Here is a 44,324-nt window from a genome sequence, read left to right as displayed (position 1 = left end):
CAATGTGATATCTGTTTCGAACAGCAAGTTTTGAATCCGTTCCTGTGAGATACGCTTCAACAGCAATGATTTTAGTTTCAATAGAAATTTTAGTCATAAGAAAACCCCGAAAGTTTGTTTCAACTTTCGGGGTAAAGGTCACACCAATAAATTCAAAGTGTCTTTTTATGGCTTGAACAAACGTGGATTTGTGCGTATTTCAAGTAAGCACTATGACGACTCCAGCGTTAGATTTAATGTTAAAAATAATGGGAAACTAAGAAATGGCGATAAAGTAAGCATTGCCGTCCCTTCTGAGTTGTTTGATAAAGAAGGTGTGAACTATACTGGGTCTCATTCGATTACTGCTACTGTAAGTGGCTTGGTTGATTCGGCTTCGATAAGGAATGTCGATAAGGTTAACGAGTTGACCGATTCTATAATTAATGATCATTTCAAAAGTGATGATTTTTCTAAATATTCTAATTGGCTAGTAAATATCTTTTTGGCAGCCCCGAGTGATTCAGATAAAAGCAGCGGATACGGATCATGGGGTTCTTCGACATCAAATCAAAATGATTCAGACGTGACTCTTAATGCCAAATCTTCCAGTTATAATGATAGGTACAAGGTGATTGCTTTATACCGGGTCACGAAATCTTATGATAATAGTTCAGACGAAGATAACTCTGAATTACATGAAGTTGTTTTATCAGATTTAAAGTTATCAGGTGGTCAGCTTAATGTTGGTGATATTTCTACTAAAGATGATAGCAATGTTAATGATGTTAGTGATTTACAATCCGTCGAATTACATGACTTAAATGCAAATGGTATTCAATAAAAACACCATAGCGATAATATAAAAGAGGCCATAGCAGTCATGATCTGCTATGGCCTCTTTTTAAACAAATGTCGCCTACTATACGTCAGGTTAGGAATAGCGTCTGGTGATTACGGAGAATATAAAAACCGTTATGGCAGAAAAGTTAACCCGTTGGTTTAATGCTGACTAAATGAAATAAAGATTATATTAATTATGCCGAGTAACGAAACCGCACCATTATAAATTAAGTGTGTTGCAATATTTTGCCAAATGTTTTTATGCGCTATAAGATAAACAATCTGGAAGATTGTACCAGCTAAGAAATAGAAAATTAATGATGAATAATTTCCACTAACGTTATTGAAGTGCACGAGAGCAAACAATAGATTTGAAAATACTGAGACAACAATGTATAGAATTCTGTGCTGACTGAATGGTTCAATTAAAGCATGGTGGTATACAATTTCTTCAGTAAATGGCTGTAATAATGGTATTAAAAATACGATTATGGTAGGCAACGTGGTGGATAAGAAATCTATACTTTGCAGTCCGCCGTTCATGTCATGATTAAAGTAAAGGCTTAAATATCTAGAAAGTGGAATGATAAGTAAGATCATTAAGATGCTAGTACCTATGGCATAAAGCAAATTACGCCATAGGTGACGTCGCCAGTGAGGCCAATCTTGCTTTAAAATGCCATCTGACCAGTAAAAAATAGCAATTAAAAAAAGTGGTACATAGATGAGCGCTGCAATGGCTACAGCCGTCCATGTAGCAAGCCCATTTGTTGATTGAACTTGCCAATGGGGAAATAACTGATCTGGTAAAAAAACTAGTGCAGGAATTAAAAGAAGTGCACTGAGCCATTTGATAATCGGATTTTTCATCAAGTTCATCATTTGTAGCGTACCTCCAAGAATTTTTGTGTAATGTTTTCCGCCCGGGAAATGAGATGGTGTAGTTCTGCTGATTTTACACATATATTGCATAGATAAACAAAACGTGTATAAAATGCTACTAAGTGGTTTTTAAAGAGGTTCGACCTCCATCGGTGGCATCTTGGGCTCCTTAATGAAGTCTTTCTTGAGCCTTGAAAAAGGCTTACCAGTTACTAAGGCCGATGTAACAGCGCCTGTAATCGTTTGGTGAAACAGGGTTATAAAAGGATGTTCTGAACCTGCACACTACTTATTTGACTGATCAGTAATAATGGATCATTTACTGAGGAACTTACGGATTGTGGACGATATGTTGTTTAATGATGGAGAATTACAAGGAATTGACGGGCTAATAGATAATTGGCATGGGTGAATATATATCCAGATCGTCAATGGTTGTACTTTGTACTTACTTAATAGAAGCGTTTTTGTTGACGTAATTTAGCGACAATACTACAATAACAGGATCCATCATTGATGGGCATGTAAGTATCTTTGCTATGGTCACAATAGCTAAAGATCGCTGAGGCTAATTAGGTGCCGTCTTTGACGTATCAATGCGGTTTTCAGTGGTGCTACCTGGATTTATACAGGAGGAAAACGAATGAAAAATGATTTAAGTGTTGCATACAGAAATCTTAAGAGCCCAAATATTAAGACCAGAAAAAAGGCCCTTCAGATCATCAAAAATCTAAGAAAAACCGGAAAATAATGTCAGGTCTTTCTTAGATTTTGCGCCATTGAAGGTTCAACGAAATTGTTTTTTTAGATGTTAGGTCGTCACCCATGAGGGGTGACGACCTTTTTTTAATAAATAACATAATCGGGTGTGCACAGCATTCGGAGGAACTTTCGGAAGTAATGGAAAGGGTCATTTTTAAGTTGTAAGGGCCTACTCGCTTTTATTCCTATCTGGTTTCTTTTAATAAAGCACCAGTGTGTTTGCCATATGGTTATCTTTTTGCGCGGATTATCTTTGTCCAGAAAGTAGCATAAAGGGAAACTCCGGTAATCATTTTCGTTGATCACAACAAAACAATCATGTTGCTAATGCGCACATGGATAAAGTTTGGTAAAGTAATGATTCGAGTAACGAATTAAAATGCTTTTAAAAAGACATCTTAGGTGGAGACGTAATGACAGCTCGAAAAGGAAAACGAGTTAAACCAATCCTGGTAAGTATATTTAAAGGATCAATGATTGCTAGTCCAATAGTGATCGTTATTTGCTTAGTTGGTGGTCTTGTAATAGCAATTTTTGCGGGTGTACTTGGTGGCAACGTGAAACCTGAACATTATCCATCTGCTGAAGCATTTAGGTCAGCAGTTCGGGCTGATTATGAGCCAGAAAAAATGGGTTCTTATTACCCAGAAAACTATGTGATTCCGGGAGATTATGGGAGGCTTTCACTGCCACAACGTGAAGGGAAGAATCTAACAAAAAATCGCCTGTCGAAGACAAAAATATTAAAAATGAGCCCAGATGAACAAGTTGAGACGGTCGAACTTGTTGGAAGTAAGGGCGCAAAACATTGGCATGTGGAACGAGGGGCAATTGGACCATTAATTGCTAAAGAAATTGCTGATCAACAAACGCTGGAACGAGACTATAAAAAACAACCGTTTTTGACTAATCTCGCAGCATTGCTTGGAAAGTTGACTGGGATTCTTTGTTTTGTTTTTGCGATTGAAGTCCTTGTCTACGTTGGAGTTCATTGCATTACTAAAATTGGCAAGGTTTTGAGCAAGAAGTAGCTTTTTTTCAGATGATGGCAAAATAAAACCGGCAGAAAGGTCTACCGGTTTGCGTAAATTATAACTGCCGCAACGTTGCGGTCTGTGTTGCCGTTAGCTGGGCTTTTTTAGCGTCAAGGGCAAGGTGGTGGGCATCGTTTAGTGCAATCACCCGGTCCACGAGGGGAGCGGTTTTAACGTAGTCGTGGCTTGAGATGATTAACGTTTTGTTGTGATCATGGAGGGTTTTAAACAACGCTGTGAGTTGCTCCTGGTAGCCAATGGAGAGACCGTTAAAGGGCTCATCCAGGATAATTGTTTGCGGGGACATGGTGAGCACGCTCCCAAGGGCGACCAATTTCTTTTCACCACCAGATAACTGGTAGGGGACGCGGTCGCGTAACGCGGCGATGTTCAGCAAAGCCAACGTATCTGAAACTCGCTGATCGACTTCTTCAGTTGCAAGCCCAAGTTGCGTTGGTCCGAAAGCAAGTTCTTGTGCGACCGTGTCGTTAAATAACTGAATGTCGCTGTTTTGAAACACCAGGCCGACCGACTGACGAATGACGTTTAAATCTGGCTCCTGGTGATCAAAGGTGTAATGACCGTTTGTCGGTTTCAGCAGGCCACATAAAATTTTAAAAAGGGTCGATTTTCCGGAACCATTTGGCCCCATGATTGCAACGGCCTCGCCTTGACTGATGGTAAACGTCAGGTCCACTAAACCTGGGGTGGCGTCGTAATCGTAATTAACGTGTTCGAAGTTAAACAAGGCGGCCTCCTTTACTTTGCTAAAAAAATGGCAATGCCAATAAAGCAACCGGTTTGCACCAAAAGCAACCAGTCAGTCGGAACGATTCTAAAGTGACGACGGGCTGGTTTTTCTGTGTAGCCTCGTAGTAGCATGGCTTCATATAATTCGGTCGCTTGTTTTCGACACTGAAGGTACAAACAGCCAACCAGATTTGTGTAGATCTGAATGGGATGATGGATGGTGCCACAGCTTCGTAACCACACAGCTTGTAACCGGTCATGAAGATCCTGGCTGAGGACATGGCTGTATTTAATGGTAATGTCGAGGGTCAAAATAAAGATGCTCGAAACGCCAAGCTGGCGAAGAGCAACCACAAGTTGTGACCAGCCGACGCGGTGACGAAAAATTTGCAGGCTGAAGATGATCAGTACTAATTTTGCCAACCAGAGCCACGCCATCTGATTGTGATTAAAGAGAACACTTGGCCACACAATGAGAGCCCCAATGAGGGCACCACGTAACGTTTGGAAAAATGTTTCGGTAATTACCTTCGCCGGCATGAAAAGTGCGAGAAGGAGCTGAAATAGCGTCAAAAACCAGAGCAAGAAGAGGCTCCGGCAGGTAATCGTAATTAGAACCAGCGTTAGAAATGACAGTAACTCTGCCCATGCGCTGGCAAACGGTTTTGCGACGTGTGATGTTTTGTTAAAATGGGCCAGCACATGAGTCAGTGCACGAACGTTAGTACTGATGAAACGGTTGGCGGTTGCTGGACGTTGGTAAACGGTGGTCTCATCAAGCCACGCTGGTAGGTTATTCATGGCGTCTGGCCCCGATAAGGCGAACTGCGAGGGCGATGACGATCAAACAGGTCCCTGCGGAGAGTAAGTACCCCATAACCGGTGATAGCCCCGTCACACCGTAATTAGCGAACACTGCGTGATACTTGATTCCGTGGCTCATGCCCGCTGGAACCTTTGCCAGCATGTGATTGCTGCGTAAGTGGGCCATGATTTCCTGGTTGTTCCATTCGCCCCAAGCACTGCCCGACGCCAATAAACCAAGCGGCGAAAGGAGAGCAAGGATTCCTAAAACGGGGAATGTGACACGTTCAAGCCGTGATGTTGTTGGCAATGAGTAGAGATCTTCTGGTGCATGACGACTGACAAATTGATAGACCAAAAGCGTCACGAATGCTTCGATCCAGCCAATAACTAGTGCGTGCGCGCCAACCATGGCGGGGACACTGATTGATAGTGGGTAGGGACAATAGAGCGGCTGATGATTGGCAGTGTGGAAGAGAAGTGGCTGAAGACCTAGTTCAATGCCGGCTGCTAGTGCCGCAATGTTAATGCTAACGTACCCTGCAACGAAACTTCCAGCGCGGGGGTGGCCGAGTCGTTTGCCAATTGAAAAGAGCAGGTAACCGACAAAGGGCATAATGAAGCCCATGTTAAAAACGTTTGCGCCATACGCCAAAATGCCGCCGTCACCAAAGATAAACGCTTGAAGCAATAGTGCGACGGAAATGGCCAAACAGGCTGCCCACGGACCTAACAAGATGGCAAGAAGCGCACCGCCGACAGCATGTGCTGTTGTACCACCGGGAATGGGCACATTAAACATCATAAGGAGAAAAGCAAAGGCAGCACCAGTCCCGATGAGGGGAACGGTCTGCTTTTTTTCTTTGATCTGGGCATGGACCTTCTTGATGGAAATTGCCCAGATGGGTGCCATGGTGGTGAGTAACGTTAGACAAGTGGTGGGACTGAGATAATTATCTGGAATGTGCATAAAGGGCTCCCGATTAATGAGTCATTATGAATTAAATTAATCGGCAATGTTATCCAAAAGGTAGCTAACGTCCTTGATGAGAAATTTATGGTCCGTTATTTCAATGACGTGATGATCACGCAAGGATTTAAGCATGCGGTTAACGCTACTGCGTGTGCTGATGCCAGTAAAGCCAACGATGTCTTCATTTGTCACGACGAAATCAATGAGAATCCCATCGTTTGTGTGAACACCAAATAAATCAATCAAGCTATATAAAAAGGCGCATAACGCACCGTTTTTCCCATTCATGACCATCCGTTGTAAACGATAGATATTTTCAGAGAGTTTCTTCCGATAGTAGTTCTTCACGTACTCCTGGAGTTCAGGTGTTGAATTGACGTAGTTCCAGAACGTGACCCGGTCGATTTGATAGAAGGTTGCTTCCTCAGATTCAATGCGAACGTTAAACGGTTGCTCGGTAAACTTAGAAATTTCATCACGCAGCAACGAAATGACGTCTGGTTTCGCAATGTAAGAGATGTTGTACTCACGGCCATCTTGCAAAATGATCGAGTTTTTAATGACACCATTGATAAGAACATACGTAAAATGTTCTTCCAATCCATGGTAGGTCAAGTACGTGTGCCGTGATTTTTTGATTTTCATCACGTGTCGTTCTTCAAGAAAGTTAATTAAAAATTCTATATCTGTTAGCGCCATTACATACCTTATTAAGCCTTTCTTGCTGTTTAATTCATAATGCTGAACCTGATTATAGTGGTTTGGCAAAAGCAAAAGTTAACAAATGGTACACACTTATGATCCGTCCATTTGTTGTTGACGTTGGTTAATAACTGGGTGGTCTATATGCATTATAACAATAACGAACGACCACACATTCCAAATAAATTTCGGGAAGGAAGCAACATTTTGGTATCAATTAAATTACCATATGACCGTCAAACAATTACGGCCACCATTAGTGATGAAAATTTCGCTGGCAAGCTTGTTTCAGCTGCTGCAACTTATAAAGCAAGTAAGGGGGAGGCAGAATTAGTTGAAGCGTCGCTCGATAATCCAATTGCGAGTCCTAGTTTAGAGGAACTGGCTAAGGGGAAAACCAACATTGTCATTATTTCGAGTGATCATACCCGTCCTGTTCCGTCACACATCATTACACCGATTTTATTGAAACGAATCCGAAAAGTTTCACCAGATGCGCGGATCCGAATTTTAGTTGCCACCGGATTCCACCGGCCATCAACACATGAAGAATTGGTCAATAAATACGGGCAAGATATTGTTGATAATGAAGAAATCGTGATGCACGTCTCAACGGATGACGCGTCAATGGTTAAGTTAGGAAAGCTCCCATCTGGTGGTGACCTGATCGTAAACAAAGTTGCGGTTGAAGCTGATCTGCTAATTTCCGAAGGATTCATTGAATCTCATTTCTTCGCTGGCTTTTCTGGTGGTCGGAAGGCTGTGTTGCCCGGTGTTGCCAGCTATAAAACAATTATGGCCAACCACAGTGGGGAATTTATTAACGACCAGCATTCACGGCCGGGGAGTTTGGACCACAACATGATTCATAAGGACATGTTGTATGCTGCTCAAAAAGTGGGGTTGAAGTTCATTTTAAACGTCGTTTTGGATGAAGATAAGCACATCATTGGGTCGTTTGCCGGGGACTTGGATAAGGCACACCGAACGGGTTGTGAATTTCTTGAAACATTATCACACGTTGACAAAATTGAATCTGATATCGCCGTTTCCACAAATGGTGGCTACCCACTTGATCAAAATATTTATCAGGCCGTTAAGGGGATGACCGCGGCCGAAGCCACCAACAAGAAGGGTGGCGTCATCATTATGGTTGCTGGTTGTCGTGATGGTCACGGTGGGGATGGTTTCTACCATAACATTGCGGACGTTAAGGACCCCCAGGAGTTTCTCGATCGCGCCGTTAATACACCACGGTTAGAAACGGTGCCTGATCAGTGGACGTCACAAATTTTGGCACGGATCTTGGTTAACCATCACGTCATCGTCGTGTCCGACCTGGTTGAGCCAGCGTTGATCACGAACATGCACATGGACTTAGCCAAAACCTTTGATGAAGCCTTGGAAAAGGCGTATGAAATCGAAGGTGCGGCGGCAAAGGTGACCGTCATTCCTGATGGTCTTGGCGTAATCGTCCAGTAATTGGAGTAAGGAGAAACTTTTGACAGGTGATGTTTTAAAACTATTACAAGCGGTGTCGCAACATGAAATCGGTGTTGATGAAGCCTTAAAAACCGTTCAGGCACAAACGAGTGAAGACCTTGGTTTTGCAAAAGTTGACCTATCACGGGCCCAGCGAAACGGCGCGCCCGAAGTGATTTACGGTGCCGGGAAGACGGCTGCCCAGATCATTGACATTATGTCAGCCCTTAAGGACCACGGGCAAAACGTGCTCTGTACCCGGCTAAACAACGAGAAGTACCTTCAAATCAAGGATCATTTTCCCGAAGCAACGTATCACCAAGACGCCCACATTTTGACACTGATGGTTCATGAGGTTGTTGAAACAAAGAGCACCATTGCCGTTGTGACGGCGGGGACCTCAGACATTCCGGTGGCTGAAGAGGCAGCCGTAACGGCCGCAATGTATGGTAACAAGGTCGACCGGATTTATGATGTTGGCGTTGCTGGAATTCACCGCTTGTTTGATCATTTACCGCAGATTCGTCAGGCCAAGGCCGTTATTGTGATTGCTGGTATGGAGGGCGCACTGGCAAGCGTGGTCGGTGGTCTCATCAGCACACCACTGATTGCGGTTCCCACCTCGATCGGCTACGGAACAAACTTTGGCGGGGTCACTGCGCTAATGACCATGCTCAATAGTTGTGCCTCAGGAATTACTGTCGTCAACGTCGATAACGGCTTTGGCGCGGCCTATTCTGCAAGCATGATCAATCACTTGTAAAGGGAGCAAGAAATGAAAACACTTTATTTGGACGTGATGTCAGGGATTTCTGGTGACATGTTTCTTGGGGCCTTACTGGATTTAGGCGTGGACCTTTCGGTGGTGACGGCCGAGTTAAACAAGTTGCCGCTCGATCACTATTCGGTGACTGCTGAACGGGTGGCCAAGAGTGCCATTTATGGGACAAGTTTCAAGGTGACAGTGGCTAACGGAACGATCGATACAGGATTTACTGAGGAACATGAGCACCATGAGGCTAACCACGCACTGACGCCTGGAGAACCCGCGCATCCGTATGTGAAGCCAGAAGCCGGGCACCATGAACATCACCACCATCATCATGATGCCCGGCATTACGAGGACATTGTTCACATGATTACTGACGCTGACCTTAGTCCGTTTGTAAAAGACCACGCGCTTGCAATTTTTAAGGAAATTGCGCTGGCCGAAGCGACGGTTCACCAAGTGACGTTAGCCGACGTTCATTTTCATGAAGTCGGGGCGATTGATTCAATCATTGACATCGTGGGCGGATGTATTGCCTTAGAGCAGCTGCATGTTGACCGCGTCATTGCCAGTTCATTAGTTGACGGAACAGGCTTTATTAACGTTGCCCACGGGCGGATGCCGGTGCCTGTTCCCGCTGTGATGCAGATGCGGGCAGGCACGGCAATTCACGTTCGGCAAAACGTTGATGTGCATACTGAACTCATTACGCCCACCGGCATGGGCATTGTAAAAACAATGGTGAAGTCTTTTGGACCACTGCCAGGAAACATGGTCGTGGACAAGGTGGGTTACGGCTTTGGGACGCGTGAGATTGGTCAATTAAACGCCTTACGGGCGTTATTATGCACCAGCACATCGCTAAGTGACCGGGTGGTGACCGATGAGGCCGATGAAATCATCACGTTGGCGGCCAACATTGACGATCAAACAGCTGAAAGTTTAGCACCTGTCATTGACCAGTTGCTAGAAGCCGGTGCGTATGATGCTTACTTCGAGCCGATCCAAATGAAGAAGAACCGGCCAGCTGTGAAGTTAACGGTCATCGGTGCCGTTGCCGACCGGATGGCATTAACACGGGTGGTGTTAACCCAGACAAGCACGGCGGGGGTTCGTTACCAAACGATGACGCGGTGCGTGATGGCGCGAACGTTTACTTCCTTGATGACAGAGTTTGGGCCAATTCGAATTAAGCACTTAACGTACCAAGACATTACTAAAATAAAGCCAGAGTTTGTTGATTGCCAAGCGGCTGCGATAGCACATGAGGTGCCACTTCGCGACGTCTATCAGGCGGTGTATCAACAACTTGGGACACAGACAGAAAATTAGACACTTTGGAGGAACTTTTCAGTGGGACATCAGTTACTAGCTGAATTCATGGGGACAGCGTTGATGGTTATATTTGGGGTCGGCGTTCACTGCGACACCGTATTAAACAAAACGAAGTACCATGGGTCAGGTCATTTATTCGCAATTTCAACATGGGGCTTCGGGATTTCGGTTGCTCTGTTTATTTTTGGCAATGTTTATCTCAATCCAGGAATGGTGTTAGCACAGTGTATTCTTGGGCACGTTTCATGGAGCCGGTTCATTCCGTATTCACTGGCTGAGGTCGTGGGCGGAATTGTTGGGGCAATTATCGTTTGGATCATGTACAAGGATCACTTTGATGCCTCTGCTGACAGCGTTGACCCCGTTGACATTCGCAACATTTTTTCAACGTCACCGGGAATTCGCGATTTACCACGCAACTTTTTCTCTGAATTTGTGGCAACGTTTATCTTCATTACCGGGATCTTAGCCATTGCGGCCACGAAGGAAACAGCCGGAATCGATATTGGTGTTGGGGTGCTTGTGTGGGCTGTCGGAATGGGCCTTGGTGGGACCACCGGGTTCGCGATGAACCTTGCGCGTGACATGGGCCCCCGAATTGCGCACGCGCTCTTGCCCATTAAAAACAAAACGGGAAATGATTGGCAGTACGGAATTTTAGTTCCAGGAATCGCACCATTTTTTGGGGCTGCAGCAGCAGCTCTGTTTATGAAAACATTTTGGGGTATGTAGTTAGTCACTTAGACAAGAAAGTCAGGAAATCATGATGACATTAACAGAAAAGAACCGGGTTTTAACAACAACTTTAGCAGATATGGGAACGGTCTTAGTTGCCTTTTCCGGCGGCATCGACTCCACGGTTGTTTTGAAAGCGGCCCTGGATACACTTGGTCAGGATAACGTTTTGGCTGTTGTCGCAAATTCAGAATTATTTACCGACGATGAATATAACAAAGCCATTCAGTTAGCTAAACAACTTGGGGCAAACGTTGAAGGCGTCACCCTGAACTACTTGAGTGATGAACACATTGAAAATAACACACCAGAAACCTGGTACTATTCAAAGAAAATGTTCTATCAACGGATGAATGAAATTGCTGCTGCCCATGATATTCACCACGTCTTGGATGGGATGATCATGGATGACAATGATGATTTCCGTCCTGGGTTAGTTGCTCGGAATGAAGCCGGGGCAGAATCAGTGTTACAACTGGCTGATTTCTATAAGACAGACGTTCGCGCAGCTGCGCAAGAAATGGGTTTGACCAACTGGAACAAGGTTGCGTCATGCTCAGTTTCATCACGGTTTGAATACAACACGAAACTAACGTTGGCAAAAATCAACCGGGTTATGGCAGCTGAAAAGGCATTGCGGCAACTTGGTTTTCCAACGGTGCGGGTTCGTGACCACGGCGAAATTGCACGGGTTGAGGTTCCAAGTGACCAATTGACCGACTTTACGGCACTTGCAGCAACGATCAATGATCAATTACAAGCATTCGGCTACGAATTTGTGACGCTAGATCTGGCTGGTTTTAAGTCAGGGCGGATGAATGAACAACTGGATGAAGCGACAAAAGTTGCCTTAATGGCCTAAAAAGGTATTGAATTCAAAAAGCGATTCTTCTGATTAATTGGAAGAATCGCTTTTTTGAATTTATTGTGCTAAACCAACTATGGTCAGAAAAATTTAATGTGTTAAATGCTTCTGGATAAGCGTATTTCTTGAGTGCCCAATAAAAACTGATTATGATGTAACCAGTAAAGGAAATGGAGGTTATATGATGAAAAACATTTTATTAGGGATCAGTTTAGCTGCCAACGTTGCATTTTTGTACTCGCTCTTGCAAGATGATAATCGAATGAAAGAGATTCAGTCATCATTAGATAACCTAAGTGACCAAGCAGAGGGAAAAGTTAAGCAAGTCAAGGGTGCATTGACTGGGGATACTGGTGATAAGATTAGCGGCAATGTGGAAGAAGGCATTGGCAAATTGAAAGAAGATCTAAATTAATCACGGACGTTTAAAATCGCATTTAAGTGCGATTTTTTTATTGAGTTAACGATGGATTTTAAAACGGAACATTGTTAGAGGGTGTACGTGTAGTGAATGAACAAGACCAGATAAACACGCTGGCTAAGTTGATCTTAAATCCGGGAACGCGGGCGTGGGAACGTGAACAGTTAGTAACGACTAAGCAACAAATTGAAAATGGGGCCAATGTGAAAGCAAGTTTGGCCACCTTGGAAAGTAAACTCCGACCGTTAGCCGTGCGCGATAATTTGACCCCGGATTTAGCGGATTATTACGCGGAACTTATCCATAATCAACCACAAATTGCGGCTTACGATTTTGCCCGGCATGAGGCGGCTGTAAAGGATGCGCGGTATGATGTTGCCGTGTTTGCTGGCGGATGTTTTTGGTGCATGGTTGAACCATTTGAAACGCGGCCCGGAATTATTTCCGTTATGTCCGGGTATACCGGAGGTCATGTTGATTCGCCGACTTACGATCAGGTTATTTCACAGACAACGGGACACGTTGAAGCCGTTCAAATTGTGTTTGACCCCAAGGTGATGACTTACCAGGCACTGGTTGGACTCTTTTGGCAAATTATTGATCCGACCGATAACGCGGGGCAGGTGAACGATCGCGGTGAGGAGTACCGCCCGATTATTTTTGTGCGTAATTCTGCACAACGGCAGGTGGCTGAGGCGTCAAAAGAACAGCTGATTGAATCTAAGCGGTATCACCGTCCGATTGTGACACCAATCGTTAACGCCAGCACGTTTTGGCCGGCAGAAAACTATCACCAACAATTTTATCTAAAACAGACAAAACGGTATCGCATGATGGAGCGGAGTCGCCACCAGTACTTTGCGTGGCAGCGGATGAAAAATTGGTTTAGTCGGCATGTAAGCCGTCCGTAGTGGATGATCAAAATAATCGAGAACGAATTTTTTTAATGGCGCTCGCTTCGTGATAGACTACTCCCATAATTAGGGAAGGAAGTCTTTACGATGTTAGACGTCATTGATTCCATTCACCGTTTGCAGTGGACGGTTGACCACCATTACGCTCATATTGAAGCCCAGCATGACTTTATGCGTGCTTGGGCCGTTCAATTTGAGTTAGCATACACTGATTTTCGCGTGATCCAAATGGCATTACAGTTGAGTGGTGAAAAACAGCATCCGCTGTTAAAACAGTTTGCGGCCCAATATGAAGAAATTTATAAATATGAATATGTCTTTGCTGGGAAAGGCTTGGATGCATTTAATGACCAATTTGGCCGTGATTTGAGCGCCTATAAAGAAGCAGTTGGGGCTTTTGACGAGACCATCCAAGCCATTATTGCACTTCAGTGAGTTTTCGCAGACGGGACTATGGGCACCTTAAAACTTAGCGAGCACAAATTTCCCAGTAGATTTTTAATTGAGGCTATACTGACGGTGTAGTTAATCGTTTAAATATTTTAGGAGGTATTGATTTATGGCAAACATCGGTATTAATGGTTTTGGTCGGATTGGTCGAGACTCATTTCGGCGCATGCTTGAAGTTAACGATCCTGATCTAAATGTTGTTGCAATTAATGATTTAACGAGCCCAGCAATGTTGGCTTACTTACTTAAATATGATTCCACGTTTGGCACCCTAAAAGCAGACGTTAGTTCAACTGAGGATTCTTTGATCGTCAACGGAAAGAAAATTCGGGTTTACTCAGAACGTGACGCTAAGAACATTCCGTGGGTCGGTAATGATGGCGTTGACATCGTCCTTGAATGTACCGGCTTCTACACGTCCGAAGCCAAATCACAAGCGCACCTTGAAGCAGGGGCCAAGAAGGTTGTCATTTCTGCGCCAGCTGGTCCAATGAAGACAATTGTGATGGGCGTTAACGACGACTTGATCAGCGCTGATGACAAAATCATCTCCGTGGGTTCTTGTACCACGAATGCGTTAGCACCAATGGCGTACTTCCTTAACCAGGAGTTTGGCATTCAGGTTGGGACCATTACTGCAATTCACGCATTTACAAGTTCGCAAATGATTTTGGATGGGCCTAAAGGGAACAAATTCCGGCCAAACCGGACCGCTTCCGCAAACACCATTCCACATTCAACGGGGGCAGCTAATGCCATTGGCCTTGTGATTCCTGAACTGGAAGGCCACTTAAACGGGCATGCACAACGGGTTGCAGTTGTGGATGGTTCTGTCTGTGAACTGGTCTCTGTTTTGGACAAGGAAGTCACAGCTGACCAAGTGAACGACGCAATCAAGCAATACACTGAGAACAATCCTGCCTTTGGTTGGAATGATGATGAGATTGTTTCCTCCGATATCATTGGGGATACTCACGGGGCAGTTTTTGACCCAACGCAAACGGAAGTGACGACAAACGGTGATTTCCAAGTGGTTAAGACAGCGACATGGTTCGATAATGAATACGGATTTGTTTGCAACATGATTCGGACACTGAAGGCTGAAGCAATTGCTTAATTCCGTGCAAAAGCATCCACATTGTGGGTGCTTTTTTAATTGGCCAGCGGAAAATCACATGAAGAAGCGACACAAAAAAACGAAAGGTTATCGACAAAATGAGTGTTATCGGTGATGATTGAGGTGACAGGGTGTGCTTGTCAGTAGTCGATCGTTAATGCGAAAAATGCAGAGGGGAGATTGATGGGGACTGGGACCAAGGCCGTTGTTCTCGTCGAAGTGAAAATGAAACCGAAAGTCTTTTTAGAATTTGTTGAAATGCAATCAATGGTTGCCAGTGTGTTGCCGTTTATTCTGGGACTCCTATATGCCTGGTATAATTTTCATAGTTTTGTTCTTATAAACAGTTTGCTGTTTTTTGTGATTAACGAGTTGTTACACATGGCGGTGAATGCTAACGATAATCTTCAGGACTTTATCCACGCAAAAGATGAAGAAACGTTTAAAAAGGTGACAAACGTGGTGGGTCACTATGCGATTTCCAAGCGAACCGGGATCGGTGTCATCGTGACGTTAGTGACCACGGCAGCCGTTTTGGGTGTGGCGTTACTAAAGCTAACGTGGGGGCCCTTTAGCTGGCAACTTATTTTAATGGGGCTTTTTGGTTGCTTAATTGGCTACTTTTACGCTGGCGGAGCCCGACCAATTTCGACAACACCGTTTGGTGAAGCAGTTTCGGGACTAACGATGGGGTACGTTATTATGTTGGCGGCCGTTTACGTTAACATTGCCCCGGCGCGTCAGATGACGTGGACGGCTGCTGGCGAAATCTTGCTTGCGTCTGGTCTGGCAGTTTTTGCCATCAGCAACATTATGCTGGCGAATAATTTATGTGACGTTGAGGAAGATAAATTAAATGACCGAAAGACAATTGTCGTTTTGCTGGGGCAGCGAACAATGCTAACCGTTTGGCGAGTTAGTTACGGATTGGGCTATCTGTGCGTCATTGTGGCTGTTTTGATGGGGATCCTACCTAAGTTGGCCCTGTTAGTCTTGCTTTCGGCACCGTTGATTCATCGAAACAATGTGGCATTTTCAGCGAAGATGATCAAGTCGCAGAGTTTTGTTTTATCGGTTAAAAACTCGGTGTTACTCACAGTTTCGCTTGTTCTGGCGATTGGACTTGGCATCATTACTGGCATTTAGAAATAGTTATGAGAACGAAATCTTGCCGGTGACTGGCATTGTGCCTATACTGAACACATAAAAATTGTAAACAATTTAAATTAACGTGGGGTGACAGCTGATGAGTAAAATTCTTGAGAAGCAAGACATTGTTTATGATCAGGCTAACGAATTAGCGCTTGACGTGTATGCGGATGAAACCGTGGAACCACTGGGAACATTAATCGACATTCATGGTGGTGGTTGGTTTAGAGGCGATAAAGAAAAGGACCGCGACTGGGCGACGCGATTAGCAAACGATGGGTTTGTTGTGATTGTTCCAAACTATCGAATCACGCCAGCGGGTCACTATCCGGATCCGTTAACCGACATGGATCACGTTATGACATGGCTCAAAACAAGTCCCTATAATAACGAACACGTGGGCGTCGTTGGGTCATCAGCTGGTGGCAACATGGCTGTTGAAATGGGGCTGAAATATGGGCTCCCAACGGTGTCATTATCCGGAATCCTTGATATTGATGATTGGCTACGCGACCATCAAGACGTTGTTGCCCAGCAAGACACCGCTCAGGATTTTGTTCATTCGGCTAGTAGCCAGATCAACCAAACCGGGGCAAACGATGGTTTTTATAAATGGTTTGTCACGAATTATTTTGATGGTCAGACAGATCAATACACTGCGGCAACACCAGCAAAACATGTTTCTCAGACTGCTGGACCGATGTACCTTGCTAACTCGCTTAATGAATTTGTCCCGACAAGTGGGGTGATTGATTTAGTGAGGGCGCTAAACGCGGTTCAAGTTCCGACTGTGAGTCGCTTTTTGCCAGGCAGTCGTCACGCGAAGGGGTATCTGGACGACGTTTATGACGAAACGCTTGCGTTCTTAAAGACGAGCCTCAAAAAGTAATGGTGATAAAAATGGCGGATGACCTGATGTGATGATTGGGTCATCCGCCATTTTGTTTAATCGGCTAATAATGGACATTAGCGGGTCGAGATTGGTATCATGGGGGCGACTAAACAGTGGAGGTAGAGCGATATGACGCGTGAAGATGAACGGGCACTGGAGCAATTAGGAGCGTTTGAAATTAGTGACCGACTGATTGATTACGCCAAACGAGATCAGCGGGGCCACGTGTTTTTGAATGCGGGGCGGGGTAATCCGAACTGGATCAACGTGTCGGCCCGGTCAGCATTGATTAACCTGATGCGTTTTGGCCTCAACGAATCACAACGCACCATGAACACTGGTAACCTGGCTGGCTATATTCAGCCGGAGGGCATTGCAGAGCGGCTCCAAGCGTTCTGTGCGACCCTTTCAACGGCTGATGGGCACTTTTTGAGCGAATCGCTAACGTACGTGAAAGAGCACGTTACGACGGATCTTGATGCCGTAGTGGCTGAGTGGGTCGATGGGGTCATTGGAAACAACTATCCTGTTCCGCCACGTGTGCTACGGTATACGGAACCAATTATTACCCAGTACTTAGCGGCAACAATGGGCTTTGACGAAACAGTGACGGCGACGAACCTGTTTCCAACTGAAGGTGGGACGGCAGCCATTGTCGACATTTTTCACACGTTACGTGAAAATGGACTGATTGCACCGGGTGATAAAATCGCCATTAACACACCGATTTTCACACCGTACTTAGAAATCCCGACGTTAGATGATTATCAGCTGGTTGAGGTTGATTTACGGTCGACAGAGGCCCAAAACTGGGAGATTCAGCCAAGTGAAGTGGACAAGCTTAAGGATGATCAGGTTAAGCTATTGATCCTTGTTAATCCATCCAATCCAGGGGCAATGGCGCTTAACGAGGCGGCATTAGCTGCCTTACAAGCCGTGGTGGCGGCCCGGCCTCAACTGATGATTATTACAGACGATGTGTACGGGACGTTTGTTCCCAATTTTAAGTCTGTCTACAGCGTTGTGCCCCAAAACACGGTGCTCGTTTACTCATATTCCAAACTGTTTGGTGCCACTGGCTGGCGGTTAGGGGTGATCGCAGTTGCTCACGAAAATGTCTTTGATGCGCTGATTTCACAGTTACCTGTCGAGCAAACGCAACGATTAAGAAAGCGTTACGGTCGCGTGGTGACACAACCGGACACACTGTCGTTTATTGAACGGCTAGTGGCGGACAGTCGGTCAGTGGGGTTATACGATACGGCGGGATTATCCACGCCTCAGCAAATCCTGATGGTCTTATTTTCATTAACGCACTTACTTGCAGGAAGCCCCGATTCGTACATTGATGAAGCAACACAACTGGTTGTGACCCGTGAACATGATCTCAATCAGGCGTTGGGGATTCCAAACAATGATTCACCTGATAACACCCATTATTATGAGCTGGTTGATATTTACCGGTTGGCCGAGAAACGTTATGGCAAACAATTTCGTGACTACCTAATGACGAATTTTGAAGAGGTCGATTTCTTGAAACAGCTTGCTGAAAAACGTGGTGTCGTGTTGATGGATGGCGTTGGTTTTGGGTCTTCAGCCGGCATTTTGCGGGTCTCACAGGCCAACTTACCAAACGCAGATTATGCCCAAATTGGGACCCAGATTCTGGCTGTCCTTGCTGATTATTATGCGGCCTTTTCAGCACAGGCATAGGCGCTAACAAAAGAGGTAAAGTAAAAAGAAAATCCCTGTTACGATGAAGAACCCCCCAGAGTTGGACAAAAGCCAGCTCTAGGGGGTTCTTGTAATTAAGTTGGGTTAGTTACCGTGATGCTGATCCCATATCATTAGGAGTAAGACGATTAGTAACGTGACGACAACACCAAGCAGTGATTGTGGGCCGATCAAGCGTGTTAACCAAGTTGAAACAAAGGCGCCAATTCCAAAACTCGCAGCCACCCAAAAACTGTCACGAAGCAAAACGTGATTCGTTGCCTTAGCACCATGACCAAGAAGAAGGTTAAATAACGCGGCACCAACTGTGCGAAGGTTACCGGTTGTCATGGTTGTGTTGTAAGGGTGGTTATTTAGAACACGAAATGTGTGGACTTGGAACGCGGCAAATAGTGATAACCCGCTGGTGATTCCATGACTGGGAAGAATCGGTAACAAGAGATCAATGGCAAAAATACCGACGAGTTCCGCGATAATGCTAATTTCCTGCCAAATGAGGTGGCCCGGTCGGTTGAACCGTTGCTCAATGAGATTAGCCAACCCAGCACCAAGGATAAAGCACAGAATTGGGATGAGGTAGGCGATGGTCTTGGCAAAGTGTCCGTCTGCCAGGTTTAATCCAAGCAAAATGACGTTCCCAGATTGTAAGCTGGCAAAGACTTCACCGTGAAAAATGTATGTGTAGGCATCAAGGTAGCCGCCAACGCCGGCTAGCAAAACACCAATCAAGAGGGACTCGTAAATGGGCTGTTTTTTAAGTGATTGCATGTGAACACTTCCCTATGAGTTTAATAATTCAGTTTAGTATACGCCGTCATTAATAAAATGACTGGAAATGATATTTATGAAGATAACGAGGAAAGTTTGTTGTTAAAGCGAACATACGTTTGTATAATGTAAATTGAAATCAAAACAGGGAGCGTGAGCAAATGGCAGACTATGACTATGATGTGGAACCACGCGGTGTCTTTTTCGCCGTTGACAATAAGTCCTTTTATGCCAGCGTTGAGGCCAGCATGCGTGGTTGGGATCCGCTAGATGTTTGCCTTGTGGTGATGAGCGAGCAGGAGAACACTAACGGTGGTCTCATCTTGGCCACGTCACCTGAAGCAAAACGGCGGTTTAATCTGCGGGCCAATGTCTCCCGTCAACGTGATTTGCCGGAGGATGCCAGCATAAAGGTGGTGCCGCCGCGAATGAATTTATACATCAAACGTAACCTTGAAATTAATAACGTCTTTCGTCAGTTTGTGGCTGATGAAGACTTGTGGCCGTACTCAATTGATGAATCGATCTTAGACCTAACAAAGTCGTGGCGGCAGTTTGGGGCGTCACCCGTCGCAGTTGCGCAAGTGATTCAGCATACGGTTTATGAACGTTTTGGGCTTTACGTCACGGTTGGGATCGGTGAGAACCCGGCCCAGGCGAAGATTGCCCTAGACATTTATGCAAAGCATGCGGAGAACTTTATTGGTCAAATTAGTTATGCAACGGTCCCACAAACGATTTGGTGCATTAAAGAAATGACTTCTGTTTGGAGTATTGGTCGGCGCACAGCTGAGCATCTTCGACGGTTAGGAATTACCAACATGAACGAGTTAGCACATGCCAATCCGTACATGTTAAAGCAGGAAATGGGGATGATCGGTGCCCAACTGTTTGCACTATCATGGGGGATTGACCGGGCAGAATTGCGGGAGCGGGTTGATGTGAAATCAGCAGGCTTCAGTAATTCGCAAGTGTTACCAAGGGATTATGATGATCAGCACGAAATTGAACTGGTCATCAAAGAAATCGGGGAGCAGCTTGCCTCACGATTACGTGGCCATGAAAAGCTAACGGCCAGTGTTTCACTCAGTATTGGGTTTTCGTATGGCGTGAAGGAGAGGACCGGCCGCGGTGGGTTTCATCAACAATTACGGTTAGACGCAACCAATGATCATGAAGAAATCGTCCGTGGTCTGACCTACCTGTTTCGTAAACACTGGCACGGTGAAGCGGTTCGAAACATTGCGGTGGCGGGCGCAAATTTATCGGCTGTGACTTACCGGCAACTAAATTTATTTGTTGATCCTGAAGCACAGGAAAAAAAGCACCAGGTGGAAGCAACGATTGACGATCTGCGGCATCGGTTTGGTTTCAAGGCCCTGGTGTACGCACGGAGTACCGAAACTGGCGGGACGGCCCTTGACCGTGCAGCGCTGGTTGGTGGCCATAACGGAGGAAACGCCTATGATTGATGAAAGTCGGCTCATTTATGAGCGAATTGAGCCACTCTTTTTGCGGCAGCCGCACACCCGTTACTGGATTCTCGTTGCCGATGATCCGTACGACAAACAATATAATTTCTTTTTCAATTCGCTTAAACAGGGCCACCGGGAAAGATCAGTGCCATTGCATTCAGTGACCGATTACCAGTTAGCCTATTTAGAAGCGCTCATTGCTAAGTTACGGTTACGGACAAAGTTAACGCTTGTTTTTTTGAATTTTCAGCAGCAGCGGTGGCCCGAAAGCCAACGCTTAATTGAACGGAGGCGGCATCCCGATGAAGCCCGGTGAGTATGATCCAGAGTTGGTCAAGATGTTTTTCCATCATGATTATCAGGATCGTGGCATGCTTAAATGGCAGGGGTATTACTTGTCGGACCATACAAGCGCCCTTAATAAGCAAACGTTGGCTGAGAATGAACGTGATGCCCGTGTGGCCGTAGACCCAATGGGCCAAGAAGCAATTTTTACGGCCGTGGGTCAGGCAATTTTGAAGCAAAAGGCAGTCGCCATTTTTCTGAACGAAATGAGTGTGGAAAATGGGTTGCCAGCTGTCATTGAAGGCAGAATTATGGGGCAAGGGCGTGAAGATGTGATTATTGTTGGGGAAACCAATGTGCACATGGAACAAATTAGGGCGGTTAAGGTATTGAATGAGTGAGGGCAGTTGAGAAGTGCCGGCAACATACAACGCTAAATGGAGTACAGCAATTGCTGATCGAACACATAAAAAAGAGGCCTCCAGTTGGATGCCTCTTTTTTATGGTCAGCCCTAACTTGCGTTTGGAACGTTTGCGAGTGTCCATGTAATCGTGGACTGGTACAAACCGGGTGAAACTAACGGTGTTGGGGCAATTTTTAGTGTTGACGGTGATAAATCTAAAGACGACGTTGCGGTACTCGTCGCTTGTTGTTGAAGAACCAACGTTTGTGAACCATCGTTACGAACGGCCACGTTATTGATTGCACCGTTTGATGAAAGGAGATTGAGGGTGATGCCCCCGTTAGCCCCCAGCGCACTTTTATCAGTCGCATTGTTAAATGGAGTCATGCTAGCGTAGAGCGTCCACCCAGCACCGCTTCCGCGCGGATCAGTAACTTGGAGGGCGCCCTTACCGTTCCCGTCATACGTTGTCTTGGGACCGGTGAATGGGGTTGTTGTGGTCAACGTTGTCCCCTGAACAATATCGTTAATTGGGACGGAGCGATTTGTTGACCCAAAGCTAAAGTCAGGGACGCCATCTAATGTGAGTGAGTTGGGAGTGACACTAAGGGTGGCTGTGTTCGTTTGATCTTTTTGAGCAGAGGTTCCAGGAACAGGCACCATTAATTCTGCGTAGTACGTACTTTTATCTTCCTTAATTGACGTTTTATCGAGGGTCAAAACACCGTTGCTAATGCCGGTGGCGGCGTCGGTTGAGACACTAACTTTGGTTCCATCAGCTAAGGTTTGCCCATCCTTAATGACTTCATCGGTACCGTTAGCCAGCTTATGGTGCCAAGCGCTGACTGTCGTGCCTTTGGTATAACCGTTGACTTCAAATGACGGATTGGTTTTCCCGTTTTCTAACGCCTTGGTGTCTTGTAACCCCCCGATAAACATTTTTAACGTCCGGGTGAGGCCACTTACCTGTGCGGTAACCACGACTGGGCCATATTTTGAGGTCTCACTGCTAGCCGTGACTAACCCAGTATCTGAAATGGTTGCTACGTTGGTGGCTGAACCATCTGGGTTAGCAATTGACCACGTGATTTTATCCGTTGCCTGGGCGGGGGTCAACGTCGGGTGGACGACTTCTGAATGCCCGTTAGGCAGGTTCGGGTTATCAACGCTTAACGAAAGGTCAGTAGCGTGAACGATCTCAGGTGAAATTTGAACTTTAACAACGTTCGAATAGTAGGTATTGGCACCAACACCGAACCAGCCGCCAGAATAATGTAACTGGGCTTGGTAGTAAATCGTGTGTGCTTTGCCATCGTTTTTAAACGTGTTTGTTAATGACGAATTTTGATGGTTGCTATCAGGATTATTAGCTGAAACGGTGGCAGTGCCGGACGAACCAGAACCATTGGTCACGGGCTTCCAAGCAGAGTTGTTTTCTGACCAATTCCAGGTAACGGTGGGATCCCCCTGATCGGCAGTGAGAAAGAACGTCGCCCGAACTGTACTCAGCTTTAGCGTATATGCAGCGTCCGCCACGGAATTTGTATCCACAGGCTGTTGCTGAAACCCACCAGTCCACTGAGAAAAGAACCCGGAAACGGGTGCCGCACTGGGCGGGTTGGTGTTTGGGTAATCAGCGGCGTTAACGGGAATACTAACTGATAGAAAAATAAACATCGTGGTTAATAAGCCGGTCAACCATGGTAAATGGCGTTTATATTTCACGGGGCAATCCTCCTCCTTACTAGTTTGCTGAGTGATCGTTTTTATTTCTGCGACCTAACCAAAAGCTAATACCAGCAAGTAAGAGGGCGCCGAGAATCGCAAGCAGAACGTATAACCAAGTCCAATTATGTTTAACATTGGTCAGTTGCTTATTGTACTTATCGGCTTCCTTTTGTGAAATGGTAAAGTTTTTGGTGAATTTCCAGCTTCGTTTAGCTGATGTGGCCGTTAGTTTCAACGTGTACTTGCCGGCCTTTAACCGATGATGACCTGTGGAGATGGCGTAGTTGAAATTACTATTTGGTGCCATTGCGTAGTCATGCTTGGTGGTCTTGTATAACTGGTTCGAACTGTTGCGAGGATAAACCCGGCCCGTGATGGACATTTTCCCAAAGAGAACGGGGGCCTTGTTTTGTAGGTTTGCTAGCACGGCACCATCACCGGCAACTTCACCTGCACGAACTTGGTTCAAGGCCAGGTCGGGGGTAACCTTTTTATTGGGGTTTTCTTGTAACCGCACCCCAAGAACCATTGAGTAGCGGTTATTGATCTTAAAGCCCTTAGTTTGCCCCGTTGCCTTGTGGGTTGCGGGGTCAGAAACAAAGATACCGCCGAGGATTTGACCCTGGAAGCCTTTTTTGGGAATCTGGGTGGTAAACGTAATTGGTTTGGCCTCATTAGCGGCTAACTTGACGGTTACTGCCTTCGACGTTAGCTGTGTAAACGTGTACTTTGCGGATGAGTCGCGCTTTTTGTTTGGCGTATACACAACGACCCCGTTGTCCCCGGTTGTTGCGTTTGTCGGTTGAACCGTCAATGAGCGAGCCTGGTTTGTTTTATTAGCGACCACCACCGTCAGTTCTTGGGTCTGGTCAGGGGTAACCTTTAGGTCAAAGAAACTAGTCTCGTCCGGGAGCTGATTTTTGGGGAATTCTGGTGTGATGGTAAAGCCGGCACCAGTGGTTGGACTTGTTTCAGCGAAAACCGTCTGGGGGACGATTAAAAAGAGTGAAACAAAGAGGAGGGTGGTCAACACCCGTTTAATAGTCTGCATAGTTGATCTCCTGATGAAAAGAGCCGATTAACCAGTTGGTTATTCGGCTCTTTCGTATTAGTTCGCTGGTGTAGCAGTTGGGGCATTTTGCAACGTCCAGAATAAGTTTGCTTGGTACGTTGTTGGTTGAATGTCGTTTTGTTGCTTGATCGTCAACGTGTTGGCAGCAGAAACGAAGTCTTCCGTGTTGGTCCCTTCACCAGTGTTCTTATTAGTGCTCCAAAGAACAGAGGCAGTTGGCCACGTCGTTGCGTCAGCAGTTGACGCAGAGTTCAAGCTAATGTTCTTTGCCGCAGCGGTGCCGCTAACTAAGGACTTTTGGTTGCTTGCACTTAAGTTCAACGTTGCGTTGTTGATCTTGCTAGCACCACTATTGCTAGTGAACTGACCAAGTGCGGCTAAGACCGTCCAACCATTGTTAGAACCAGTGTAGTCGGTAACGGATAAGGTTCCGCTGTTGTTCCCATCGAAGGCAGTACTGTTTTTACTGTCACCGCTACCTACAGTGTTGTCTTTTAATGCCAGTGTTTGGTCAGCACTCACGATGTTCGCAACTGATCCGTTTTGGAAGTTCATGTCAGGAACTTTATCCAAGGTTAATTGACCAGCATCAACCATAAATTGAGCAGTGGACTTACCTTCAGCGGCACCAGAAGCGTTACCGTTGTATGATGTTCCACTAGAAATGAATCCTTGGCCGACCTTTGTGGTTGCGCTAATGTTGTTCGTTGCATCCCCAGGACCGTACTGGTTTGAAGCAGACCGGTCAGCGTGAGCAACCGTTGGCGCAGCAGCTAAAGCAAGGCTAGCCAAAGCGGTTAAGGCAATAAGACGTGTTGTTTTCATGTGAAGTCCCTCCATATTGTGAATCTACTCGTTGTTTTTAAAGGTGGAAATTAAGTAGATTGTTTATGTGATAGATCTTAAACCTCGTTAATTATATCAGAAATTAAATAATGTGCAATCTAATTTGAAAACTTGTTATGACGTGCTTAATTCAGGTTTTAATCACTATTATTTGAAATAAACATCAGTGATATTCATTGTTTGCGGGTGGTGTAAATTTCCGAATAAACTTGTTGGCAAAATTTCAACGAAAGCGTTACGCTTACGTTGTCCTAACAAAAAGTAAGGAGATGCTGTCTTATGGCAAAAATGATTGCAGGTCAAGCATTAGTAAAAGTCTTAGAATCATGGGATGTTGATCACGTATATGGGATTCCGGGTGGGTCAATTAACCACACTGTTGAAGGTCTTTACTTAGAACAAGACAAGGTTAAGTACATTCAGGTCAGACATGAAGAAGTTGGGGCCATGGCTGCTTCGGCGGATGCGAAGCTGACTGGAAAGATCGGTGTTGCGTTTGGGTCAGCGGGTCCTGGTGCAACGCACCTCTTCAACGGCCTGTATGACGCAAAGATGGACCACGTTCCTGTCCTTGCGTTGGTTGGTCAAGTTGGCCAAGACATTATGAATACGAACTACTTCCAAGAGATGGATGAAGGACCAATGTTTGCGGACGTTGCTGTTTACAACAGAACGGTAACAACAGCGGACCAAATTCCGTATGTGATCAACCAAGCGATTCGTGAAGCTTACCGGTTGAAGGGCGTTGCGGTGGTCACTATTCCTGAAAACCTCTCTGCGGAAGAAATCGACTTTTCACTGCCAAAAACACCAGCAACGGTTTCAGCTTCATTTACTGAAACCATTGATCCAGAGGTCGTTAAGGACACCGTTAAACTTATTCAAGAAGCGAACCACCCATTGTTTTACGTTGGAACTGGGTTGAAGGGCGCTCGAAAAGAACTAGACGCAGTGTCAGAGCAGTTTGACATTCCTGTTGTTTCTACGGTCCCGGCAACCGGAATCATGGAAACAAACCATCCTAACTATCTTGGAACGAACGGTCGCTTAGGTTCGAAATCAGGTTACGAAGCCGTTCAAGAAGCGGACTTAATTATCTTTATTGGTTCAGAATATCCGTTTGCACGGTTCTGGCCAAAGGACGTTAAGATTATTCAAGTAAACGATAATAGCTTTGATATTGGTAAGGTTGTTCCCGTTGATTACACGGTCATTAGCGATGGGAAAACGTATCTGCAAGCCCTTATGGACAGTGGTGCAACAGCAACCAACAAAGCGTGGATCAGTGCTAACCGTAAGAACCGGGAAAACTGGCTCAACTGGCTTGATGTTCGTGCTCAAGACGAAAGCACTGGCTTGCAACCTGAGGCTGTCATGAAGCAGGTTCGAGCACTAGCTGGTCCAAATGATACGTATGGTGTGGACACCGGGAATGTTTCTGAATTTGCCGTTCGTGGTGTCAAAATGGACGAAAACCAGAAATTTGTTCTTTCAGGCTTGTTTGCAACCATGGGTTACGGGTTACCAGCAGGGCTTGCTGGGGCGTTGAGCTTCCCAGATTCACAAGCATGGACGTTCTCCGGTGACGGAGGCATTGCCATGGTTATCCAAGATTTGCTTACCGAAGTTCGGTACGAACTGCCTGTTGTTAACATCGTCTTTTCAAACGAACGGTTTGGTTTCATTTGGTATGAACAACAACAAACAAAACAGCATTTCTATGGCGTTGATCTTACAGAGACAGACTGGGCAAAGGTTGCCGATGGGTTCGGTGCAATCGGGTTTAACGTTTCCACGTTAGCCGACCTAGAAACAACGTTTAAAGAAATCAAGCGGTTGCAGGAAGCTGGCAACAAAAAGCCGATCCTTCTGAATGCGCAAATTGATCCATCAGATCCAATTGCGACCGGCTTCATGCCACTGGATCCAGATAAGTATAGTCAAACGCAAATTGATGATTACGCTAAACAGTACAAGATCAACACAAAGGATCAACCAGCGCTCGGCACGTTGCTTAAAGAAGCTGAGCATTAATCATTAGTTCAATTCAGTTCTTGTCGGTTTATAAAGGAGCGGATAGGCGATGAATGCAAAATCTTTATATCATACAACCGTGACAAACAAAGATGGTCTCGTTGGTGAAAGCTACGTTGAAGGAAATGAAGGACTTGCGCTGGGGGTTAGTAGTTCGCTTGTTGATGCACCCGGAACGAACCCAGAACAATTCATCGGCTTTGCGTTAAGCACCTGTTTCAACGCAACGCTGCAAATTGTTGAAAAGCGCCACCACATTGTTCCAGACACAGAGATCAGCACCCGTGTTGATATTTTGAAAGACACCGTTGGCTATAAGTTTGATGTGAGTGCCAAAATTATTTTTAGAGATACCGACTATGGGACGGCGCAACCGCTAGTTGATGAAGCACTGGACGAATGTCCGGTTGCCAAGTTGCTAAAGGATAATGAGAACGTGAAGTTTATCATTGTCGGCGGCCCTGACGATAGTGCCACGACCTTTGGTGAGTAACCAGGACTAAAAGTGAATCACAATTAAAAATAGTGAACGGCTTGGCTTCGAATTTTTTCGACGTCAAGCCGTTTTTAGATTTAATGAATGTTAGTTTAATGATAAAAACGAGTGAAATGGCATCTATGATATAATAATCTTCAGCATAATTTAGAAGACAAGCAATGACCGGTCCTTTGTAGACTAGTTAGTCGTAAAATGGGTTAGAAATTCATGTAAGAATCGTGGAGGGTGAAAACGGGGTTATGAAGAGAATTGAATGGATCGATGTGGTCCGCGGGATGGCGATACTTTTGATTATCATTGGTCATTCGCTGTATGTGTATTCATTTTCGAATCTTGCTAAAGTCATATTTGCAGTTCATGTACCAGTTTTCTTCGTCCTTTCTGGATACTTATTTAAAGAACGTGACTGGAAAAAAACGACAACTGGATTGTCCACAAATGTCTTATTACCGTATTTTGGAACTTCAATAATTATTGTGGCAATTTCCTGGATTGCATTATCATTTCCCGGCATTAAAGGACTTACTGGTTTTGATAGCCTACCGCATGCGATTTTAGCAGCATTATATGGCATCGGGACACCCAGCAAACTTCCTGGTAGCCAGGGGCTTATTGTTCCCGCAATTGGCGCAATTTGGTTCTTGCTAGCAATGTTTGTTGGTAATTTAATGTTTAATTTAACGTTAAAGGTAACGAAGCGGGCCAAGGCACAACTTGTATGGATGTTAGTGATTGCCGTTGTGTTAGCAACGATTGGGTTTGGAACCGTTAAATTTATCTTGCTCCCCTGGTCGATAAACGCTGCGTTGATTAGTCAGGTCTTTTATTGGTTTGGCTACGCACTAAAACAGTATGACCTGGTAGAGCGATGGTACTGGTCCTACTTACTTGGTGGGATAATTCTATGGGCGTTGTCAGCGTGGTCAGGCTTCTTCTATCTCAACGTTGGGTTTGCAGCAAACCCGATTTTGGCAAGTCTTGGCGGGATGGGCGGAAGTTATGGGTTGATTCTCCTTGCAAAATTTATTGCTGAAAAGACGCCACGGATGTCGTGGACATGGCTAACGTGGTTTGGCCGTGAATCACTCATTGTTATGTGTTTTCATGATGTTGACTTAGATAATTTTAAAATTGCTGGTAAGCTTTTCACACTCAGTAGCTCACACCTGAATAATGTGATTGGCGTAATTATTGTGATTATCTACCACGTCATTTTTGTCAGTGTGGTAATTCTCTTAATTCCTTATCTTCCAATTGTTCGGAGTGTTTACATGCACCGACAGTTTAGTTTTGGCCGTCGGAAAAAGCAGCCCGCATAAAGGCGGGCCTTATAACAAATTTAAAAGACAGACCATGGTGACTATGTTTCAGCTTAGTCACCATGGTCTGTCTTTTATTTAAAGTGTGATGAATTTTTAATTTATCCAAGTGCCAATGATTTTCATAAACTAGTTTAGTGCTAATACACGAATGAAAGGGTTGCGTGGTATAATTTCCGTTGTATTCAATTTGTACGAAATGAGGGCTTAAACGAACCATGATGACTTTTAAAGAACTGGACGAGGCGGCGTACCTAGCGTTCGAACAGCAACATCCACAGGGTAGTTACACTCAGATTCCTGAGCAAAAGAAGGTTCTTGATCAGCGGAGCTGGACCTCGGCCTACGTTGGGGTGGTTGATGAAAACGACCATATTCTTGCAGCGGGCTTGTTAAACTGGCGAAAGCTACACCTCGGCTATTTATTTGAAGTCGCCGGTGGTCCGATGATGGATTATAACGATGCAGCACTCGTTAAGACGATGACAGATGGGATCGTGGCCTTTGCCAAGGCCCGTCACGGCCTTGTTCTGCGGTGGCTTCCCAACGTTGTTCACCGTGAATTCGGTGATGATGGAACGGTTTTGGCCACTGAAAATGAACAAGCCATTACCAACCTAACAACGGCAGGATTTACCCGGATTCCGTTTACACCCGGGTTTTCAACGTTAGCTGTGGGCTATCAATTTGTTAAGAAACTGACGGGCTTAACCCCAGACACGTTGGTCAAGAGTTATCAAAAGGACGCACAGTATGCGTTAAAGAAAACGCAACAATTTGGGATCACACTGCGGGAATTAAGCTACGATGACTTACCACGGTTTAAAGAATTTACGCAAGCAACGGCTGACCGGCTCAACTTTCATGATAAACCGTTAGATTATTATCAAAAGACGTACAAGGCCTTTGGAAAACACGTTAAGTTTATTTTTGCAGAACTGAACTTTAAGACTTACATGGCAAGTCAGCGGGACCAAGCGGATAAACTCCAGGGTGAGGTGGATAAGTTAGACGCCCAGCTGGTGGAGAAACCCCACAATAAGCATTTGAAGGGGCAACGCCGTGAATTGGCTGATCAAATTCAGCAGCACGAGAAGCGGATTAAGGAAGCCCAGCAGTTTGAACAGGCGGATGGGTCGACGACGGTTCTGTCCGGGGCGATGTTTTTTGTTCAGCCGCAAGAAGTGGCGTACATGTTTAGCTTTACTAATGAAGCGTTTAAGAAATTTTACGCACCGTATATGATCCAGGATCACATGATGCGGGTTGCGGTGGACAACGGGTGCCGGTTGTATAACTTCTATGGTGTTTCGGGTGTGTTTGATGGCTCAGACGGTGTGTTGAAGTTTAAACAGTCGTTTAACGGGGTCACGCAAGAAATGCTGGGGACGTTTGTTAAACCGATCCGGCCGGTCCAGTACCGACTGTATGAATTATTGAAACGCGTTCTTGGCCGTGGTGTCGACGATTAATAAGAGAATGTTGTAGTGCGACCGGTTTTCCAAACGTTTGGGATGCCGGTCGTTTTTGTTTAAGCGGCTAATTTTGATTGATATGGGGTTGCTTTAGAGTGGACTTGAAGGGGTAAACTGGTTTTGTTGAAGCACTTTTTTAAAGAACATGATGATTGAAAACGTGGAGGAACAGGATGAAAACAGCAATTTTTGTAAAACCAGGACAGATGGAAGTTCAGCAGTTACCTAAGCCAACAGTTAAACACGATACTGACGCCGTGATTCGGGTGGTTCGGGCCTGCGTGTGCGGGTCAGATCTATGGTGGTACCGGGGGATTTCGCAACGACCGTTGAACACACCGGCAGGCCATGAAGCAATCGGGGTGGTTGAACAGGTCGGGAACGCAGTCACAGCTGTTACACCAGGGGATTTTGTGATTGTGCCGTTTACTCACGGATGTGGGCATTGTGCAGCCTGCAAGGCCGGCTATGACGGAAATTGTCTAAACGCTGGCGAACTGGATGACGAAGTGGTTGGTTATCAAAGTGAATTCCTTCGTTTTAAAAATGCAAATTGGGCGCTGGTTAAAATTCCCGGGCAACCGGCAGATTATACGGACGATCAGTTAAATGATCTCTTGAGTTTGGCTGATGTTATGGCGACGGGGTACCACGCGGCAACCAGTGCTGGCGTAACGGCCGGCGATACGGTGGTTGTAATGGGTGATGGTGCCGTTGGTCTGTGCGGTGTGATCGCGGCGAAGATGCTCGGTGCAACCCGGATCATTGCCATGAGTCGGCATGAGGATCGGCAGGCGCTGGCAAAAGAATTCGGTGCAACGGACATCGTTTCTGAACGTGGTGATGAAGCGGTGGCCCGCGTTCAAGCATTGACGGACGGTGGGGCCGATGCCGTGTTGGAATGTGTCGGCACGGAACAGTCAGTTGCGACAGCAGTGGCCGTTGGTCGGCCCGGCGCAATCGTGGGCCGGGTTGGTGTGCCCCAAAAGGCAGAGATGAACACAAACGCGTTATTCTGGCGGAATGTTGGCCTGCGCGGTGGGATTGCATCCGTTACAACGGATGACCGGGCTGTGTTACTTGATGCCGTTTTAACCGGGACCACCCATCCGGGGCGTGTCTTTACCCAGCGGTTTGGCTTAGACGAGGTTGAAGCAGCGTATGAAGCAATGGATCAACGAACAGCCATTAAGTCATTACTCGTTGTGTCAGATTAAACCGGCACGCAAGAAAATATAGGTGATCATACAGCACTAACAAACCGGTCATTCGCCACCACGTACAGTTGCGTGATGGCGAATGACCGGTTTACGTTAAGCAGCGAATTATTGGTATGAACGTGGAGATCTTAAGCAAACGAATTTAGAAGTAAGAATGCTTAACAAATGTGAGGGACGAGTGGCATACTTATTAATAGTAAGTAAGAAGGGAAGTCTTAATCATGACAGTAGTAAATGGATATGAACAAAGTGATCGTGAAGAGAAGCTAACAATCGTTAATTTGGAGTCACTTGAAGCACGTGCAAAGGAAATCATGCCAACGGGTGGTTTTGGTTACGTTGCTGGTGGGGCAGAAAATGAGTGGACAATGCATGAAAATCGGGATGCGTTTAATCACCGGCAAATTGCACCACGCGCATTAAGCAACATCGAGAATCCAGACCTATCGACGGAAGTATTTGGGATCAAGCTGAAGACGCCAATCATGATGGCGCCAACGGCTGCTCAGGGGCTGGCTCACTCCCAAGGGGAAGTAGATACAGCACGCGGACTGGCTGCTGTTGGTGGGTTGATGGCCCAAAGTACTTATTCTTCTAAATCAATTTCAGAGACTGCTGCCGCCGCTCCTGAGGCGCCTCAGTTCTTCCAACTGTACATGAGTAAGGACTGGGACTTTAACCATCACTTACTTGATGAGGCTGTTAAAGCAGGGGTCAAAGCCATTATTTTAACGGTTGACGCCACGTTGGGCGGCTACCGTGAAGCTGATATTGTTAATGATTTTGCCTTCCCAATTCCGATGCCAAACCTGGTTAGTTACAGTAATGGGACCGGCCAAGGCAAAGGAATCAGCGAAATTTATGCTTCAGCTGCGCAAAAGATTGGTCCTGATGATGTAAAACGAATTGCTGATTACACCCACCTTCCAGTAATCGTTAAGGGGATTCAAACACCAGAAGATGCTCGTTTAGCCATTGCGGCGGGCGCACAAGGTGTCTGGGTTTCTAATCATGGTGGCCGGCAACTAAATGGTGGCCCAGCATCCTTTGATGTGTTGGAAGATGTTGCCAAGGCAGTTGAGGGTGAAGTACCAGTTATTTTTGATAGCGGTGTTCGGCGCGGTTCGGATGCGTTTAAGGCACTCGCCAGTGGCGCCGATTTGGTCGCATTTGGCCGGCCAACAATTTATGGTCTGGCACTTGGTGGTGCATTAGGTGTTCAATCTGTTTATGAACATATTAATGAAGAATTGCAGATTGTGATGCAATTGGCTGGCACAAAAACGATTCAAGATGTTAAAAAGACCGACTTACTGAAGCTTCAGTATTAGGTCAATCGTGAAATAAACGGTTTGAGCAGTGCTTTTGGCACAGGGCTCAAACCGTTTTTAGTTGGTGTGGTTCACGGGGCGACGATGAAACCTGGGTAATATTGGCAACGATTTTCGGGGGCTTATAGGTTCAATACTGGTGTAAATGACGTATAATGAGAATATTCTAATTTAGATGAGAGGATATATTATGGCTGAAATAACCCGCTTTTATGATCAGTTCCAACCAACGAACTACCAAGTTTTCTTAGAGATTGACCGTGAGCAAAAGCTCATCAGCGGCCGGACCATTATTATGGGCTCGGCAGTAACACCAAACATTGCGGTTCATCAAAAGAATCTGCATGTAACTGCTGTTAAAGCAGATGAAGTTGCTGTTCCGTTTACCGTCGATGATTCAGCTGACGCCCTGAACATCGAACTATCAGAAGCAGGGGTCGTTGGGCTAACCATTACGTATACGGCACCACTGACGGATACGATGATGGGCATTTATCCGTCTTATTACAACGTGGATGGTGAACAAAAGGAAATCATCGGAACCCAGTTTGAGACAACGTTTGCACGCCAGGCCTTTCCGTGTGTGGATGAACCTGAGGCAAAGGCAACGTTTGATCTAGCCATCAAGTTTGATGAACAACCAGGTGAGACCATTTTAAGCAACATGCCAGAAGTGCGGCATGAGGATGGAGTTCACTACTTCGATACAACCATGCGGATATCAACGTACCTTGTTGCCTTTGCGTTTGGTGACCTACAAAGTAAGCAAACGACAACGACCAGCGGTGTCCAAGTCGGTGTGTTCTCAACTAAGGCTCATAAAGAAAATGAGCTTGATTTCGCATTGGACATTGCAAAACGCTCAATTGAATTTTATGAAGATTTTTACCAAACACCATATCCATTGCCGCATTCATGGCAGTTAGCGCTGCCTGATTTTTCGGCGGGGGCCATGGAGAACTGGGGCCTTGTGACCTATCGTGAAGCATATTTGGTGCTTGATCCTGACAACACAGCGTTAGCGACAAAGCAATTAGTGGCCACGGTGATTGCCCATGAACTCGCCCACCAGTGGTTTGGTGATTTAGTGACCATGAAGTGGTGGGATGATCTGTGGTTAAACGAAAGTTTTGCCAACATGATGGAATATGTGGCCATTGATGCGCTTGAACCAGAATGGCACATCTGGGATAGTTTCCAAGCCGGGGATGTCCCAGCGGCCTTGCAACGGGACGCAACGGCTGGGGTTCAGTCAGTTCACGTTCAGGTGAATGATCCAGCGGAAATTGACGCCCTGTTTGACGCTGCAATCGTGTACGCAAAGGGAGCCCGGATGCTGGTCATGGTTCGTGCGTTGATCGGTGATGACGCGCTTCGTGCTGGCTTAGCCGCGTACTTTGAAGCGCACCATTTCGACAATGCGACCGGCGCAGATCTGTGGGCTGCGTTAGGCACCGCTGCAAAGATGGATGTTGGGGCAATCATGACCTCATGGTTAGAACAACCGGGGTACCCCGTTGTGCATGCAGCGGTGGTTGATGGTCAATTGACGATCTCACAAGAACAGTTCTTTATCGGAGAAAAGCAGGATGCTGGTCGTTTGTGGCAAATTCCGCTCAGCAGTAATTACGAGCAAGTTCCGACGTTATTCACACAACCAACGCAACAACTGGGGGACTATGAACAACTTCGCCAACAAAACGGCAAGCCATTCCGGTTAAACGTGGGGAACAATGCCCATTTCGTCGTTGATTACGACGACACATTAATGACTGATCTGTTGAACCATCCAGCGGATCTTGATGCCAACGCACAACTGCAATTATTGCAGGACGCTCGGTTATTGGCTGATGGGCAACAGATTAGCTCTGCGACGATCATTCCGTTACTGCAACGGTTCAGTGGGAGTGAACAGGCAATTGTGACGGATGCCTTAAATCAGGGGGCAAATAATCTGAAAAAATTTGTCGAACCGGAAACAACGGCTGAAACAAGCCTCCAGTTGTTCTTTAATCATTTGAGCGCTGGTGCGGTGAGTCGCCTCGGGTGGTCAGCAAAAGCAACGGATTCAAACGACGATCAGTTGAGCCGACCACTGGTGTTGAGCGCGGCATTGTACGGTCAAAACGCCGACGCAATTGCGGCAGCCCACCAATTATTTACTGACAATGAAGCGCATTTGGATCAACTACCAGCCGCCATTCGGCCACTAGTTCTTCGTAATGAAGTTAAACACTTCAACCGGCAAGAATTATTTGATCAACTTTTGCAAGCTTATCAAGATAGCTCAGATGCAAGCTATAAGGGGGCCCTTTGCAGTGCCTTGACCAGCACAACAGAACCCACCCAAATTGCGGCGTTGATTGCTGTATTTGAAAATGCGGCGGTCATTAAACCACAAGATTTGCGTGCTTGGTATGCTGGTGTTTTGAGTAATCCTGCTGGCCAACAGGCGGCATGGGACTGGTTACGAAATGACTGGGCATGGTTGGATAAAACGGTTGGTGGCGACATGGAATTTGCCACGTTCATTACGGTGACGGCACGTGCGTTTAGAACGGCGACACGGTTGGCTGAGTTTAAGGCCTTCTTTGAACCGAAACTGACTGTTCCAGGGCTCACTCGTGAAATTGAGATGGACATCAAGGTGATTGAAGGACGCGTAAAGCTTATTGATGATGAGCAAGCGGCCGTTAATGATGCAATTACAACGGCCTTGACGCAGTTCTAATGGAGGAAATTGAAATGGTGACACGGTGTGACTGGGCGGATTCGTCACCACTGATGCAGGCGTATCACGATCATGAGTGGGGGAAACCACTGCATGATGATCATGCGTTATTTGAACTGATGTGCATGGAAACGTATCAGGCCGGATTGTCGTGGCAAACGGTGTTGAATAAACGGGCAGCATTTAATGAAGACTTTAAGGGCTATGACGTTGCTGTCGTTGCCGAGATGAGTCCGGAAGATTGGGAACCATTTTTGCAGGATGAGCGAATCATTCGGCACCGGGGTAAGCTGGCGGCGACGGTGAACAATGCGCAGGCGTTTCAACGGATTCAGGCAGCGTTTGGATCATTTGCAACGTATTGGTGGGCCTTTGTGGATAACCAGACCCAAATGAACGATGTGCCAACTATGACGGCAGTTCCGGGAAAAACGGATCTGTCCGTGGCGATTGCGAAGGATCTGAAAAAGCGGGGCTTTAAGTTTATGGGCCCCGTGGCAACATATGCGTACATGCAGGCAACAGGCATGGTGAATGATCACCTGAATGACTGCGAATTCAAAAATTAAGAGCGAAAAAATCCGCGTTGAGGCCCCCTCTGTTAACCCCACCACCATTAATGGATGATTTTCAAAATAAGCATGTAAGCAAACAAAAAATGCCTAGCTCCCGTTGTGAGGGGACTAGGCATTTTGATTAGGCAAAAACGAGGAGCAGATAACAAACCAACTCAAACAACATGTAGGCAGTTGGAACGTATTTCTGTTTGAGCGCCGGGAAGTTATTCATAAACAGGTAGGTTACTGCAATGACACCAATAGCGCATACCCCGATCAATGATCGGCGCAACCACAAAGTGACGAGGATCAGCAAGACACCACTGATGAGGGCAGTTACGTTACGGCGCCGGGATTCAGTTTCAAAAATCGGGACCGTAAAGAAGGTTTGGCAGGCAAGCAGTGGGAGCAAATTGAGTAAAAACGTGGGTGACAAATATTGGTTTTGAAAGAAGAAGATGGCGCTGGAAACGGGAAACGTCGAGAGGATCGCATAAATAATCAATCCCCAAACGTTTTGAAGTTTTAACCACCGCATTTCGACGGCGAGCCAGAAGCCGGAAAACATCAAAAGCATCACCAAAATTTCGATGTTTCCTCGAATGATGCCTGAGAACGCCAGAAGTAGGCTAACTAAAATGGGAACGTGAGCCCAAAGTGATTTAAAGTTTGCTTGGAACATCAAAAAACTGGTCGCACTAATTGTGATTGTATAGGCCAGTAATAGCAATTGGTTGCCTTGAAAGGTGCCGCCAGTGATCCGGCCGTAGTGAAGTGGATAACTCCACCAGATGAGGTTTTGGGCAATGACAAAAATGAGGGTCAATTGCCAGGGCAGGTTGGTGAACCAGTCTGTGACGGTTCGGGAAGAACGTGTTTCAGTTGGCATGGTGACTCCTTTGCTGAACATAATATCTCTTTCCATGCTAATCAACTTTGTTGAGTTGGTCAACGGGCAGTCGCTTTTTTTAATGATTAGAACGTGTTAGTATATGTAAGTTATAAGTTTCGTTCCCGATAGGATAAGCCGCTAGCTCGCGAATGCCTGCTAGTCGACTTAGAGGCCTTGTAACCGGAAAAAAAGATGGGGGAAATTAAAGTATGCAAGAGCGTCATTTATTTACATCTGAATCTGTTTCAGAGGGCCACCCAGATAAAATTGCTGATCAAATTAGCGATGCCATTCTGGATGCCATTTTAGCGCAAGATCCAACCGCACGGGTCGCGTGTGAAACGTCCGTGACGACCGGCTTGGTGCTGGTCTTTGGAGAAATCTCAACGTCTGCGTATGTTGACATTCAAAAGACCGTTCGGGACACAATTAAAGGCATCGGCTATAACGATGCTAGCATTGGTTTCGATGGCGACACTTGTGCCGTGTTAGTGGCAATTGATGAACAATCATCAGATATTGCCCAGGGGGTCGACGACGCCCTAGAACACCGTGATGGTGAAGTTGATCCACTGGACCAAATTGGGGCTGGTGATCAAGGGATGATGTTTGGTTATGCCATTGACGAAACGCCGGAGTTAATGCCGTTACCAATCGCATTAAGCCACGCCTTAATGCGCCAGATTGCGCGACTACGTAAGGATGGCACCATTAGCTACTTACGGCCAGACGCAAAGGCACAAGTGACTGTGGAATATGACGATGACAACCAGCCGGTCCGTGTTGATACGGTGGTGTTATCCACGCAACATGATGAAGATGTCACGTTGGATCAGATTCATGATGACATCATCGAAAAAGTTGTTAAGGCTGTGATCCCGGCGAAGTTATTGGATGATCAAACGAAGTATCTGATTAACCCAACGGGCCGGTTTGTAATCGGTGGTCCACAAGGCGACGCTGGTTTGACGGGGCGGAAGGTCATTGTTGACACCTATGGTGGGTTTGCTCGCCATGGTGGCGGTGCCTTTTCTGGAAAGGATGCCACTAAGGTTGACCGCTCGGCCTCATACGCAGCCCGTTACATTGCAAAAAACATTGTGGCTGCTGGGTTAGCGCACCGGGTCGAAGTTCAGTTGGCCTATGCCATTGGGGTGGCCCAACCCGTTTCCATTTCTGTCGATACGTTTGGAACAGGGCGTGTTAGTGAGGCAACGCTGGCTGCTGCAATTCGTGACGTCTTCGATCTTCGACCTGCCGGCATCATCAAGATGCTGGATCTCCAACGGCCAATTTACAAGCAGACGGCAGCATATGGCCACTTTGGTCGGCCTGACCTGAACCTGCCGTGGGAACAAACGGATAAGGTGACCGCGTTAACGGATGCCGTTGCAAAGCACTAACATTAACTAAATTATTGAATTTGAACCACGACCCTCCGGTAGACAGGACGACTACAGCTACCAGGGGTCTTTTTTTAATCAAGGAGGATTTTATGGCGAAACGCACGAACACAACGAACGTGACGCTGGTAACGGTGGCCATTTTTGTTGCAACGTTTATGTCGGCAGTCGAAGGGACCATTGTGTCAACGGCGATGCCAACGATTATTGGTGATTTACACGGAGTGACCCTGATGAACTGGGTCTTCTCCATCTATTTACTGACGAATTCACTGGCAACGCCAATTTACGGAAAACTCTCGGATCGAATTGGGCGAAAGCCCGTTTTCTTATTTGGGCTGGCGGTCTTCATTTTTGGGTCGATGATGAGTGGCCTGTCGAATTCCATGATGACCTTGATCTTCTGGCGGGCGATTCAGGGAATTGGTGCCGGAACCATTATGCCGGTCTCGTTCACGATCATTGCGGACATTTATCCGTTTGAAAAACGGGCACAGGTGGCCGGGTTAAACGGAGCGGCATGGGGCATTGCTTCCGTTGTTGCGCCGTTACTTGGTGGTTTTATCGTTGATCAATTGAGTTGGCACTGGGTTTTTTTCATTAACATTCCGATCGGGCTATTGACCATGTTAATGATCATGGTTTACCTCCACGAACCGCGTCAAGAACGGCCAACGGCACCGTTAGATCTGGCGGGGAGCGCGTGGTTGACCTTGATGCTATTAGGGTTGATGTATGGGTTTCAGGTTCTTGGCGAGGCGCCGCTTTCGTGGTGGCTTGTTGGAACAAGCTTTTTGTTAGCGGTGGTGGGGCTCATCGGCTTCATTCACCAGGAACGGCGGGCTGAGGATCCAATTATTGATTTAGCGCTGTTTAATAACCGAACGTTTGTGATTCAAAACTTAACGGCTGCGTTGGTCAGCGGCTACCTTGTATGTTTTGATGTGTACATTCCAACCTGGACGCAAGGACTATTGGGGCTGCGGGCGTCCGAAGCTGGATTTGCGATCACACCATCGTCTGTCATGTGGATCGTTGGTTCGTTTATTGCGGGTAAAATTATGGGAAAACTGACACCGCGCCAGGTGGTGTCGATCAGCACGACCATTGTGTTAGTTGGGGCGATTGTTCTGGTTCTTCTCCCCGTGCAACCGGCGTTCTGGGTCTTCCTAGTTATTTCCGCGGAACTAGGTGTTGGGTTTGGCTTAACGATCACCAGTACCTCCGTGACGACCCAACACTTAGTCGATCCCAAAATTATCGGCATGGCGACATCGTTCAATACACTGTCCAGAAGTTTGGGGCAAACGTTTATGCTAGCCGTGTATGGCATCGTAATGAATACAACACTAGCGCATGGTGCAGAGACGCACGCCCATGTCAGTGTGGGGATGTTAAATGATCTGATTAATCCACAGACAGCGCGTGACTTGCCGGCTCATTTGATGCCGACGCTCCGTCAGATTATGAGTCAGGGTGTGCACAACGTCTTCTGGGTGGCCCTTGGGTTAGTCGTTGTGGCATTACTCGCAAACATTATTTTTGATCGCCCAAAAACAACGGTCGCTGATTCAAAATAAGTTAAAAAAATCCGGGTACCAGGACGCATTAATTGTCCTAGCAACCGGATTTTTAGTGGTTATCGTTTTTCAATGGCGAGCAAATAAGGGGGCTGATGCTGCTGGTTAATAAAGCCGTAGTGAAGCACCTGAAACTGCTTTTGTGGTAGGTGGCGGACAAAGTCGGTGACAAGATCGGCCTCCGTTTGTCCACCAGGATGGCCCGTGTAAACCACAATGGTAATGAGGCCACCACGGCGTAAATGATCACAACAGGTTTGAAGGGCCGCGATGGTCGTTTGCCCGCGTGTAATCAAACTATGATCCCCACCCGGAAGGTAACCGAGGTTAAACATGGCCGCACTGATCATTGTGTTGTCATTAATGTGGTCAACCAGATGTTCATGACCATCGTGAATGAGCGCCACCTGGGGCCGCAATCCGGTTAAAGTTAGCATGGTTGCCGTTTCATCCAGCGCGGCTTGCTGAATGTCAAAGGCCAGGACGTGGCCTGTTTTGCCAACCCGTGCTGCTAAGAAGCGGGTATCATTTCCCTGGCCCACCGTGGCGTCAACAACGGTATCACCCAGTTGAATTGTGGGTTCTAAAAGCTGATGACTAAACGAAAGCGCGTTATTAAGTGGCATGAGCAAATCTCCTTACCAAATTTTGATTGCAGGAACCGTTGTTGTTTTAAAGAATGCGTAACGAACGTAGAACAATTCGCAGAGTGCAAGACCCACGCCGGCTGCAACATCACTTGGATAATGGACACCAAGGTAAATCCGACTGAGGCACACACCGATAATGGCAAGAATCAACAGGGTGTCGAAGACAAGGCGAAGGGCGAGGCGATCCACATACAGGTTGCACAGGAGAATGAGGGACCCGTACATGAGCGTCACGTTCATGGCGTGACCACTGGGGAAACTATAGCCAGACGCACTGACAAGGTGAAACAATGTTGGCCGGGGCCGCTCGACAAGTTGTTTGGCAATTTGATTGATAATGAGGGCGCCGACCCCCACGTTGACCAAAAAGAACGCCGCACCAAGCCGCTTTTTCCGCCACCATAATCCGGCAAAGAAGACGAGCATCACGAATAAGGTAATGTGCGGATTGCCCAAGCGGGTAACGTTTTGAAAGAACCATGTCCGTTCTGGGGTTACGGGTTGGCGGATGAGGTGCGTTAATTGATGATCGAATCCGGCAAGCCAGTGGGCATCTGTGAGGACGCCGCTCAGTAACAAAATGAAAATGACGGCACCACCACCAGCAAACGCCCAGCGCCAGCGTTGCCATTGGGAACGAGAAAATATTAAGATAATTATGACCCCCAGTTTTATCTCTTAGTATAGCATGATGTTTTCTGGCCTGACTTGCCAAGCCTCCGCGAATTTGCTATGCTATGAACAATAATTTTAACAGGTTAACAGTGACGGATCAGTAGTGAACGACCAGACCTTAAGCGAGCTGACGGGGGTGCGAGTCAGCGGTTTGATGTTTACGAACTCGCCGGGATTCACTGAGCGATTGAACCCGCGTTAAGCGGTGTGTAGACCACTTCGTTTGTCAGCGTTAATGACTAAAGTGTTCACCAGCAATGGTGAAAAGATAGGTGGCACCGCGGAGAGATTCGCCCTATTGGTTGTGATGAGACAACCAGTAGGGCTTTTTTTGTCCAGTTTGACCTGTATGAAATGTCATGAAGGAGGCACAATATGCCGTACGATCATAATGAGATTGAAAAAAAGTGGCAAAAATTTTGGGATAAGGATAAGACCTTTAAAACACCTGATTTTGCCGATAAACCAAAGTATTACGCGTTAGATATGTTCCCTTACCCATCTGGTCAGGGGTTACACGTTGGTCATCCGGAAGGGTACACAGCAACGGATGCAATGAGCCGGTTGAAGCGGATGCAAGGGTTTAACGTGCTCCACCCAATGGGCTGGGATGCCTTTGGTTTGCCCGCAGAACAGTACGCACTAAAGACGGGGCACAACCCCAAGGGCTTTACGGATCAAAACGTTGATGTTTTTCGGCGTCAGGTGAAATCATTAGGGTTCTCATACGACTGGGATCGGGAAATTAACACGACAGACCCGGCCTACTACAAGTGGACGCAATGGATTTTTGAACAGCTGTACAAACGTGGTTTAGCTTACGAAGACGAAATTATGGTCAATTGGGCCCCTGACTTCATGGGTGGAACGGTTGTCGCTAACGAAGAGGTCGTGGACGGCAAGACCGAACGTGGTGGCTACCCCGTATACCGGGTCCCAATGCGGCAGTGGGTGCTAAAAATCACGGCTTACGCTGACCGGTTAATTGATGACTTGGAAGACCTTGATTGGCCTGAAAGTATCAAAGAACAACAACGTAACTGGATCGGCCGTTCCGAAGGGGCCAGTGTTTTCTTTGACGTTGATGGCGCCGATGAAACAAAGATCGAGGTGTTTACGACGCGCGCCGACACGCTTTTTGGGGTCTCATACCTTGTTTTAGCACCTGAACACCCATTGGTCGACCAAATTACAACGCCGGAACAAAAAGCGGCTGTGCTGGCCTACCACAAAGAAATCGAATCTAAATCTGACCTTGAACGGACAGACTTAAATAAGGATAAAACTGGTGTGTTCACCGGTGCTTACGGAATCAACCCAATCAACGGTGAACGGTTACCAATTTGGATCGCCGACTATGTGTTGGCGTCTTACGGAACGGGTGCTGTAATGGCAGTCCCAGCGCATGATCCTCGTGATTACGAGTTTGCAATGAAGTTTAACCTGCCGTTGAAGGAAGTTATTGAAGGCGGCGACCTAAGCCAGGAAGTTTACACAGGCGATGGGAAGCACATCAATTCTGGCTTTTTGGACGGCATGGATAAAGCAACGGCCATTAAGGCAGCCATCGAATGGATCACTGAACATCACGTTGGGGCCAAGAAGGTGAACTACCGGCTTCGGGACTGGATTTTCAGTCGCCAACGTTACTGGGGTGAACCAATTCCCGTTATCCACTGGGATGACGGCGAAACAACGTTGGTTCCCGAAAATGAATTGCCATTGACGTTACCTGACACCGATCAATTGGAACCTTCCGGCACGGGTGAAAGTCCACTGGCAAACATTGACGACTGGGTGAACGTTACTGATGAAAACGGGCGTCACGGAAAACGGGATACCAACACCATGCCACAATGGGCTGGCTCATCATGGTACTTCTTGCGCTACATTGATCCACATAACGATCAAGCGTTGGCAGATCCAGAAAAACTCAAGTATTGGTTGCCGGTTGACCTCTACATTGGTGGGGCTGAACACGCGGTGCTTCACTTGTTGTACGCTCGGTTCTGGCATAAAGTGCTGTATGACCTGGGTGTCGTGCCAACCAAGGAACCCTTCCAAAAGTTGGTTAACCAGGGCATGATTCTTGGTGATAACCATGAAAAGATGTCGAAATCAAAGGGGAACGTGATCAACCCTGATGAAATCGTCGATAAGTACGGGGCCGATACTTTACGGCTGTACGAAATGTTCATGGGACCACTGGAAGAATCGAAGCCATGGAGTGAGGACGGCATTAACGGGTCATACAAGTGGATTCAACGGGTATGGCGGTTGATGATCGATGAAAACAACCATCTGCGTGACCGGGTCACGACCATTAATGACGGTAAACTGGATAAAGTTTACAACGAAACGGTCAAAAAGGTCACTGAGGACTACGAGCGGATGCACTTTAACACCGCGATTTCGCAGATGATGGTTTTTGTAAACGAAGCCAACAAGGTGGACGCACTTCCAGTTGAGTACATGGAAGGCTTCATTAAAATGTTAGCGCCGTTGGTACCACACGTTGCCGAAGAACTGTGGAGTTACTTCCATGTTTCTGACACAATTAGTTACCAACCATGGCCAACGTTTGATGAAAGCAAACTTGTGGAAGCAACGGTTGAAGTTGTCTTGCAAGTTAATGGAAAAGTGAAGGGGCACGCAACGGTTGATAAGGACATCAGTAAAGATGACCTTGAAGCCATTGCCATGGCTGATGAGCATATACAAAAGGCATTAGCTGGATTAACAATCCGAAAAGCCATCGTTGTCCCAGGCAAACTGGTCAACGTTGTGG

At 46.4% G+C, this 44,324-nt stretch carries 41 protein-coding genes, 1 riboswitch and 1 other annotated feature; of the genes, 29 read left to right on the top strand and 12 right to left on the bottom strand.

Annotation, left to right across the window (positions count from 1 at the left end; genetic code table 11):
* Window positions 1-172 precede the first annotated feature (172 nt).
* Window positions 173-823, top strand: a complete 651-nt coding sequence (locus ACKTR5_RS08800) for a hypothetical protein (protein ID WP_407880872.1) — start codon at window positions 173-175, stop codon at window positions 821-823.
* Window positions 824-981: 158 nt separating this feature from the next.
* Here ACKTR5_RS08800 and ACKTR5_RS08795 read toward each other — a convergent pair whose 3' ends face one another.
* Entirely contained in the window at window positions 982-1,704 is a 723-nt protein-coding gene (locus tag ACKTR5_RS08795) for a CPBP family glutamic-type intramembrane protease (RefSeq protein ID WP_407880870.1), read from the bottom strand.
* A gap of 643 nt (window positions 1,705-2,347) precedes the next feature.
* Here ACKTR5_RS08795 and ACKTR5_RS08790 point away from each other — a divergent pair.
* Entirely contained in the window at window positions 2,348-2,455 is a 108-nt protein-coding gene (locus ACKTR5_RS08790; protein WP_407880868.1) for a putative metal homeostasis protein, read from the top strand.
* 424 nt (window positions 2,456-2,879) lie between these two features.
* Window positions 2,880-3,497 (top strand): hypothetical protein, encoded by a 618-nt coding sequence (locus ACKTR5_RS08785; protein WP_407880867.1) that lies wholly within the window; start codon window positions 2,880-2,882, stop codon window positions 3,495-3,497.
* Between the two features lie 58 nt (window positions 3,498-3,555).
* Here ACKTR5_RS08785 and ACKTR5_RS08780 read toward each other — a convergent pair whose 3' ends face one another.
* Genes ACKTR5_RS08780 through ACKTR5_RS08765 form a run of 4 tightly spaced genes read right to left on the bottom strand, consistent with a single transcriptional unit; the run spans window position 3,556 to window position 6,726 of the window.
* Window positions 3,556-4,248 carry an energy-coupling factor ABC transporter ATP-binding protein gene (locus ACKTR5_RS08780; protein WP_407880866.1) on the bottom strand — a complete coding sequence of 231 codons (693 nt, stop codon included), beginning with the start codon at window positions 4,246-4,248 and terminating at the stop codon, window positions 3,556-3,558.
* An 11-nt stretch (window positions 4,249-4,259) separates the two neighbouring features.
* Window positions 4,260-5,051 carry a hypothetical protein gene (locus ACKTR5_RS08775; RefSeq protein ID WP_407880865.1) on the bottom strand — a complete coding sequence of 264 codons (792 nt, stop codon included), beginning with the start codon at window positions 5,049-5,051 and terminating at the stop codon, window positions 4,260-4,262.
* A complete protein-coding gene (cbiM, locus tag ACKTR5_RS08770; RefSeq protein ID WP_407880863.1) occupies window positions 5,044-6,024 on the bottom strand; it encodes a cobalt transporter CbiM in 981 nt (326 codons plus the stop codon). The genes ACKTR5_RS08775 and cbiM overlap by 8 nt, the downstream gene beginning before the upstream one ends.
* A gap of 36 nt (window positions 6,025-6,060) precedes the next feature.
* On the bottom strand, window positions 6,061-6,726 hold the full coding sequence (locus ACKTR5_RS08765; protein WP_407880862.1) for a Crp/Fnr family transcriptional regulator: 666 nt from the start codon (window positions 6,724-6,726) through the stop codon (window positions 6,061-6,063).
* Window positions 6,727-6,936: 210 nt separating this feature from the next.
* On the opposite strand from ACKTR5_RS08765, the gene larA reads away from it, so the two are divergent.
* The 12 genes from larA (at window position 6,937) to ACKTR5_RS08705 (ending at window position 18,571) form a co-directional block, all read left to right on the top strand.
* Complete coding sequence (gene larA / locus ACKTR5_RS08760; protein WP_407880860.1) at window positions 6,937-8,211, top strand: nickel-dependent lactate racemase; 1,275 nt, start codon at window positions 6,937-6,939, stop codon at window positions 8,209-8,211.
* A gap of 19 nt (window positions 8,212-8,230) precedes the next feature.
* Window positions 8,231-8,974: a nickel pincer cofactor biosynthesis protein LarB gene (gene larB / locus ACKTR5_RS08755; RefSeq protein WP_407880859.1), complete on the top strand. Its 744-nt coding sequence runs from the start codon at window positions 8,231-8,233 to the stop codon at window positions 8,972-8,974.
* 12 nt (window positions 8,975-8,986) lie between these two features.
* A complete protein-coding gene (gene larC, locus ACKTR5_RS08750; RefSeq protein ID WP_407880858.1) occupies window positions 8,987-10,312 on the top strand; it encodes a nickel pincer cofactor biosynthesis protein LarC in 1,326 nt (441 codons plus the stop codon).
* A 21-nt stretch (window positions 10,313-10,333) separates the two neighbouring features.
* Window positions 10,334-11,047 carry a D/L-lactic acid transporter LarD gene (gene larD, locus ACKTR5_RS08745; RefSeq protein WP_407880856.1) on the top strand — a complete coding sequence of 238 codons (714 nt, stop codon included), beginning with the start codon at window positions 10,334-10,336 and terminating at the stop codon, window positions 11,045-11,047.
* A 31-nt stretch (window positions 11,048-11,078) separates the two neighbouring features.
* Complete coding sequence (larE, locus tag ACKTR5_RS08740) at window positions 11,079-11,912, top strand: ATP-dependent sacrificial sulfur transferase LarE (protein WP_407880854.1); 834 nt, start codon at window positions 11,079-11,081, stop codon at window positions 11,910-11,912.
* A 187-nt stretch (window positions 11,913-12,099) separates the two neighbouring features.
* Window positions 12,100-12,330, top strand: coding sequence for a CsbD family protein (locus ACKTR5_RS08735; RefSeq protein ID WP_407880852.1), 231 nt, complete (start codon window positions 12,100-12,102; stop codon window positions 12,328-12,330).
* A gap of 92 nt (window positions 12,331-12,422) precedes the next feature.
* Entirely contained in the window at window positions 12,423-13,247 is an 825-nt protein-coding gene (msrA, locus tag ACKTR5_RS08730; protein WP_407880850.1) for a peptide-methionine (S)-S-oxide reductase MsrA, read from the top strand.
* A gap of 90 nt (window positions 13,248-13,337) precedes the next feature.
* On the top strand, window positions 13,338-13,685 hold the full coding sequence (locus ACKTR5_RS08725) for a hypothetical protein (RefSeq protein WP_407880848.1): 348 nt from the start codon (window positions 13,338-13,340) through the stop codon (window positions 13,683-13,685).
* A 124-nt stretch (window positions 13,686-13,809) separates the two neighbouring features.
* Window positions 13,810-14,817, top strand: coding sequence for a type I glyceraldehyde-3-phosphate dehydrogenase (gene gap, locus ACKTR5_RS08720; RefSeq protein WP_407880846.1), 1,008 nt, complete (start codon window positions 13,810-13,812; stop codon window positions 14,815-14,817).
* 183 nt (window positions 14,818-15,000) lie between these two features.
* On the top strand, window positions 15,001-15,963 hold the full coding sequence (locus tag ACKTR5_RS08715) for a UbiA family prenyltransferase (protein ID WP_407880844.1): 963 nt from the start codon (window positions 15,001-15,003) through the stop codon (window positions 15,961-15,963).
* 100 nt (window positions 15,964-16,063) lie between these two features.
* Window positions 16,064-16,855 carry an alpha/beta hydrolase gene (locus ACKTR5_RS08710; RefSeq protein ID WP_407880842.1) on the top strand — a complete coding sequence of 264 codons (792 nt, stop codon included), beginning with the start codon at window positions 16,064-16,066 and terminating at the stop codon, window positions 16,853-16,855.
* Window positions 16,856-16,987: 132 nt separating this feature from the next.
* Entirely contained in the window at window positions 16,988-18,571 is a 1,584-nt protein-coding gene (locus ACKTR5_RS08705) for a bifunctional aspartate transaminase/aspartate 4-decarboxylase (protein ID WP_407880841.1), read from the top strand.
* Between the two features lie 105 nt (window positions 18,572-18,676).
* Here ACKTR5_RS08705 and ACKTR5_RS08700 read toward each other — a convergent pair whose 3' ends face one another.
* Complete coding sequence (locus ACKTR5_RS08700; RefSeq protein WP_407880840.1) at window positions 18,677-19,360, bottom strand: YoaK family protein; 684 nt, start codon at window positions 19,358-19,360, stop codon at window positions 18,677-18,679.
* 161 nt (window positions 19,361-19,521) lie between these two features.
* Here ACKTR5_RS08700 and ACKTR5_RS08695 point away from each other — a divergent pair, with 161 nt between their 5' ends.
* From ACKTR5_RS08695 to ACKTR5_RS08685, 3 genes are read left to right on the top strand one after another with little or no spacing between them, the layout of a single operon-like run.
* A complete protein-coding gene (locus tag ACKTR5_RS08695; RefSeq protein WP_407880839.1) occupies window positions 19,522-20,832 on the top strand; it encodes a Y-family DNA polymerase in 1,311 nt (436 codons plus the stop codon).
* Window positions 20,825-21,151, top strand: a complete 327-nt coding sequence (locus ACKTR5_RS08690) for an acetyl-CoA carboxylase (protein ID WP_407880838.1) — start codon at window positions 20,825-20,827, stop codon at window positions 21,149-21,151. Before ACKTR5_RS08695 ends, ACKTR5_RS08690 begins: the two co-directional genes overlap by 8 nt.
* Entirely contained in the window at window positions 21,138-21,521 is a 384-nt protein-coding gene (locus tag ACKTR5_RS08685; protein ID WP_407880837.1) for a hypothetical protein, read from the top strand. Before ACKTR5_RS08690 ends, ACKTR5_RS08685 begins: the two co-directional genes overlap by 14 nt.
* A gap of 111 nt (window positions 21,522-21,632) precedes the next feature.
* On the opposite strand, the gene ACKTR5_RS08680 is transcribed toward ACKTR5_RS08685, so the two are convergent.
* From ACKTR5_RS08680 to ACKTR5_RS08670, 3 genes are read right to left on the bottom strand one after another with little or no spacing between them, the layout of a single operon-like run.
* Window positions 21,633-23,249 carry a WxL domain-containing protein gene (locus ACKTR5_RS08680; protein ID WP_407880836.1) on the bottom strand — a complete coding sequence of 539 codons (1,617 nt, stop codon included), beginning with the start codon at window positions 23,247-23,249 and terminating at the stop codon, window positions 21,633-21,635.
* A 19-nt stretch (window positions 23,250-23,268) separates the two neighbouring features.
* Window positions 23,269-24,303, bottom strand: coding sequence for a DUF916 and DUF3324 domain-containing protein (locus ACKTR5_RS08675; protein ID WP_407880835.1), 1,035 nt, complete (start codon window positions 24,301-24,303; stop codon window positions 23,269-23,271).
* 57 nt (window positions 24,304-24,360) lie between these two features.
* Window positions 24,361-25,149: a WxL domain-containing protein gene (locus ACKTR5_RS08670; protein WP_407880834.1), complete on the bottom strand. Its 789-nt coding sequence runs from the start codon at window positions 25,147-25,149 to the stop codon at window positions 24,361-24,363.
* A 300-nt stretch (window positions 25,150-25,449) separates the two neighbouring features.
* On the opposite strand from ACKTR5_RS08670, the gene spxB reads away from it, so the two are divergent.
* From spxB to ACKTR5_RS08630, 8 genes are all read left to right on the top strand, one after another.
* Window positions 25,450-27,204, top strand: a complete 1,755-nt coding sequence (gene spxB / locus ACKTR5_RS08665) for a pyruvate oxidase (protein WP_407880833.1) — start codon at window positions 25,450-25,452, stop codon at window positions 27,202-27,204.
* Window positions 27,205-27,253: 49 nt separating this feature from the next.
* Window positions 27,254-27,697 (top strand): OsmC family protein, encoded by a 444-nt coding sequence (locus ACKTR5_RS08660; RefSeq protein WP_407880831.1) that lies wholly within the window; start codon window positions 27,254-27,256, stop codon window positions 27,695-27,697.
* Window positions 27,698-27,942: 245 nt separating this feature from the next.
* The gene (locus ACKTR5_RS08655; RefSeq protein ID WP_407880830.1) at window positions 27,943-29,022 is read left to right on the top strand and encodes an acyltransferase family protein; all 1,080 of its coding nucleotides are present in this window, start codon (window positions 27,943-27,945) and stop codon (window positions 29,020-29,022) included.
* 218 nt (window positions 29,023-29,240) lie between these two features.
* Window positions 29,241-30,494 carry an aminoacyltransferase gene (locus ACKTR5_RS08650; RefSeq protein ID WP_407880828.1) on the top strand — a complete coding sequence of 418 codons (1,254 nt, stop codon included), beginning with the start codon at window positions 29,241-29,243 and terminating at the stop codon, window positions 30,492-30,494.
* Between the two features lie 176 nt (window positions 30,495-30,670).
* A complete protein-coding gene (locus ACKTR5_RS08645; RefSeq protein ID WP_407880826.1) occupies window positions 30,671-31,714 on the top strand; it encodes a zinc-binding dehydrogenase in 1,044 nt (347 codons plus the stop codon).
* 224 nt (window positions 31,715-31,938) lie between these two features.
* The gene (locus tag ACKTR5_RS08640) at window positions 31,939-33,048 is read left to right on the top strand and encodes a lactate oxidase (RefSeq protein WP_407880824.1); all 1,110 of its coding nucleotides are present in this window, start codon (window positions 31,939-31,941) and stop codon (window positions 33,046-33,048) included.
* Between the two features lie 190 nt (window positions 33,049-33,238).
* Window positions 33,239-35,779, top strand: a complete 2,541-nt coding sequence (locus tag ACKTR5_RS08635) for a M1 family metallopeptidase (protein WP_407880822.1) — start codon at window positions 33,239-33,241, stop codon at window positions 35,777-35,779.
* Between the two features lie 14 nt (window positions 35,780-35,793).
* Complete coding sequence (locus tag ACKTR5_RS08630; RefSeq protein ID WP_407880821.1) at window positions 35,794-36,348, top strand: DNA-3-methyladenine glycosylase I; 555 nt, start codon at window positions 35,794-35,796, stop codon at window positions 36,346-36,348.
* Between the two features lie 127 nt (window positions 36,349-36,475).
* On the opposite strand, the gene ACKTR5_RS08625 is transcribed toward ACKTR5_RS08630, so the two are convergent.
* Window positions 36,476-37,225 (bottom strand): hypothetical protein, encoded by a 750-nt coding sequence (locus ACKTR5_RS08625; RefSeq protein WP_407880820.1) that lies wholly within the window; start codon window positions 37,223-37,225, stop codon window positions 36,476-36,478.
* Window positions 37,226-37,330: 105 nt separating this feature from the next.
* Window positions 37,331-37,440, top strand: a riboswitch (SMK box riboswitch).
* On the opposite strand from ACKTR5_RS08625, the gene metK reads away from it, so the two are divergent.
* Together metK and ACKTR5_RS08615 are read left to right on the top strand one after the other, a co-directional pair.
* The gene (metK, locus tag ACKTR5_RS08620) at window positions 37,438-38,631 is read left to right on the top strand and encodes a methionine adenosyltransferase (RefSeq protein WP_407880818.1); all 1,194 of its coding nucleotides are present in this window, start codon (window positions 37,438-37,440) and stop codon (window positions 38,629-38,631) included. (Overlaps the previous riboswitch by 3 nt.)
* Window positions 38,632-38,723: 92 nt before the next feature.
* Window positions 38,724-40,211 (top strand): MDR family MFS transporter, encoded by a 1,488-nt coding sequence (locus ACKTR5_RS08615; protein WP_407880817.1) that lies wholly within the window; start codon window positions 38,724-38,726, stop codon window positions 40,209-40,211.
* 59 nt (window positions 40,212-40,270) lie between these two features.
* On the opposite strand, the gene ACKTR5_RS08610 is transcribed toward ACKTR5_RS08615, so the two are convergent.
* Complete coding sequence (locus ACKTR5_RS08610; protein WP_407880815.1) at window positions 40,271-40,837, bottom strand: class I SAM-dependent methyltransferase; 567 nt, start codon at window positions 40,835-40,837, stop codon at window positions 40,271-40,273.
* Between the two features lie 12 nt (window positions 40,838-40,849).
* Window positions 40,850-41,440 carry a phosphatase PAP2 family protein gene (locus tag ACKTR5_RS08605; RefSeq protein ID WP_407880813.1) on the bottom strand — a complete coding sequence of 197 codons (591 nt, stop codon included), beginning with the start codon at window positions 41,438-41,440 and terminating at the stop codon, window positions 40,850-40,852.
* Window positions 41,441-41,619: 179 nt separating this feature from the next.
* Window positions 41,620-41,837, top strand: a binding site (T-box leader).
* Between the two features lie 74 nt (window positions 41,838-41,911).
* Between ACKTR5_RS08605 and leuS the strand changes: the two genes are divergently transcribed.
* On the top strand, window positions 41,912-44,324 hold a 2,413-nt coding region (gene leuS / locus ACKTR5_RS08600; protein WP_407880811.1), incomplete at its 3' end, for a leucine--tRNA ligase.

This window comes from Furfurilactobacillus entadae, assembly GCF_045862745.1.
GTDB classification, from domain to species: domain Bacteria; phylum Bacillota; class Bacilli; order Lactobacillales; family Lactobacillaceae; genus Furfurilactobacillus; species Furfurilactobacillus entadae.
This window is presented reverse-complemented; position numbering and strand designations above follow the sequence as displayed.

Bases quoted from the DNA above. Each gene is read 5' to 3' on its own strand.
- ACKTR5_RS08795 (WP_407880870.1), bottom strand. From the start codon at position 1,704: ATGATGAACTTGATGAAAAATCCGATTATCAAATGGCTCAGTGCACTT.
- ACKTR5_RS08790 (WP_407880868.1), top strand. From the start codon at position 2,348: ATGAAAAATGATTTAAGTGTTGCATACAGAAATCTTAAGAGCCCAAAT.
- ACKTR5_RS08785 (WP_407880867.1), top strand. From the start codon at position 2,880: ATGACAGCTCGAAAAGGAAAACGAGTTAAACCAATCCTGGTAAGTATA.
- ACKTR5_RS08775 (WP_407880865.1), bottom strand. From the start codon at position 5,051: ATGAATAACCTACCAGCGTGGCTTGATGAGACCACCGTTTACCAACGT.
- cbiM (WP_407880863.1), bottom strand. From the start codon at position 6,024: ATGCACATTCCAGATAATTATCTCAGTCCCACCACTTGTCTAACGTTA.
- ACKTR5_RS08765 (WP_407880862.1), bottom strand. From the start codon at position 6,726: ATGGCGCTAACAGATATAGAATTTTTAATTAACTTTCTTGAAGAACGA.
- larC (WP_407880858.1), top strand. From the start codon at position 8,987: ATGAAAACACTTTATTTGGACGTGATGTCAGGGATTTCTGGTGACATG.
- larE (WP_407880854.1), top strand. From the start codon at position 11,079: ATGATGACATTAACAGAAAAGAACCGGGTTTTAACAACAACTTTAGCA.
- ACKTR5_RS08735 (WP_407880852.1), top strand. From the start codon at position 12,100: ATGAAAAACATTTTATTAGGGATCAGTTTAGCTGCCAACGTTGCATTT.
- ACKTR5_RS08725 (WP_407880848.1), top strand. From the start codon at position 13,338: ATGTTAGACGTCATTGATTCCATTCACCGTTTGCAGTGGACGGTTGAC.
- gap (WP_407880846.1), top strand. From the start codon at position 13,810: ATGGCAAACATCGGTATTAATGGTTTTGGTCGGATTGGTCGAGACTCA.
- ACKTR5_RS08715 (WP_407880844.1), top strand. From the start codon at position 15,001: ATGGGGACTGGGACCAAGGCCGTTGTTCTCGTCGAAGTGAAAATGAAA.
- ACKTR5_RS08710 (WP_407880842.1), top strand. From the start codon at position 16,064: ATGAGTAAAATTCTTGAGAAGCAAGACATTGTTTATGATCAGGCTAAC.
- ACKTR5_RS08705 (WP_407880841.1), top strand. From the start codon at position 16,988: ATGACGCGTGAAGATGAACGGGCACTGGAGCAATTAGGAGCGTTTGAA.
- ACKTR5_RS08700 (WP_407880840.1), bottom strand. From the start codon at position 19,360: ATGCAATCACTTAAAAAACAGCCCATTTACGAGTCCCTCTTGATTGGT.
- ACKTR5_RS08695 (WP_407880839.1), top strand. From the start codon at position 19,522: ATGGCAGACTATGACTATGATGTGGAACCACGCGGTGTCTTTTTCGCC.
- ACKTR5_RS08690 (WP_407880838.1), top strand. From the start codon at position 20,825: ATGATTGATGAAAGTCGGCTCATTTATGAGCGAATTGAGCCACTCTTT.
- ACKTR5_RS08685 (WP_407880837.1), top strand. From the start codon at position 21,138: ATGAAGCCCGGTGAGTATGATCCAGAGTTGGTCAAGATGTTTTTCCAT.
- ACKTR5_RS08675 (WP_407880835.1), bottom strand. From the start codon at position 24,303: ATGCAGACTATTAAACGGGTGTTGACCACCCTCCTCTTTGTTTCACTC.
- ACKTR5_RS08670 (WP_407880834.1), bottom strand. From the start codon at position 25,149: ATGAAAACAACACGTCTTATTGCCTTAACCGCTTTGGCTAGCCTTGCT.
- spxB (WP_407880833.1), top strand. From the start codon at position 25,450: ATGGCAAAAATGATTGCAGGTCAAGCATTAGTAAAAGTCTTAGAATCA.
- ACKTR5_RS08660 (WP_407880831.1), top strand. From the start codon at position 27,254: ATGAATGCAAAATCTTTATATCATACAACCGTGACAAACAAAGATGGT.
- ACKTR5_RS08655 (WP_407880830.1), top strand. From the start codon at position 27,943: ATGAAGAGAATTGAATGGATCGATGTGGTCCGCGGGATGGCGATACTT.
- ACKTR5_RS08650 (WP_407880828.1), top strand. From the start codon at position 29,241: ATGATGACTTTTAAAGAACTGGACGAGGCGGCGTACCTAGCGTTCGAA.
- ACKTR5_RS08645 (WP_407880826.1), top strand. From the start codon at position 30,671: ATGAAAACAGCAATTTTTGTAAAACCAGGACAGATGGAAGTTCAGCAG.
- ACKTR5_RS08640 (WP_407880824.1), top strand. From the start codon at position 31,939: ATGACAGTAGTAAATGGATATGAACAAAGTGATCGTGAAGAGAAGCTA.
- ACKTR5_RS08635 (WP_407880822.1), top strand. From the start codon at position 33,239: ATGGCTGAAATAACCCGCTTTTATGATCAGTTCCAACCAACGAACTAC.
- ACKTR5_RS08630 (WP_407880821.1), top strand. From the start codon at position 35,794: ATGGTGACACGGTGTGACTGGGCGGATTCGTCACCACTGATGCAGGCG.
- ACKTR5_RS08625 (WP_407880820.1), bottom strand. From the start codon at position 37,225: ATGCCAACTGAAACACGTTCTTCCCGAACCGTCACAGACTGGTTCACC.
- metK (WP_407880818.1), top strand. From the start codon at position 37,438: ATGCAAGAGCGTCATTTATTTACATCTGAATCTGTTTCAGAGGGCCAC.
- ACKTR5_RS08615 (WP_407880817.1), top strand. From the start codon at position 38,724: ATGGCGAAACGCACGAACACAACGAACGTGACGCTGGTAACGGTGGCC.
- ACKTR5_RS08610 (WP_407880815.1), bottom strand. From the start codon at position 40,837: ATGCCACTTAATAACGCGCTTTCGTTTAGTCATCAGCTTTTAGAACCC.